Raw genomic sequence first — 57,671 nt, 5'->3', positions numbered from 1 at the left:
CTCGCCGGACTTCTCAGCGGCGTCGACAATTGCCTTGCCGATGCGGTCCTTGACCGAGTTTGCCGGATTGAAAGACTCCAGCTTGGCCAGGATGGTTGCACCCTTGCCCTCGCTAATGCGGTTCAGGCGAACCAGAGGGGTGCCGCCGATGGTGTCCAGAATGTTGTCGTATACAGCCACTGAAAGGGCCTCCTTTGTAGATAGGGTTCTTTGCTACCTTCCTGACCATACACCATCGTTGTAGACCAAGCGGTCTTTAAATTCTAGACAGCCTGTTTAGGTGCTTGTGTGACGCTTGTGACTGGGTCGGATTAACCCTTACCCCCGTGGGGTCGTTATACTGCAACAAAATCTTGGTTTGAGCCCGCATTGCTGGGTGGATCCGGGTGTCCCTATTTGGTTACCCCCGACGAGGAGAAGGATGATGGAGCAGCATCGCCTGAAAGATGATGACGAGGCCGTACGCGCGGCGTTATCTTCACTAAAGACCGCAACCGGTATTCCGGTGACAATGTATGGCACGCTGCTGCCGGATAATCGTTTGCAGATCACCCAGTGGGTGGGACTGCGCACTCCGGCGCTGCAGAACATCATCATCGACTCTGGCGTCGGCGTCGGTGGCCGCGTGATTAGCACCCGCCGCGCAGTCGGTGTTTCTGATTACACTCGCGCGACCACCATTTCCCACGAGCATGACCGCGCCATTCAAGACGAGGGGCTGCACTCCATCGTTGCGGTGCCAGTGACAGTCCAGCGCGAAATCCGCGGCGTCCTGTATGTCGGCGTCCATTCCCCGGTCCGCCTGGGTGACAAGGTCATTGAAGAAGTCACCATGACTGCTCGTTCCTTGGAGCAGGACCTGGCGGTCAATTCTGCTTTACGACGCGCCGAGGGCGGCAAGGGCGGCAACAACCGCGGTCACACCATGAAGGGTGCCGAGTGGGAGCAGGTGCGTTCCACTCACTCCAAGCTGCGTATGCTGGCTAGCCGCGTGGAGGACGAGGACCTGCGCAAGGAACTGGAATCGCTCTGCGATCAGATGGTCTCCCCAGTGCGGGTGAAGCAGTCGACCAAGCTCTCTGCTCGTGAGCTGGACGTGCTCTCCTGCGTTGCACTTGGCCACACCAACGTCGAGGCCGCCGAAGAGATGGGCATCGGTGCCGAAACCGTGAAGTCCTATCTGCGCTCTGTGATGCGCAAGTTGGGCGCACACACTCGTTACGAGGCTGTGAATGCGGCACGCCGCATCGGCGCGTTGCCCTGATTCGCGGTAGGTTGGGTTGCGTGAAAGACCAATTTATTGTCTCTGGAGGCGCCCGCCTGGCTGGCATCGTCAAGGTGGATGGCGCAAAAAATAGTGTCTTAAAGCTCATGGCTGCGGCCCTGTTGGCCGAGGGAACAACCACCCTGACTAACTGCCCAGAGATCCTGGACGTGCCTTTAATGCGCAAGGTCTTGGAAGGCTTGGGCTGCACCGTGGACATTGATGGCTCCACGGTCCGCATTACTACTCCGGAAAGCTTGCGTTCCGATGCCGATTTCGGTGCCGTGCGCCAATTCCGCGCATCCGTCTGCGTGCTTGGCCCACTGACCGCACGTTGTGGTCGCGCCAAGGTGGCACTTCCTGGTGGTGACGCCATTGGCTCCCGCCCACTCGATATGCACCAGTCCGGTCTGGAAAAGATGGGTGCAAGCACCCGCATCGAGCACGGCGCCGTCGTTGCGGAGGCCGAGGGCCTGCACGGCGCACAGATCAAACTCGACTTCCCATCTGTTGGCGCCACCGAGAACATCCTGACGGCCGCAGTGCTTGCCGATGGCGAAACCGTCCTGCATAACGCCGCCCGCGAACCTGAGATCGTCGACTTGTGCCTGATGCTCAAATCCATGGGCGCGGACATCGAGGGCGAAGGCAGCTCCACGATCACTATCCGCGGCGTCGACAAGCTGCACCCCACTGAGCATTCCGTCGTCGGCGATCGCATCGTCGCTGGCACCTGGGCATACGCCGCTGCAATGACCCGCGGCGATGTCACCGTTACCGGCATCGCACCACGTCACCTGCACCTGCCCCTGCAGAAGCTGAAGTCCGCCGGCTGCGATATCGAAACCTACGAGAACGGTTTCCGCGTCAAGATCGACAAGCGCCCTGCCGCCGTCGACTACCAGACTCTGCCTTTCCCGGGATTCCCCACGGACCTGCAGCCCATGGCCATCGGACTATCCGCCGTTGCCGAAGGCACCTCCGTGATTACCGAGAACGTCTTCGAATCCCGCTTCCGCTTCGTCGATGAAATGCTGCGCCTCGGCGCCGATGCTCAAGTCGACGGACATCACGTCGTCATCCGTGGACAAGAAAGCTTGTCTTCTACCCACCTGTGGAGCTCCGACATCCGCGCCGGCGCGGGACTGGTGCTCTCTGCACTGTGTGCCGATGAAGAAACCACCGTGCACGATGTCTTTCACATCGACCGCGGTTACCCGAACTTCGTAGAAAATCTCCAAAGCCTCGGCGCTACCATTGAGCGCACGCAGGAAGAGGAATACTAATCGTTCAACAATCCCCAGTTCACTGTCGTGACCTGGGGATTTGTGTATGTTTAAACGACCTACTACATTAATCCAGGCAGCCGCGAGGTGGCCGGGAGGTTAACTGGTGGTTGACGGGCTGATGATGTTCGGATTTGACTTTAAAAAAGTTGTTCCGGTAAGTTAGTTCGAGTCGCTCAGATGAGGAGGTAAGTACTTCTGATTCGGGTGTGCGTATGATGTTTGAGAACTCAATAGTGTGCCAATACTTATTTTTGTTGTGGTCTGCTGTAGGTGGACTTGTGTTGGTGCCATCATCTCATATGGGTGGTGGTGTTGGTGTGTGCCGGATGGTGCCTTTCGGTTTTGAGGGTGTCATTGAAATAGAATTAATAATTTTCTTTACCGGCTACATGCTAAGGGTTAACCAGCATGGGTTTTACTGTTTATCAGTAGGTCATGTGCCAGCCTTGCTTGTACCCCGTCGGGTAGGAGGCTGGTCGAGTTTATTCTTTATGTAGTAATTTTTTAAGCCAGTATATGTAGAACACTTTGTGTTCTGCGTGTTTGGTTTGTTTGTCTAGGTTTGGGCTTTTCACGGCCTTTATTTTTCTGATTCACGGAAGGCTTTGCTTTTCGTGTGTGGATTTTTTGTGGAGAGTTTGATCCTGGCTCAGGACGAACGCTGGCGGCGTGCTTAACACATGCAAGTCGAACGGAAAGGCCCCTAGCTTGCTGGGGGTACTCGAGTGGCGAACGGGTGAGTAACACGTGGGTGATCTGCCCTGCACTTCGGGATAAGCCTGGGAAACTGGGTCTAATACCGGATAGGAGCCATCTTTGGTGTGATGGTTGGAAAGTTTTTTCGGTGTAGGATGAGCCTGCGGCCTATCAGCTTGTTGGTGGGGTAATGGCCTACCAAGGCGTCGACGGGTAGCCGGCCTGAGAGGGTGTACGGCCACATTGGGACTGAGATACGGCCCAGACTCCTACGGGAGGCAGCAGTGGGGAATATTGCACAATGGGCGCAAGCCTGATGCAGCGACGCCGCGTGGGGGATGACGGCCTTCGGGTTGTAAACTCCTTTCGCCAGGGACGAAGCGTTTTGTGACGGTACCTGGATAAGAAGCACCGGCTAACTACGTGCCAGCAGCCGCGGTAATACGTAGGGTGCGAGCGTTGTCCGGAATTACTGGGCGTAAAGAGCTCGTAGGTGGTTTGTCGCGTCGTCTGTGAAATCCCGGGGCTTAACTTCGGGCGTGCAGGCGATACGGGCATAACTTGAGTGCTGTAGGGGAGACTGGAATTCCTGGTGTAGCGGTGAAATGCGCAGATATCAGGAGGAACACCGATGGCGAAGGCAGGTCTCTGGGCAGTAACTGACGCTGAGGAGCGAAAGCATGGGTAGCGAACAGGATTAGATACCCTGGTAGTCCATGCCGTAAACGGTGGGCGCTAGGTGTGAGTCCCTTCCACGGGGTTCGTGCCGTAGCTAACGCATTAAGCGCCCCGCCTGGGGAGTACGGCCGCAAGGCTAAAACTCAAAGGAATTGACGGGGGCCCGCACAAGCGGCGGAGCATGTGGATTAATTCGATGCAACGCGAAGAACCTTACCTGGGCTTGACATGTACCAGATCGCCATAGAGATATGGTTTCCCTTGTGGCTGGTTCACAGGTGGTGCATGGTTGTCGTCAGCTCGTGTCGTGAGATGTTGGGTTAAGTCCCGCAACGAGCGCAACCCTTATCTTATGTTGCCAGCACGTAGTGGTGGGGACTCATGAGAGACTGCCGGGGTCAACTCGGAGGAAGGTGGGGATGACGTCAAATCATCATGCCCCTTATGTCCAGGGCTTCACACATGCTACAATGGTCGGTACAACGCGCAGCGAGACTGTGAGGTTAAGCGAATCGCTGAAAGCCGGCCTTAGTTCGGATTGGGGTCTGCAACTCGACCCCATGAAGTCGGAGTCGCTAGTAATCGCAGATCAGCAATGCTGCGGTGAATACGTTCCCGGGCCTTGTACACACCGCCCGTCACGTCATGAAAGTTGGTAACACCCGAAGCCAGTGGCCCAAACTCGTTTAGGGAGCTGTCGAAGGTGGGATCGGCGATTGGGACGAAGTCGTAACAAGGTAGCCGTACCGGAAGGTGCGGCTGGATCACCTCCTTTCTAAGGAGCATTAAAAAAGTCYCACAGTTGTGGGCATTGGTTGGTTGATGTACCCGCACGTGGTACTGCCACCGCATAGTTAATCGGGTGGAGACATACCACAAGACCAACAAACACAAACAAGTCCACTCACGGACCACAACGATWMAAAGAAATARAGTGTTCAACTGTTTGTCAGTTGGGCGGTATTGGTGCATTGTTGGGTGTCTGGGGCATCATCGCTCCTTGTGTWACCCCACAAACACGGATAACCACGTACATGGTGGTGGTTGTTTGGTTGGTGGGTGTGTTGTGTGAGAACTGTATAGTGGACGCGAGCATCGACCAGCACCATTTACATGTTGCCGTGCAGTATGTATGTGTTGTTGGTTGTGTGATTTTATCTCTATAGATGCTCAGAGCTTGTTTGTTCTGGGTGTTTATTTTTTGTGTTTATTCTTTGTTGTAGGTGTTTTGTGTGTTCGTTACAAAGGGCGCATGGTGGATGCCTTGGCAGTGTGAGCCGATGAAGGACGTGAAAGGCTGCGTTAAGCCTCGGGGAGTTGTCAATTAAGCGTTGATCCGAGGATGTCCGAATGGGGAAACCTGGCCATCGTTATGGGTGGTTACTACATGGTGAATTCATAGCTGTGTGGGGGTTGACGCGGGGAAGTGAAACATCTTAGTACCCGTAGGAAGAGAAAATAATAATGATTCTGCTAGTAGCGGCGAGCGAACGTGGATGAGGCTAAACCGTATGCATGTGATACTTGGTAGGGGTTGTGTGTGCGGTGTTGTGGGCGCTTGATGTTACGTAGCTACCACTGCGTTGCTGGTTTGTGTGTTGGTTAGATGAAAAGGCTTGGAATGGTCTACCGGAGAAGGTGAGAGTCCTGTAGTTGAAGGCTAATGCATACTGGTTGTTGGGTTGCCCGAGTAGCAGCGGGCTCGTGGAATCTGCTGTGAATCTGCCGGGACCACCCGGTAAGCCTAAATACTTATACTGACCGATAGTGGATAGTACCGTGAGGGAATGGTGAAAAGTACCCCGGGAGGGGAGTGAAATAGTTCCTGAAACCATGTGCTTACAATCCGTCAGAGGCYCTTTTGTGGCTGATGGCGTGCCTTTTGAAGAATGAGCCTGCGAGTCAGCGGCATGTCGCGAGGTTAACCCGTGTGGGGTAGCCGTAGGGAAACCGAATCCTAATGGGGTGTWRTTAGTGGCATGTCCTGGACCCGAAGCGGGGTGATCTACCCATGGCCAGTGTGAAGCGATGGTAAGACGTCGTGGAGGCGCGAACCCACGTAGGTTGAAAACTGCGGGGATGAGTTGTGGGTAGGGGTGAAAGGCCAATCAAACTCCGTGATAGCTGGTTCTCCCCGAAATGCATTTAGGTGCAGCGTCGTAGTAGCTTGGTGGAGGTAGAGCGACTGGTTGGTTGAGCGGGACTACAATCTTAGCAACATCAGCCAAACTCCGAATGCCACTAATTTGTGTTCTACGGCAGTGAGACTGTGGGGGATAAGCTTCATAGTCGAAAGGGAAACAGCCCAGATCGCCGGTTAAGGCCCCTAAGGGTGTGCTAAGTGGAAAAGGATGTGGGATCGCGAAGACAGCCAGGAGGTTGGCTTAGAAGCAGCCATCCTTGAAAGAGTGCGTAATAGCTCACTGGTCGAGTGGTTCTGCGCCGACAATGTAGTGGGGCTCAAGCACACCGCCGAAGCCGCGGCAACAACTTTTGTTGTTGGGTAGGGGAGCGTCGTACATGCGTTGAAGCGTTACCGTGAGGAGGCGTGGAGTGTGTGCGAGTGAGAATGCAGGCATGAGTAACGAATTGTAAGGTGAGAATCCTTACCGCCGGATGACTAAGGGTTCCTGGGTCAAGTTCGTCTTCCCAGGGTGAGTCGGGACCTAAGGCGAGGCCGACAGGCGTAGTCGATGGACAACCAGTTGATATTCTGGTACCCGTATACACGCGCCCCTGATAAAGCACTGATACTAACCACCGCGGATACYTTAGTATCACTCTTTGAGTGATGTTGTGGTTGATGTCGTGGGGCCTGATGTGTGGTTCAAGCGATGGGGTGACACAGGTTGGTAGCCATGCCACTTATTGGATTGTTGGTGTAAGCGTGCAGATGGTGGTGTAGGTAAATCCGCACCACATGACATCGAGGCGTGAYGCGTAGCYCYATGSGRGYGAAGTTGGTGATCCTGTACTGTCAAGAAAAGCCTCTAGCGATGTGTGTATATGGCCCGTACCCTAAACCGACACAGGTAGTCAGGTTGAAMATACTAAGGCGTTCGGGTGAACTGTGGTTAAGGAACTCGGCAAAATGCCCCCGTAACTTCGGGAGAAGGGGGACCACACGACGTGCTCTACCATTCGGTAGTTGTTGCGTTGTGGGGTCGCAGAGAATAGAGAGAAGCGACTGTTTATCAAAAACACAGGTCCATGCGAAGACTTTTAAGTTGATGTATATGGACTGACGCCTGCCCGGTGCTGGAAGGTTAAGAGGACCGGTTAGTCACTTTGTGGCGAAGCTGAGAATTTAAGCCCCAGTAAACGGCGGTGGTAACTATAACCATCCTAAGGTAGCGAAATTCCTTGTCGGGTAAGTTCCGACCTGCACGAATGGCGTAACGACTTCTCTGCTGTCTCAACCACAGGCCCGGTGAAATTGCACTACGAGTAAAGATGCTCGTTACGCGCGGCAGGACGAAAAGACCCCGGGACCTTCACTATAGCTTGGTATTGGTGTTTGGTTCGGTTTGTGTAGGATAGGTGGGAGACTATGAAACTATCACGCTAGTGGTGGTGGAGTCGTTGTTGAAATACCACTCTGATCGGATTGAGCACCTTAACCTTGGCCCATGATCTGGGTTGGGGACAGTGCCTGGTGGGTAGTTTAACTGGGGCGGTTGCCTCCCAAAATGTAACGGAGGCGCCCAAAGGTTCCCTCAGCCTGGTTGGCAATCAGGTGGTGAGTGTAAGTGCACAAGGGAGCTTGACTGTGAGACTTACAAGTCGAGCAGGGACGAAAGTCGGGACTAGTGATCCGGCACCTACTTGTGGATGTGGTGTCGCTCAACGGATAAAAGGTACCCCGGGGATAACAGGCTGATCTTCCCCAAGAGTCCATATCGACGGGATGGTTTGGCACCTCGATGTCGGCTCGTCGCATCCTGGGGCTGGAGTAGGTCCCAAGGGTTGGGCTGTTCGCCCATTAAAGCGGCACGCGAGCTGGGTTCAGAACGTCGTGAGACAGTTCGGTCTCTATCCGCCGCGCGCGTTGAAACTTGAAAAAGGCTGTCCCTAGTACGAGAGGACCGGGACGGACGTACCTCTAGTGTGCCAGTTGTCACGCCCGTGGCATGGCTGGTTGGCTACGTACGGAAGGGATAACCGCTGAAAGCATCTAAGCGGGAAGCCTGTTTTAAGATGAGGTTTCATTTGAGGTCCCCTAAAGACTATGGGGTTGATAGGCCAGATATGGAAGCAGCGCAAGCTGTGTAGTTTACTGGTACTAATAGACCAAAACAAACACCAAAACACCCAACCTACATGCGAAGGTAAACAAACAAAACAAGATAACAATCGTCTGTAACCATTCAAGGGTTCATGGTTGTCGCGTCCACTATGCAGTATCTGACACAACACCCAACACAAGGGTGCGAGACTAGGATGTCTCAGAAGTTTGTCGGTGGTTCATAGCGGCAGGGAAACGCCCGGTACCCATTCCGAACCCGGAAGCTAAGCCTGCGTCGCGCTGATGGTACTGCACTCGGGAGGGTGTGGGAGAGTAAGTTACCGCCGACACTAAACACACACATAACTCAATACGTCGTAGACGGCCGGTCTGAACACCACACGGTGTTCGGGCCGGCCGTCTTTTCGCAGTTTTAGATCCGCTTCAACTGGGGCTACTGCCGTAAGTTCCTGACGAATCCTGGGCCTACATAGGCCAATTTTTTGCCTTATTCGTCAGGAACTTGCGCAACTAGTTCGGGGTGAAGGTGCTTCCCCGGCCGATATTAAAGGCACTGTTGGGTAATTTGATCGTCTAGGTGGGTGGATCTGTGTGCGGGGGTTTGGCTGGCATTGTGCCCAGGAAACTGGGGTGGGGGACTGGTTGCTGGCTGTGGGCTGTGAAGTGGCTTTGTCGCAGGTAGTAGTTAATAGTTGTGCATATTGTAAACGGGTGTGATTTTGATAAGCTGCACTGGTGGAAAATTCTCATGAAAAAGTTGAAGTAGTCGCGGCGGCGCGCGCGGTTGACCTGTTTAAGCAGTACGGCCAGGGTGATACGGCTGTCACCGCACTCGACCACGTGTCGCTGGAGTTCGGTCGCAATCAGTTCACTGCCATCATGGGCCCCTCGGGTTCGGGTAAGTCGACGCTGATGCACACGATGGCTGGTCTGGACTCTGTTACCAGTGGTTCGGCCTTCATCGGTGATACTGACATGTCGCGTCTGAACGACAAGGAGATCACCCAGCTGCGTCGTGACCGACTGGGCTTTATCTTCCAGTCCTTCAACTTGGTGCCGACGCTTACGGCAGCAGAGAACATCACGCTGCCCACCGATATTGCCGGCAAGAAGCTGGACAAGGAATGGTTCGGCGAGGTGACTACTCGTCTGGGCCTGGCGCAGCGTTTGAAGCATCGTCCGGCAGAGCTGTCGGGTGGTCAGCAGCAGCGTGTGGCCTGTGCCCGTGCGCTGGTGTCCCGTCCAGAGATCATCTTCGGTGATGAGCCGACCGGCAACTTGGACTCGAATTCCTCGGCAGAGGTGCTAGATATTCTGCGCACCGCTGTGGATAAGGATAACCAGACTGTGGTTATCGTGACCCACGATGCCAAGGCGGCTAGCTACGCTGACCGCGTGGTTTTCCTGGCTGACGGCCGCTTGGTCAATGAGCTGCACAACCCGACCATGGAATCCATCCACCGAGTAATGGCGGAGATCGAAAGCTAATGGCATCAGGTTCGACTATGCGCAAGGTTTCTGTGCGCAATATTCTCGCGCACAAGCTGCGTCTCATGTTGACGCTGCTCGCGGTGGTGCTGGGAACGGCGTTTATCGCTGGTTCCTTCATGTTCACCAACTCGCTGTCGCAGACGTTCGATTCCGCTGTCAGCAACGCGTTTACCGGTGTGGATGTCGCGGTGTCCAAGTCCGAGGATGGTCCGATCCTGGACCAGGAGATGCGCGATGAGATTGCTGCCGATGACCAAGTTGGCAACGTCAACATGGAAAGCAGCCAGACCATCGTCGTCGCCAACGAGGACGCCGAGGCCTTCCAGACCGGTGGCGGCACCTCCAGCCTGACGCTGTACTACCCGCCTGAGCAATCGGTGGGTGAGCCAGGCGAAATCGTTGAGGGCAACGCGCCTTCCGGTGAAAACCACGTCGTCATCAATGACTCTGCTGCAGAGCAGTACGGCATTGCTGTTGGCGACGAGCTCGTCGTGGTGCACCCGGATAAGCGTGACACGATGACCGTCGATGGCATCGTGAAGCCGGCGGTGGACCAGGGCAGTGCGATTATTCTGCAGATGGCCGAGCCGGACTTCGTCGACAAGTATGGTAACTCCGAGCGTCTGAAGGTCTCCGGTGCTGAGGGCGTGGACCCGGACGAGCTGGTGGATCACCTCAACGCCACCTATGACGTCGAGGCGGAATCTGGTGAGAAGCTCGCCGAAGAGATGGCCGATATGGTCTCCTCCGCGCTGCAGTTCGTGAACTACTTCCTCATCGCTTTCGGCCTGATTGCGCTGCTGGTGGGCACCTTCATCATTGCCAATACCTTCTCCATGATTGTCGCCCAGCGCACCAAGGAGTTCGCGCTGCTGCGAGCACTGGGTGCGTCGCGTCGCCAGATTACTAATTCGGTGGTCGTCGAGTCAGTTCTGGTGGGCCTGGTGGGCTCCGCCGTCGGTGTGGTTGCCGGCATGGGTCTGGTGGCCATCATCAAGGCAGTCATGGGCGCCCAAGGCATGCCGTTTGATAGCGGACTGGGCCTGTCGGTCAGCGCGGTCGTCGTGCCGCTGCTGCTGGGTACCGTCGTCACGGTGATTTCCGCGTGGGCTCCGGCCCGTCGCGCAGGTGCTGTCGAGCCGGTCGAGGCCATGCGCACCACCGAGTCCGCTGCGGGTTCCTCGCTGCTGGGCCGCACCATCGTCGGCGGCATCATGATGGTGGCAGGCATTGCCTTTGCTATCGCAGGTGCAGTGCTTTCCGATGCCGAAACCAGCACCCGTGCCATCCTCGTCGGCTTGGGCGCCTTCGGTCTCATCGTGGGCTTCTTCCTGGCAGGTCCGGCGTTGTCGCTGCCGATTGCGCCGGTGCTCGGCAAGGTCATCGGTAAGCCATTCGGTGCTATTGGTGCACTCGCGTCCACGAATGCGAAGCGTAACCCGCGTCGTACCGCCGCCACCGCCTTCGCGCTGACGCTGGGTGTGGCGCTGGTGACCGCGATTGGCATGCTGGGTGCGACGATGAAGTCCTCTGTGGACGGCATTGTCGATGAAACGATCAGCTCTGATTACCTGTTGACCGGTCCGACCTCGGGTAACTTCCCAACGCCGAATGAGACCCCAGATGCTGCCCGCGAGGCTGAGGGTGCCGGCGAGGTCATCGCGCTATCGACTGCACCGGCCACCGTGGACGGTCAGGCGTCCATGGCCTTTGGCCCGCACTCGATGAGCATGGTTGCTGATGGCAACCCGGGTAACGTCGTCCAGCTCGATATCGCAGAAGGCGATGCCGACCTGGATGCGACCCCGGGCTTCCTGGCCACGACTGACTTTGCGGCCGAGCACGGTTGGCAGGTCGGCGAGTCCTACCCGCTGGCAGGGCCAACTGGCCAAAGCGTGGATGCTGAGCTGGTCGGTACCTTCGAGCCGAACAACGTGATTGAGAATATGGTCATCGCGAAGTCGCTGGCCGATGAAGTTGTGCCGCCGGGCGCATCGAATATCGCGATGGTCGGTGTGAATGCCGAAGAGGGCTTCGACCTCGAGCAGTTGCGCACCAACCTGGAGGAATCCGTCAAGGACCTCGTGGTTGTCCAGGTCATGTCCTCGGATGAGTTCGCAGGCCAGGCCGGTGACCTTATCGACCAGATGCTGGCTATCCTCTACGCACTGCTGGCACTGGCAGTCATCATTGCGGTCCTGGGCATCGTGAATACCCTGACCCTGGGCGTGATTGAGCGCCGCCAGGAGATCGGTATGTTGCGTGCGGTGGGTACGCAGCGTCGACAGGTGCGGACCATGATTACCCTCGAGGCGGTCCAGATCGCCATCTTCGGTGCTGTGATGGGCATGCTCATGGGCCTGGGCCTCGGCTGGGCCTTCATCGAGGTACTCTCCGGCGAAGGCTTGGAGCAGGCCACCGTGCCGTGGGGTCAGCTGGCCATCATCCTGGTCGGCTCGGCAGTCGTCGGCGTAGTCGCGGCCATCTGGCCAGCCCAGCGCGCGGCAAAGACCCCGCCGCTGGACGCGATTGCGGATTAAAGACCGTTGTAGATGCGCGCGGCCCAGATGGTGCCGCGCGCAGCACAGATAATTCCAATCGCCACCGAAGCCAAGAGATAGACGCACAAGTCGCGGTATCTCTTGGCTTTTAGCATGTCTCCCAGTTCCCTAGCCAGGGTGGACCAAGTAGAGAGCCCACCGGCAAGGCCCGCGGCAGCGGTGGCATAGACCAGGTCGGCTGAGGCGGTCTGGGTGAGGTAGAGAAAGCCCATCGTCAAGCCGAGCGCGAGGCAGCCGAGCATGTTGGCGGCGAAGGTACCGGGAGGGCCGGGGAGTAGGCGGCTGAACAGATAGCGGAGGACACCGCCGATAAAGCCGCCGAGTAAGAGACCAAGCAGAATCATCGCAGCTTATCTCCTAGCAGGTAGGAGCCAATGCAACCGATAGCAGTAGCCAGGACGTAGCCGAGTACGCCCAGTGGGGTGAGCTCGGAGGTGAGGAAAGCAAAGGCCGCGAAGCTCGTAAACCCGCCGAGTACTCCGGTGCCGAGGAAGGGACCGGGGCGGAAGTAGCCCATCGCAAAGCTGCCTGCAATGTTGATGAGCAGCAGGGGCCACAGCCCGCCACCTAAGGCGAGGGATAAAAAATAGCGGGCCGTGACGCCTAGAGCAGCGCCCGACCCGACTACGAAAGCTTCACGCATGGATTACATGCTACTTCCAATCCATGCCCTGTTGTTTGACGAACTCCTCGACGTCCTCGACTGGCTTGTTCAGCTTCGGATCGAACTTGAGGTAGGCCTTGGTCTCGCGGGCAATGAGGCCGGAGAGGATGAGCAGGCCAATCAGGTTCGGGATAGCCATCAGGCCGTTGGCCAGGTCGGAGAAGGACCACGCGAGCTCCAGCTCGGAGACGGCACCGACGAAGACGACGGTGGTAAAGACCATGCGATAAGGAACCGTACCGGCGCGGCCGACCAGGGACTCCAGGGAGCGCTCGCCGTAGTATGCCCAGGCGACGATGGTGGAGAAGGCGAAGAAGATGATCGACAGCGACACGACGGTACCGCCCCAGTGGCCTGGCAGGCCGTGGGAGAAGGCTTCGGCGGTCATGATGCCGGCTTCGTCGCGGTCCATCTGCCAGGTGCCGGTGACGACGATGACCAGGCCGGTAATGGAGACCACGATGAGGGTATCGATGAAAGTCTGGGTCATAGACACCAGGCCCTGACGTGCCGGGTGCGGGGTCCTGGCGGCGGCTGCAGCAATAGCGGCCGAACCCATACCGGACTCGTTGGAGAAGATACCGCGGGCAACACCGTACTGGATGGCCATCATCATGGTGGAGCCAACGAAGCCACCTGCAGCGGAGGTGCCGGTGAAGGCATCGGTAAAGACCAGCGCGAGTGCGGAAGGCAGGTCAGCGATGTTGATCAGCAGCACCACGATGCCGCCGACGACGTAGATGATGATCATCAGCGGCACGAAGGCCGAGGTGATACGGCCGATGGACTTAATGCCACCCAGCAGCACGGAGCCAACCAGGATGAACAGCAGGGCACCGGTTGCCACCGGGGTCACGCCGAACGTGGACTCCATGTTGCTGGCCACGGCGTTGCCCTGGGTAAGGTTGCCAATACCGAAGGAGGCAAACACGGCGAAGATGGCAAAAGAAGTTGCCAGCACGGTGCCCAGTGGGCCCTTGATGCCGCGCTTGAGGTAGTACTGCGGGCCGCCGGCCTGCTCGCCCTTGGCGTCGGTGGTACGGAAACGCACACCCAGGTAGGCCTCGGAGTACTTCGAGGCCATACCGACTAGACCAGTAATCCAGATCCACAACAGTGCGCCGGGGCCACCGATGGAAAGGGCGGTGGCCACACCGACGATGTTGCCCACACCAACCGTTGCGGCCAGCGCGGTGGTTAGTGCCTGGTAGTTGGAAATATCGCCGTCACTGGACTTGTCTTCTGATTGGTCCGCAAAAGCATGACGCATAGCGCGACCTAAGGTGCGAAACTGCAGCGCACCCAGGCGAATAGTCAGCCAGAGACCGGTACCGAGCAAGAGAGGGATGAGAACGAACGGCCCCCACACCACTCCGCCGATGGTGTCGAGGAAGTTTTGCAAATTTTCCATAGCCAGGAAACCTACTACATAACAGAAATCATTGCAGCCCCGATGGGGGCAACTGGACTGCGCGTAGACCCGAAAGCGGGCAAACTAGAGTTGTACCCGTCCTGATTCCCCCGAAGGAGCATCCCCAGTGTCTCACCCCCGTGCGGGTCAGCTTGCGCAAGCCGGCGACCTCATCGACATTGCACAGCTTGTCAGCGCCTACTACACGCTTCACCCGGATGTGGAGGACCCGGGCCAGCAGGTGACCTTTGGTACCTCCGGGCACCGTGGCAGCTCTCTGCAGCGCACCTTCAACGAGGACCACATCTGGGCTACCACCCAGGCGATCGTGGACTACCGCCGTTCCCAAAACATCACCGGCCCACTGTTTATCGGCCGCGATACCCACGCCCTGTCGGAGCCGGCCATGATCAGTGCGCTCGAGGTGCTGCTGGCTAACGACGTCGACGTCCGCGTCGATGCCGCCGGCCGCTACACCCCGACCCCGGCTGTATCGCATGCCATCCTGACCCATTCTGGTTCCGATGGCATCGTGGTCACCCCATCGCATAACCCGCCGCGCGATGGTGGCTTCAAGTACAACCCGCCCAGTGGTGGTCCCGCCGATGCTGAGGCCACCGACTGGATTGCCAATACCGCCAACGACTACCTGCGCGCTGAGCTTAAGGGCGTGGCCCGCACCAGCGTTGACGGTGTGACCGATGAGCGCTGCACCAGCCATGACTTCCTGGAGCACTATGTCGGCGACCTGGACAGTGTGGTCGATATGCAAGCGCTTTCCGATGTCCGCATCGGCGCCGACCCCATGGGCGGTGCAGCCGTCGATTATTGGCAGGCCATCGCGGATCGCTACAAGCTCAACCTGGAAGTCGTGAATCCGGAGGTCGACGCCACCTTCCGCTTCATGACGCTGGACACCGACGGCGAGATCCGCATGGATTGCTCCTCGCCAAATGCGATGGCGTCGCTGGTTGCCGGTCGTGAGAAATACGACATCGCTACCGGTAATGATGCGGATTCGGATCGCCACGGCATCGTCACGCCGGATGCGGGCCTGATGAACCCGAACCACTTCCTGGCCGTGGCCATTGACTACCTCTTTGCCAACCGTCCGAACTGGGGCAATGCCGGTGTAGGCAAGACCCTGGTGTCTTCGTCGATGATTGACCGCGTGGTCGGCGCATTAGACCGCAAGCTCGTTGAGGTTCCGGTGGGCTTTAAGTGGTTCGTGCCAGGCCTGCTCGATGGCAGCATCGGCTTTGGTGGCGAGGAATCTGCCGGCGCATCCTTCCTGCGCAAGGACGGCACCGTGTGGACTACTGACAAAGACGGCATCATCATGGACCTGATTGCCTCGGAGATTCTCGCCGTCAGCGGCAAGACCCCGTCGCAGCGCTACGCCGAGCTGGCCAAGGAATATGGTGCCCCTTTTTATGCACGCACTGACGCTCCTGCCAATCGTGAGCAAAAAGCCATCTTGAAAAACTTAAGCCCCGAGCAGATCGACACCACCGAACTGGCGGGGGAGAAGATCGAAGCAACCTTGACCCGCGCGCCGGGCAACGATGCCACTATCGGTGGTCTCAAGGTTGTTACCGAAAACGCCTGGTTCGCCGCGCGCCCATCCGGCACTGAGGACAAGTACAAGATCTATGCGGAGTCCTTTAACGGTGAGGAACATCTCAGGAAGGTCCAAGCAGAAGCACAGGCCCTCGTCTCCTATGTATTAGAGGTTTAGGGTTAAACTAAACGCGTGAAGATCACGAAAACCACCGTCCTCGATGTCATTAGTGCCTTCGCCCGTTTTTACATGGCCTACATCTGGATTTCTGCCGGATGGGCCAAACTCGGCGAGCACATGTCGACCACGAAGACCATTGAAGCCTACGAGATTTTTACTCCCGAGTGGTCGAACTACCTGGCCTACCTGATTGGCCCGCTGGAAGTCATCGGCGGCGTGCTGTTGCTGCTGGGTCTGTTCTTGCGGCCATCGGCAGCAGTTGGCACCGGCGTGCTGGTGCTGTTCATGATTGGTATCGGCCAGGCGTGGGCGCGTGGTTTGGGCATCGACTGCGGTTGCTTCGAAGTGGATCCGAACCAGGATGCACAAGCGATGAACTACGCCAAGACCTTGGCACGTGATGTCTTCTACATCTTCCTTATGATCTGGACCATGAAACGTCCATTCACTAAGTTTGCACTTCACCCTTAACAGGCTGTGACGGTAGGCTAGATAGCTGAAGTCATGGCCCTACAACGAGCTAGGAATACACGAAATTATGAGTAAAGCGACCAAAGTGAGTGACCCGAACTCCAAGGGTGGCAACGGTTTCATCTGGGGTATCGGTGTCCTGCTGGTCATCATCGCTGTAGTTATCGGCTACATCGTCTGGAGCGGCCAGCAGTCCCGCACTGAGGCTGTGGCAGAAAACGCTGAAGACGTAAACCTGAACGTTGAATACACCGACGGTGTCGTTACCCTGCGTTCTGCGAACACTGCTGACGATGCTGCCGAAGTTGACCTCTACGAGGACTTCTCCTGCCCGCACTGCGCTGAGCTGGCCGAAGGCAGCGATGCTGAAATGAAGCAGGCTGTCGAAGACGGTGACCTGGTGGTCAACGTGCGCACCCTGAACTTCCTGGACTTAGGCGGCCAGGACCTCAACGAGTACATCGAGGACGAAGCAGCTCAGGTGGAAGGCCACTCCACCAAGACCGCTGCAGTTCTCACTGAGATCGCCTCTGCTGGCGATGCTTACACCTACTGGAACCTGCGCGACTACCTGATGCACAACCAGCAAAACGTCGCTGGCTGGGAGTTCGACGACTTCGCTGATGCCGCTGACACCCTGGGCGCTGATGGCGAGCTGGTCGACACCATCCGCAACCTGGACGTTGCTGAGGGCAACCAGGTTGGCCGTTCCAACGCTAAGCACCTGAAGGATGAAACCGGTGAGGTCTCCTCCCCGCGCATCATCCAGGACGGCGAGGACCTGCCGAACCCGAGCGGTGGCTCCCTGGCTGACTGGGACTGGGTTACCCAGGTCGTTGAAGGCTAAAGCCAAACAACCCACATAAACCTCCAACACCGGCGTTCAGCACAAACAGCTGATCGCCGGTGTTTATCTGTATTGAGCTGGCGATTTGTAATCAACATAAGCAACGGGGTAAATTTCTCATGTCGGAAAGATAAACCTTTCCCACGGGGCTATGGCGCAGTTGGTAGCGCACCACACTGGCAGTGTGGGGGTCACGGGTTCGAATCCCGTTAGCTCCACGGATAGAGAAACCGCAGGTAATCAACGACCTGCGGTTTCTTTTTATTTCTGCTGGTAGATACACTTTTTATGTATCAGTTTTCCTCACTGAAGTTGACCGGAGTTGACTGAATAAGGGGAATGTAAGGGGAACAATTTTCCCGACTAGAGCGCACAAGGCCGGTATGCTCTCCCATCATCAACCGCAGTTAGATGTTAGGAGATTCGAATGGCAGGAACCCGCCGCAGTTGGGGGAAGATTCAGAAGAAGGGAAAGAAGTACTATCCAAGCTATATCCATCCCGAAGATATTCTGAAGACGCGGCATAAGCCTGCAGGCGGATTTACCACGCGGATGGACGCGGAAGCATGGCTGGCGGCGGAGCATCGCGCGATAGAGCTAGGGGTGTGGGTGGCCCCTGAGGAACGTCGAATTAAAGCCGAGGCAGAATCGATCACCGTTCGCCAATGGCTAGATGAGTATCATCGCATCATCCAGAGGCCGCCACACAATGTCATCGAGTCGACAATTCAGCAATACATCAGAGTGACCACTAACAGAATCCTGGCTCCTCGCGGTTCAGGTGCACTAGACCCACGAGTCACACGCTTAGCGGATATGCCAATATCCCAAGTCACCAAAACGGACGCTCATCTGTGGTGGGATGGCATTTGCGACGGTTATGACACACCTGAGACCAACCGGAAGAGCTACGTGAGGCTGCGTGCTGCCTTCGCGGAAGCGGTGAATCGCGGGATGATCGCTGAGAACCCAATCCGCATAGTCGGGGTAAGCAAAAGAGTCCCAAAAAGCGACAAATACCTGCCATCGGACGAGGAGCTTCAGAAGATCCTAGAGGGGATGCGTGAGGACTGGAAGCTGCTCACTTCTCTGATTTTCTTTCATGGACTCCGTATCGGCGAAGCTTTTGCTCTCGAGCAGCGTCACATACGTATTGATCCAGATACACCTGTGCCGATGCGGCCGCGTTATGTCGTGATTGTCGAGCAAAATGCTCAGCGTCTCAGTGGGTCTGATGGTTGCTACATGAATTTTCAAGCACCTAAGACAGCCGCTGGGTACAGAGAAGTGCCGATCATAGAAAAGCACTCGTATTTGGTCGAGGAGCATCTCCGAAAACATCTGCCACATGGAACGACTACGGTGCATACTGCGGAGGGGGATAAAACCGTCCGTCTGTTGACCACCACGGGCACGGGGGAGGTTATCATGGACACCTCGTACAGAAGCGTCCTAGGACGCGTCAAGGACGCTACAGGGGTAAGTAAAGAGATTGGCCCGCACAGTGGCAGGCGTTGGTGTATCACTCGTCTTGCTGAAGTTGGCGCGACCCCTAAAGAAATTGGCAAGCCTTTGGGTCAGCGAGACCTTGACACCATCCTCGACGTCTACATGAAAGCAAGAGCGGCGAGAGTGACCAGCCTCATGCTTGCTGTGAGTGACACTCTCGCCCCTGCGTAGAACTCCTAATTACTCGTGGAATCGGACATCTGCTTCAAATAACGTTGTTCTGACTCCAAGTCGCCAATTTCAGCAGTAAATTTCTCTCTCAACGAGAACTCGTCTTCGACCTCCTGTGGTGTGAGGAGCCTGAGGTTAAGTACTGAACGAAATGGCTCCGAACGCACAATGTCATCATCGTCCTGTGCAGTGACACGTATGCCTAGCCCCATCTCCATTGGCCTGAACTCAATCAGGCGCTGGAATCGGCTAAGCCGGCCGTCAAAGTAAAACTGCGCCAGCATTCGACGAGCAGGTGGAACATAGACGACGCTCTCAATTCCCTCTTTGTCAGCGGTTTCGAAAGCCAACCAGTGCTGTCGACTCCGAGCTTGTTTCATGGCACCGGAGAGATGTTGTTGTGGAAAACTGACTGCGCATCTACTAAGATTCACCACCTCACCTTTGAGCTCAGAAGGTTCAGTTGTATCTTCCTCGGGGAAAAACTTCGCCTTGGAGATAGTTCCCGTGAGAGGTCCAATCCGTCCATCGCCTCGGATCATGGCGATGAATTTATCTTCTCCCACGCGGCGCATGTCCTCAGCAGTTGCATGCCACTCATCGCCTCCAAGCAGCCCGGTGCGATTAACCGTGACCACGCCTTGCTCATCCCGCTCGAAATTCAGTACATCGGCCACCATGTCTCCGTCCCAGATTTCGTGTGTACGGATGACTTGGAGCCGGCCGGTTCCTTTTTGAAAGCGATCCCATGGATCTGTTAGATCCACTTTTACATTGTTCGTATCCTTTGTCATACGAACGATCGTACCGGCCATAAAAACGCATGTCATGACGGTAATTCCGTATGATTTTCCAATTTGAAAACAAGAATTGCGCGGTAGGAAATCATGATTGATTACTCTAAAAGCGAATCAAAGCCGTTCACGAGAATTATCCCAGTCAATGCGTGCCACATCTTTTGACGACTACATATCCTTAGGTTGAGTGAGCGGTCCAACATTTACTTGACGAAACTCTCTCTTCTTCCAGTACCCTTCACGCACACCCGGAAGTTTGGAGAGATGATAGTTTCTCCAGTGCCATTCTTCGAACTCGTCGTTCAGGTTTAGGCGAATCGCACTTGGAGCAAGTCCTCCACCTCTTGGTTCCAGCCATGCAAGACCAAACCAAATCGAATCGACGAGCTCCTTCTGGATTAGGGCTACGGTTGCGATTGTGCCATCCGTACAGTCAAGTTTTGCAATTGGCTCAAGTTCACCGACGAGCTCATTGAATCCATCCTCGCCCCACGTATACGGAATGACTTGGTAGAAGCTAGCAGGACCAGTCACCGTGAAAGTAAGTAGGAAAGGAATGTAGTCATGCTCATACTCTGCCATCGCAGTATCAATGTTAAGTGCCTCCTCGGGCGATACATCCTCGCGAGACAACGGACGTACATATAGACTCAGGCCCCGGCCACCGTTTGCGGTCTTGGCCTCTTCTAGTTGCTTTCGAGCGATCCAGAGTGCTGCTAAAGAAACGATAAAGGCCGTAACTGAGACTAATGGCACAACGATGGTTGTAAGCCATTCACCGGCATTCAGTTAGGGCGTGTCTCCTAAATAGTTTGGTCGGCGGGCCGATACTGGAGCGGTGAGTAACTCCAAGAGTCGGTTTCGTGTTCTGACTGACCACCAATGGGAGATCATCGAGGCCCTCCTGCCCAGTAGCGATGGCCGGCGGGGCCGGCCGTTTAGCAACAGCCGGCTCATCGTCGAGGGCATCATCTACCGCTACCGCACAGGCATCCCGTGGCGAGATCTGCCCCGCGAGGAGTTCGGCCCCTGGCAGACCGTGTGGAAACGTCACCGCCGCTACTCCGCCGACGGCACCTGGGACAGGGTCCTGACCTACCTGCTGACCCTGGCCGACGCGGAAGGAAAAATCGACTGGACCGTCTCCGTCGACGCCTCGATCACGCGTGCTCACCAGCACGCAACGAACACAACCCGGCCCGAACAGGACACAGGGGGCTCTATCGAATCACAAGAATCTTCCGCTGGCGCTGACTGAACCAGCAGGTCACGCCATCGGCAAGTCGAGGGGTGGGCTGTCCAGCAAGATTCACGCCGGCGTCGACGGGCACGGTCGTCCCCTGTCGCTGGTGGTCACCGGCGGCCAGCGCAACGACGGGGCAATGCTGCAGACCGTGTTGGAAGAAATCCACATTCCGCGACTGGGCCCGGGGCGGGCGCGGACCCGTCCGGATGCGGTACTGGCTGACCGTGGCTACGCCACGGGTGTGATCCGCAGTCACCTGCGTGAGCGCGGAATCGTCACCGTCATCCCTGAAAAGCGTGACAGCATCGCGGCACGCAAGCGCAAAGGCAGCAAGGGCGGGCGCCCGCCGGCCTTTGATGAGGAGGCGTACAAGGGTCGCAATGTTGTCGAGCGGGCGTTTTCCCTGGCCAAGCAGTGGCGTGGGCTGGCTACGCGCTACGACAAACTCGCGGTGGTTTACCGCGGCGCCGTGATTGTCTGCGCGTTGGTCACCTGGCTCAGGGTTTTAGGAGACACGCCCTAGGCGGATACGCCGGCGGGTATCAGCGGGGCAGAAGCCCCTGGGTCTGCGGCAGCTGGGAGGACAGCTCCGCAGACTCCGCTATCAGCTGCTCAAGCGGGATCTCCGCCGTAAGCGGGTCCGCGTTCTGACCGGTGGATCCCGGCGTCCACTGACCCCAGTCCGTCGCGTAGACGGTGTTGACGTCGCACTTGATGCCGTCGATTGTCGTCCGCCGACCTGCGACCTGATGGATCTGGGCGCGGGGGTGCAGCCGGCCGCCGGAGCCCCAATCGTGCATCCAGAAGAAAGAGCCGATTCCGTCTTCAATCGCCCACTGGAGCGTGTTGTAGTTGCCGTAGACACCCGTGGCGTATCCGGCGACGGTGAGCGCGGTGCTGAACGCCGTGAGGTAGGGACGAATCTGGCCCTCTTACTGCGAGCGGGTGGGATTGTCATCGATAGCGATGTAGATGGGCCGTCCCGTCGGCCCGCCCGCTGCCCGGTGCAACTCAATCGCTTGCGGAGCATGAATGGCCGCCGAGGCGGCGCCACCAAGCCAGTCGGCGGTCTCGGCCCGCCCGAATTGGTAGACCGAAGCCGTAGCGAGCCCATGCGCCTTGAAGTCTTTCGTCTCGGCGAGTGAGACGGGTTTGCCGAGCATCCATTCGGCGCCTGGCCGCGGCCGGGACACGTAGCGCACCGCTCCAAGATGGCCGGCCGCCTTGACGGAGGCGCCGGAGGGCGCACCGGCAGAGTAGTCGAGGACGGTGCCAATTGGAGCGTGTTGGGCTTGAGCAGTGGGTGCCCGTCCGAGAACGACTGCGGCTAAAGATGCAGTGGCCGCAGTTTGAGGAAGCGACGTCGGTCAAAGGCAGAATCTGACATGTGATCCTCCCGTAGTAGGAAACCACAGTTACTTGAGTGTACTGCTGTAGTGAGCCGTTGTCCTGGTACGGTGAGATCCCATGGGCATTGCGAGCACTTTCTACGGCACGTCGAGCGTGCACATCACGGACGGTATCTCGGACATTTTCGTTGACGCCTTCCTCTCCCGGCCGAGCGTGAAGGAGCTCGCGTTGGGGAAACTTACCCCGAACGACGAAGCCATTGACTGGGCGTTGCGCCGCGGAGGCGTCGAAAAGCTCGATGCCTTATTCGTCGCCCACTCGCACCACGATCACCTGATGGATGCGCCGCGGGTTGTGAGCAGGCTCGGAGGAGTGATGTACGGCTCGCGCTCCTCCCTGAACTACGGCAGGGGAGAGGGGCTGGAAGAATCCGCGATGTCGGAAATCGCGGGTGGCAGTGTCGTGCAGGTCGGCGATTTCACGGTGAGCGTCATCGAGGCGCCGCACAGCCCGGGCAATATCGCACCGGGAGTGATCAAACGAGCCATTGCCTCACCGTGCCACGCCCTCGAATTCAAGGACGGCGGTTGCTTCGTCTTCCATGTGGCTCACCCGCAGGGCACCATCCTGGTTCTGCCCAGCGCGAATTACCGTCCTGGTTTTCTTGACGGCTTGCGTGCGGACGTGGTCTACTTCGGCATTGGTGCACTCGGACGGCAATCTGAGCACTTCAGACAGGCCTACTGGGCCAACACCGTGGCCACGTTACGTCCGGAGCTGGTGATCCCGGTGCACTGGGACAACTTCACCCGTCCTTTGAGCGCACCGCTGAAGCCGCTGCCCTTCCCGGCGGACCGGGTGGGAGCATCACAGAAGTTCCTCGCGCAGAAAGCGGCCGATCACGGTTGCCGGCTCCACTTCCCGCGCGCGCTGGAAACTCACGAGTTGTAGGGCAGCTGCTCCCAGCGTATCGCCGTCCCCGGATACGTGCTGAAGTGCTCGAAGGCATCCTCAGCGGCGTAGGAGATGGCGTCGGCTACGTCCTCGCCCCCGGCAGTAAAGTCGATAATTCGCGCGGATGTGGAGTTGGCGGGGATCTCCTTGGCAGCCCATCCACCGCTGCCGTGAAATCCGTTCTCTGCCATGAGGTTCGCGAAGAAAGCCTCGGTCGCCTTTCGGGCGGTGCCGGCATCTGCGAATGTGAGGTGGGCGCGCAGGGTGACCGGGTCGCCGAAGTGCGCGCCACCCCACGCCCAGTCGTAATCCACCGTGTACGGTTCCACGTTGTTTGACCTCCTTAAGGGATACTTCGCTAAGTTTTAGATTATGACAGTACTCGTGCGTACCGCCGACGAGCTTAGCGCCGTGCTCGGCGCAACCTCGCGCATCAATCTCGTTCCCACGATGGGCGCCCTGCACAGCGGTCACGTGTCACTGGTACGTGCCGCCCGCGCTGCCGGGGGACCGGTGGTGGTGAGTATCTTCGTCAACCCTCTGCAATTCGCGGCCGGTGAGGACCTCGACGCCTACCCGCGCACCCTCGACGAAGACATTGAGCTGCTTGAGGCGGAGGGCGTCGATGCGGTGTTCGCCCCGTCGGTTTCTACGATATATCCGCAGGGGCCGCGCACAACCATCCATCCCGGCACCGCAGGAACAATCCTCGAGGGTGCCTCGCGTCCGACCCATTTCGCCGGGGTGCTCACGGTGGTGGCCAAGCTGTTCAATCTGACACGCGCCACCGACGCATACTTCGGCGAAAAGGACTACCAGCAACTCGTGCTGATCCGGCAGATGGTCGAGGACATCAACCTGCCCGTGCGGGTGCACGGTTGTCCGATCGTGCGCGAGGATTCCGGGTTGGCGATGTCCTCGCGCAACCGCTACCTCTCGGCCGAACAGGCGCGCACCGCGGAGGTGCTCTCCCGCGCCCTGGCCACGGGTGACATCACCAAGGCGCGCGCTTCTCGACGCCTCGCCCGACGTGGATCTTGACTATCTGGCGCTGACCACGCCCGAGCTGACAGAGATTCCCGCTGGCTACCGGGGCCCGGCGCGCCTGCTCGTTGCTGCCCGGGTAGGAACAACCTGATTGATCGACAACACGGCAGTGGAGATCGGCGAGTAACCGTTTAGAAGGAATGCTCCGGCGCAGGGAACGTTCCCTCGTGCACGGCCTGCTTGTAGGCGGCGGCCGCCTGCGCGGTTTCCGCACCCGCCGCGCCGAACTGTTGCACGAACTTCGGGCGCCGCCCGCCCGCCGGGAGATCGGCCATGTCGTGCCACACCAGCACTTGGGCATCGGTACCTGCGCCCGCGCCGATGCCGATCGTAGGGATGGGGCAGGTTCGTGTGATGTCGGCCGCCAGCTCAGCCGGGACCATCTCGAAGACCACCATGTCGGCTCCGGCGTCGACGACGGCCTGGGTATCTGCGCGCAGAGCCTCGGCACCCGCATTACGGCCCTGCACCTTAAACCCGCCCAGGTTATCCACCGACTGCGGAGTGAACCCGACGTGGGCGCACACTGCCAGCCCGGCATTTTTCAGCGCCCGGATCCGCGGGGCGACGCGCACGCCGCCCTCGAGCTTGACCATGTGTGCCCCGGTGCGGTGGATCAACTCAGTGGCGCTTTTCACGCACTGCTCGTCGCTGGCCTCATAGGTGCCGAAGGGAAGATCAACAACCACCAGAGCGTTGCCGGCGCCGCGCACGACCGCAGCACCGAGGTAGGCCATCTCGTCGAGGGAGACCATGTTGGTGGTCTCGTAGCCGAAGACCACGTTCGCGGCTGAGTCACCGGCCAGGAGACACTCGATTCCGGCCTCGGCGAACACTTTCGCGGTGGAATAGTCGTAGGCGGTCAGCATGGCCCACGGCTCGCGTCGGGTTTTCTTGTCCTTCAAGTCCGAAACCCGGACTTTTTTTGGTGGGGGTGAGGTAGCCAGTCCCCCCCCCCTTCGAGGTTAGACCACAAGCACCAGTGCGGCGTCGTCGCTTACGCCCGTTGCTCCGCTTCTTTAACCTGCGCGGCAGTAAAGACAATGGTATTTTTATAGACAACGTTCTGTCTGGCGGCTGTTGTCACGTCTGTGTGAATTACGTGTCTGCTTGCCCGTGCTCTGGTTCCAGGCGAGTAGGCCGGGTGGTCCGTGTGGTTCTGAAAGTGGGCACCGTCTGGAAGTGACTGTGCCCGTGAATGTTTGCAATTGATGTTTGACTAAAGGAATTCAGTGCGGCACTAACTGTCTCGGATGTGCACAAATCTCTTTCCGGGAATCCGATTGTGGAGGGTATCGACTTTGTCGCGGAATCGGGTGAGATAACCGCGATTACCGGACCGTCGGGCAGTGGCAAAACCACGCTCCTCCGCTGCATCATGGGGATTACCCAGCCCGATCGCGGTGAAATCGGGCTCAACGGCGAGACTTACTCGCAGCGCGATAACGAGAGCCGGAGAAAATTCCGGCTCCACAACATCGGTGTCGTGGATCAGGCAAGCCAGCTTCTGGAGGATTTAACGTGCGCCGAAAACTTCCAACTCATAGCGGAAATGTCCGGCACCAATGGCAGGGACAGCAGGCACAAAGCCGAGGAGATCCTGGGTCAACTCGGGATGGCAAAACATGCAAAACGGTATCCGGGTTCGCTCTCCGGCGGTGAGCGTCAGCGAATTAGCGTCGCCTGCGCTCTGGCAAACAATCCCTCACTTATCGCGGCTGATGAGCCAACCTCGAGCTTGGATGATGAATCCGCCGCGGACGTTCTGGAGTTATTTACCGAACTTGCTCACAACTTCGCTGTCCCGGTCGTAATAGTTACCCACGATTCCCGCGTGACATGTATAGCGAACCGCAACGTACGTATGGGTAAGAAATGTATCTAAGAAAACTTGCTGCACGGAACAAGAGCGAAGCACTTGTCAATGGTTTTCGCCCTTGCGCTCGTCCTCGTCCTCGTCCTGCCCCTCGTAGGCTTGTCGATGATTGTCAGTACCAACCACAGGACACAGTGGTCCTCCTCCTCGGCGGAGGGGCTGGTAACGAACTCGATTGCGAACGGCGAGGGGATTTTCGAATTGACCACTGTGTCTCCCGACGCGGTAACGAAAGTCCCTTTGCGGGGAGGAAAGCGTGATGTTTTCACCTGCGCAGTCGGGATTGGTGCGCAAGCACCGGCCGACTTTGCGGAATATGCCCGCGCACTGGACTGCGATGCCGAGCTGAGGCCCGGTGCAATTGAGGACGCAACGATCGTCAAAGTAGTCGAGATTGCACAAGAACCCTTCGTCAATCCTCAGGCATCGGGAAACATAGGGGGTACAAAGGTACTGGGTATTGACTACACCACATTCTACATTTTCCTTGTTTATCTGATTGTCGTGAGTGTTCCCAGCCTGGTGTGTTTTTGGAACATCTCCAAGGTCTTTGATGAACGGTGGCGTCAGCCCATGAACTTCCTCTCCATGCGTGGGGTGGCACGGCACCGGAGCGCGCTGTTGGTTAGCGCTGCACCTCTTGCCGGACTGCTTGCCGGTTACATCGTCTCGATTCCGTTTCTCGTGGTTTTGAGCCTGATCTTCGTGACGGTGTCGTGGCAGGGTAGGGGTTTCCTGGCGCAGGACGCAGCCGCCGGACTAGCCGGATCCCTCATTTTTTGGGCTATTCATTACCCTTGCGCTCTGTGGGGCGACTTACCTGAGAAGGATGAGAATCGGTGGATAAGTTGTCGAAATGGCGGTTAGCAGCGCTTCCCTTATCAGTGGTGATCTCATTAGGGATGGCGCTCTCATCCGAGATTCTTTCGATACCGCTGTTAGTGCCTCTCTCACTCCTGCCGTTGATCGTCGGATTGGTCGTCACTGCCCCGATGTTTGCTGTCGCCGCGGGGTGGCTCTACAAACGAGCCTTTGCCGGGCGCATTACAGGTGTTCTGATTGGGTCTTCGTTGACGCATCATGCCCGTTCGATCGGACTCAGCGTGGTACTACTATTTTGCGTCTGTGTCATTTCCACGGTGTCAGTCGGTCTCGCGAGTGCAGGGATCGGCCAGGCTTCGAGCGGACTAAGCTACTGGAAACCCGGAATGTACACGGGAAGTACCAGCAGGGACATCAAATTGGCGGATTCGGAGGCTATTAGGAGCACTACCGGTGTCGGTACCGCCAGCAAGGGACGTCTCATAGCGGACGGCGGAAACCGTCCCGAAGCCTTTGTCATGACGTGCGAGGACTACGCGGAGATTTCTGCGGACGACCCACAGTGTCCGGCCACGCCGAGAGAGGCGATTCTCGTGCCGGAAAAATATGCGGATGCTACGTTCAAGGAGCGCCTAGTCGTCCCAGTGCTCGATAGGTCGGTTGATCTGCTAGCTGATCGTGAAATTCCTTTGCCTGCGTTGCCGGTGGTGGTGGTTCCGGGACTCACCGAAATTCTCATCACCGGTAGCGTTCCTCAGCTAACCACCGAGGGGCAATTCGTGTACGCCGATTCTTCGGTGGTGCCGGTTGATGCGCTGGTGGAGATCATGAGGGAAACCGGTGTGGGGTTCACGTCCCAAGAAAGGATTGACAACCACGCTTCGGAGATGTCCTCAGGATACGGCAGGCTCGCTCTGTTTCTCAATATCAGCATCGTCGCCTTCGGGCTAGCGGCGATCACGGGAATTGTCGTGGCCGCCATACGCGACCGCTTGAAATTGATGGAGGTTCTGCTCTTGAGAGGCGTGGAAATCACAGCTGCGAAGAACCTACTGAGAGTGGAAACGACCGCGTTGACCCTCCCGTTCGTTGTTCTGGGATGTGCGGCAGGAACAGTGTTCGCAGCGGCTATCGCGTCCGTTTCTAGTCTGGAACCTCAGGATGCGCTCACCCCGTCTCTACTGCTCGTACTTATCCTCTTCCTCGCGGCGGTTCCGTGCGTAACTGAGCTGCAGCTTGCTCGAGTGAAATCTGGTGGGGAGTGAGGGTGATACCTCGCTAAAGCCGTGGCAGAGACGTTTGTTTTCGGTTCGTCTCGAGGCCTGTTCTTGGGAGTATTCCCAGCAATTGATCAGCCGCCCCTGTAGGGGTAGAGACCAGCGTCCACGCTTCACAAAAATGGGGCTTTTCTAAAGTTCTCCGCAATGGTTTACAAGTTAATAGCGTCATGTTTGTTTAAAACCACCCTTAACTGTGTGTTCGCACGAAGCCCGGCACCTTGAAGCCGCTCTGATACGCCGTCGGACGGGGAACAAACCGGAGGTTATTGGTGGGGGTGAGGTAGCCAGCCACCCTGACGACGTTAGACGATGATCAGGCCGAGCAACCAAATGAATAGCATTGCTGTGCAGCCCATGATGCCGGTAACCACGGTCTGGGATCGATAGGCCTGCGCCGCGGTCATCTTGGACAGATTCGTCACCACCCAGAAGTGGCTGTCGTTGGCGTGGGAGACTACTAGCGAGCCCGCGCAGATGGCCATCACCGCCAGCCCGACCTGCAGGGGAGTCTGCAGCCCCAGCGTCGGCAGCAGTGGGGCGGCCAGGTTGGAGGTGGTGACCATGGCGACTGTTGCGGAGCCCTGGGCCGTTTTGAACAGCACGGCGATCAGGAAGGGGAAGAACAAACCCAGGCCGGCAAGGTGCGTGGCATTGTCAGAGATAAAGTTCACCACGTCGGTCGAGGAGATGACGCGTCCGAGAACTCCGCCCGCGGCGGTAATCAGAATGATCGGCCCGACAGTGCGCAGCCCCTCCTCGACGAAGCCGTAAAAGCTGTCCATCATGTGGGTGTCCATCAGTAGCAGCACTGCGCAGAGGAAGCCGATTGCCAGGGCGATCATCGGAGTGCCGATAAAAGTCAGCACACCGTCATAACCCAGAGCGGAAGCGATGGATCCGGTAGCCATTGCCACAATGGGCACGAGAATCGGGGCGAGCGAGAGTGCTGTGGAGGGTAGGTGGGCGTAGGAGGCCTTGAGTTCGTCGTAGGCGGCCTCGATGTCCAGGTCTTCAACGGCCTCGCACTCGGGCGTGATGATTGTCCGCCCGATCCACACGGAGTAAGCGTAGGCCGCCGCCATCACCGGGATTGACAGCACTGCGCCGAGGCCCATGACGAGCAGCAGGTTATCCTCCAGGCCGAGGGCCGAGGGCCGAGGCCGCGGCGAGCGGGCCAGGGGTCGGCGGAATGAGGACATGCGAGGTGAACAGGCCAGCGGACAGGGCGATCGCCATGGTTGCCGGCGAAGCTCCGGTGCGCTGGGCGAGCGCCCTGCGTACAGGATTGAGGATGACGAATCCGGAGTCGGAGAAGACCGGGATGCTTACCACCCATCCCATCAACTGGATGGCCAGGACGGGATGACGTGTGCCGATCACGCGCACGATGGCGTCGGCAAGCTGGAAGGCCGCACCAGTCTTCTCCAGGATGAAGCCGATCAGCGTGCCGAAGATGACGACGAGCCCGAAGGACTTGAAGGTGGCCGCGAAGCCCTCGCCGATGACATCGGTGATCTCGGCCAGGGGGATGCCGCCGATAAGCCCGAAGCTCAGCGCGACGAAGAGCAGAGAGAGGAAGGGATGGATCTTCCACTTTGAGATCATCAAGATGAGCAGCGCGATCGCAAGCACGAACACACCCATCAACGGCAGGCCGGTCATAACATAACTCCGTTAATCGAGAACCGCGTCGGCCGCGGTTCATTAAGCTATTGCTTGGTTTGCTTCCGAGAGAACCCCGCGGTGAGGAAGTTCACTCACTCAACCAGCGATAGAAAGGATCATCTGCAGGTCCGTCCAGCGTCCACAATTCAGCTTCCGCGGGTGACAATCGGAGGGCCTCGATCCCTGTCGCCGGGGTTGGCTCTCCCCAACGATCATGTAACCACGCCCTGTAGGGTGCGAGTCCGGCATCAACGACCTGGTTAAACGTCGCCTCCCCCTCCTCGTATTCGCCCGCCCACGGGTCAAGGGGAGCCGCGGCCCATTCTTCGTTGAATGCGGGCGTGAAGTACCCCACCGCAAAAAGCCTCAGGACGCAGCCTGGGGAGGGGAATGTGGCCCACAAGATTGAACCCGATCCGGATCCATGGTGAACGACATGCTGAACGCCGTTGTCGTCAAGCCAGAGACAGAACTCCGAACCATCGCCGCCGGTATTGCCCACTGCGAAGAGGCGTGAAGGATCTTTGAGATAGCCTGCGGGCCAGTCAGGGCGATGCCCACCGTGGAGACGGATATCTGCGGTCTCATGAATTGCTGGGTCTGCGATGTAGCCTCCGCTGCTAACCACATACCCCTGTTGTTCGGACCAATCGGCCAGGCTGAGGAACTCCTCGGGCATGGAGAAATGATCGGGCATTCCCTCAACAATTGCTTCGCGAAATCGCATGGTGCCACACTACGTGGCGACGCCCCACTGTGGAGCGTCGTAGCGGGTGCGATGGTGCTCCACCTCTAGAATTCGACTCTCGAGTACGTCCGTAGCGTCGAGAAGAAGAGCGAAACACAGTACGCGGCGAAGACAAGGCATATTCCGATAACGCTGAACAGGAACCCCCTGGTGTCGTTGAGCGATGCATAGCCTGTGGGGATGACGTAGGCGAGGGTTGCGAAGTTCGGTGCAATGTAGGAGAGCAGAGCGAAGAAGACACTGATCAGCATTGTTACACCGTTCGAAAATTTCAAGGATAGGAAGCTGGCGAGGAGTACGCAGATGATTGAGGTAGTCACTGTGCCGAGGATGTCTACTGTCGCACTGGAGAAGGCGCTGAAGTCCGATGGGAGGAAGTCTCCGGATGCGAACGGCTGATGGATGATCGCCGCGTAGTAGGTTACGAGCGATGTGAGGAAAGTTAGTCCGACGTAGATGAGCTGGAGAATAAGGACTGCGGAAAGCTTTCCGATGAGGATCGATGATCGGGGACGGTCCTAATAACTAGACCACTCCAGCTGGAGACGATCATCGTGACTTTCTTTTCCCGCGACCACTGTTTGAGGATGTCGAGTAGCCCGCGCACCCCGACCGGATCGAGGCCGACGAATGGTTCATCCAGGATGACTACTTCGGGCAGGGTAACCAAGGCGAGTGCCAGGGCCGTGCGTTGTTTCATCCCGAAAGAAAAATCCTTCGGCCGCCTGTGCCGATCGTCCCATAGCCCAACCAGCCTGAGTGTCGGTTCGACGTTGTCTCACATGTCGCTTCTTCGGTGGATGCGTAGGAAGATGTCTAAATTTTGTTCGACGCTCAGTTGCGGAAAGAATGCGGGTTCAATCATCAGACTGAAGTCTTTCAGCATGTCCGGGCGGGCGTGAAGGTCCTCGGACCGATACAGAACCCGTCCGCTGGTCGGGCGTTGGGATTTGGCCAGCATCTTGAGCAAAGTGCTTTTGCCGGAACCATTGCGCCCAACCAGGCCTACGATATCGCCCTCTTCAATCCGAAAATTCACGTCTTTGAGTGAGAAGAAGTCGCTACCGTCGTATTTCTTGCTCAAACCCTCGGCTTCGAGCACAATCGTCATTTCTTACTCCTATTGCTGCTTGCCTTACACAAGAATTTCCACCGTTGGAAAGTGCAGAGCGGATCCGCACGTTCGCTGAGTTGCATTCAGTTAGGGCGTGTCTCCTAAATAGTTTGGTCGGCGGGCCGATATTGGAACGGTGAGTAACACCAAGAGTCGGTTTCGTGTTCTGACTGACCACCAATGGGAGATCATCGAGACCCTCCTGCCCCAGTAGCGATGGCCGGCGGGGCCGGCCGTTTAGCAACAGCCGGCTCATCGTCGAGGGCATCATCTACCGCTACCGCACAGGCATCCCGTGGCGAGATCTGCCCCGCGAGGAGTTCGGCCCCTGGCAGACCGTGTGGAAACGTCACCGCCGCTACTCCGCCGACGGCACCTGGGACAGGGTCCTGACCTACCTGCTGACCCTGGCCGACGCGGAAGGAAAAATCGACTGGACCGTCTCCGTCGACGCCTCGATCACGCGTGCTCACCAGCACGCAACGAACACAACCCGGCCCGAACAGGACACAGGGGGCTCTATCGAATCACAAGAATCTTCCGCTGGCGCTGACTGAACCAGCAGGTCACGCCATCGGCAAGTCGAGGGGTGGGCTGTCCAGCAAGATTCACGCCGGCGTCGACGGGCACGGTCGTCCCCTGTCGCTGGTGGTCACCGGCGGCCAGCGCAACGACGGGGCAATGCTGCAGACCGTGTTGGAAGAAATCCACATTCCGCGACTGGGCCCGGGGCGGGCGCGGACCCGTCCGGATGCGGTACTGGCTGACCGTGGCTACGCCACGGGTGTGATCCGCAGTCACCTGCGTGAGCGCGGAATCGTCACCGTCATCCCTGAAAAGCGTGACAGCATCGCGGCACGCAAGCGCAAAGGCAGCAAGGGCGGGCGCCCGCCGGCCTTTGATGAGGAGGCGTACAAGGGTCGCAATGTTGTCGAGCGGGCGTTTTCCCTGGCCAAGCAGTGGCGTGGGCTGGCTACGCGCTACGACAAACTCGCGGTGGTTTACCGCGGCGCCGTGATTGTCTGCGCGTTGGTCACCTGGCTCAGGGTTTTAGGAGACACGCCCTAGGAAAGGCGGTTGGTGGAAAGGGCCACGCGAAGTCGGCGTCGACCGAGGACCTCAAGCTCCCCGAGGGGCTGAAGTTCCTCCGCGACTCGATGGTGTCCACGGCGCTGTCCATGGTGATCATGTACCTGGCCGCCGCGATCCTTTTACACGCCCGGGTCGGCGCCGACCAGGCCATGCTCGCGCTGCCCGACGGGGCGAGCTCGATAGGCAACTTCTACATGCAGGCAGTCACGCTCGGGCTGCAGTTCGGCGTCGCGGTGGCGGTGATCTTGTTCGGCGTGCGCACGATCCTCGGCGAGCTCATCCCGGCATTCCACGGCATCGCAAGCAAGGTGGTCCCCGGGGCCATCCCCGCACTCGACGCCCCAATCGTCTTCCCCTACGCGCAAAACGCCGTCCTCATCGGCTTTATCCCCTCGTTCGCCGGCGGGCTGGTCGGGCTTGCGGTACTCGCGAACCCGGCGTTCTCCCTGGCTCTGATCCTGCCAGGGCTTGTCCCCCACTTCTTCACTGGCGGCGCCGCCGGCGTCTACGGCAACGCCACGGGCGGGCGGTGCGGAGCTGTACTCGGGGGATTTGTCAACGGCTTGATCATCACGTTCTGGCCTGCGGCGCTGCTGAAAGTCCTGGGCACCTTCGGCGACGCGAACACCACCTTTGGCGACGCCGACTTCGGCTGGTTCGGGATCCTGGTCGGGCTGGGCGCTCGCCCCGGCGGCGTCGCCGGCCTCGTTGTAGCAGGACTCGTCGGCGCCTCGGTTTTTGCGCTCGGCCTGTGGACTCAAAAGAAACTCTCCACAGTCGACTGCGGCCAGCCTGACACGCCTGAAGAACCGACACGGCGCTACCCCAAGATCGCCCCGCCGGCCGGAGCGCCCACTCCCCCGCCGCCGCTAGACTAGGCCGATCCAGTTCCAGTACGTCGCGGATAGAAGCAGGACAAGGAGGTACCCGACGATCGTCAGCGGGATGCCCGTCTTCAGGAATTGCCGGGTGGTAAACGCGCCCGTGCCGTAGGCGAGCATGTTCTGCGGGGCCGAGACCGGCAGGAGGAAGCCGAAACTGATCACGAACTGCTGGATGATGACGAACCCGATTCCGCCGTTGGGGACGTCGAGTGTCGCGGCGAGGGAGATGAACACCGGGATGAGTGCGGAGGCCAGCGAGGTCGCTGATGCGAACCCGAGGTGGATGAGGATGTTGAACAGCGAGACGATGGCGATGGTGGCCAGAATCGGCATCCCCGCCAGGCCAAGCACCCCAAAGGTCCGCTCGGAGAGCCAGGCTGCGGCGCCGGTGTCGAGCAAGAAGCTACCCAGCGAGATACCCACCGCGAAGACAATCAGAGTGCCCCAGTTGATGTGATCCTGCGCGTACTTCCACTCCATGACACCGACGCCCGGCAGCAGCATGAGGCCTACAGCGACGAGCGTGATCACGGAGGAATCGACCGGGTGCAGGACCCCTTCCGTCGCCCAGAACCCGAGCAGGATGATAGCGATCGCGGTAAGCCGCTTCTCGGCCCCCGTCATCGGGCCCATCTCGGCAAGCTGGGCATCGACAAGCTCGCGGCCCCCTTCAATGGACTCGACCTCGGGTTTGACTGCCGCGCGCATGATGAAGTATAGGGCGACAGACATCAGGATCGACCACGGCGCGGCCCAGAGGAACCACTGGCCCCACGACACCGTCGTGTCCATCTGATCCTCGATGAACCCCACGGCCACCATGTTCTGGGCCGCCGCGGTCTTGATACCAACATTCCACACCGACACCGCCTGTGTTGCGGTGATCACCAGCAGGGCGGACAACTTGGAATCGACGGCGAGCCCGAAGGCCGCGACCATGCCGAGCAGAATCGGCACCACGGCACCGCCGCGTGCGGTGGCCGAGGGCACGAAGAACGCGAGAATGATCGAGATGGCGATCGCCCCGACGACAATGCGGGAGGTCTTATCCCCCGCCACCTTGAGCACATACAGGGCGATACGCCGGTGCAGACCCGTCGCCTGCATCGCCACCGCCAGCGCGAGCGCAGCGGCGACCAGGGCGACTGCCGAGGAGGAGAAACCGTCCAGCGCAATGCGCAGAGCTTCTCCGGTGCCGAACTGCTCACCGGGTGATTCCGGGTCCGGGGAGAGCCCGACGAGCAGCGAGATCAATCCGATAATCAGCAGTGCACTGACCGGGTAGCTCACTGCCTCGGAGACCCACATGATCACTGCGAAGGCAAGCAGCCCCAGGGCGATCTGCCCCTGCCAGGAAAGCGAGCCCAGCGGCAGGAGGAGGACGCTGATCAGCGCAACGAATGATAGAACGAATGCTACCGACTTGGCCTTGGTCATGCTGAACATCTCTCCGTAGATTGGACGCTTAACTTCAAGTTTAGTCCTTGCCGAACCACGGGTTTCACTCGCCCGTGACCGGCACTATCTCCTGCCCAGAGCCTCCCCGACGCGCTTGCCGGAGTGGATGCAGCCGCCGAGGAAGGTGCCCTCCAGGGCGTTCTTGCCGTGCATTCCGCCACCGCCGAATCCGGCGGCCTCACCGCAGGCGTAGAGCCCCTCGAAGACCGAACCATCCGAGTGCAGTGCACGACCCGACAGGTCAGTCTCGATGCCGCCCAGCGTCTTGCGGGTGAGGATGTGCAGGCGAACGGCGATCAGTGGGCCCTTGGACTCGTCGAGAATCCGGTGCGGCGGGTGTACGCGCACGATCTTGTCGCCGAGGAACTGACGCGCCATACGGATGTAGTTGACCTGGATGTCCTTGGAGAAGCTGTTGGAGAGCTGTGCATCGCGCTCGAGTAGCTGACGCTCGACGAAGGAGGCGTCGATCTCGACGTCGCCCACTTCGTTCATGCCCTTGACCAGATCCTGAACAGAATTCGCGGTGACCCAGTCCACGCCGTTTTCCTGGAAGGCCTTGATCGCAACTGGGGTGCCCGGGCCGATCTTGCCCAACAGCTTCTTGATCTCCTTGTCGGTCAGGTCCGAGTTCTGCTCGGAACCGGAGAAGATGAACTCCTTGTCGGCAATCGCCTGGTTGAGAATGAACCAGGAATAGCCGTGGCCGGTGCGTCCGATGTGGGACAGCGCCGCGAGGTTGTCGGAACCCGGGAAAAGGTGCGTCGGCAAGCGCTTGCCGGTGGCATCCATCCAGATGGCTGACGGGCCGGGAATGATGCGGATGCCGTGGTTCGGCCAGATCGGATCCCAGTTGATCATGCCCTCCGGGTAGTGCCACATGCGGTCCGTGTTGACCAGGTTGGCACCGGCGGCGGAGGCGATGTCAATGCCGCGCCCGTCAACGTAGGCCGGCACGCCGGTGACCATGTACTCCGGGCAGGGGCCCCAGCGGTCATCCGGCCACATCTGCCGCACCTTGTCCAGGTTACCGCCGATACCACCGGTGGCGATGACGACTGCGGCACCGCGGATCTCGAAGGCCTCACCCTCGGTGTCGTTCGATGCCGCGCCCCGCACCGAGTCGTCAGCGTCGAGCACCACGCCACGCACACCGACCGCGCGGCCGTTTTCGACGATGACGTCATCAACGCGGTGGCGGAAGCGGAATTCGACCTTGCCCGCCTTTTCCGCCTCGAGCAGCGGCTCACGGAACACGCGCACGACCTCCGGGCCAGTTCCCCAGGTGACGTGGAAGCGGGGCACCGAGTTACCGTGGCCGGAGGCGTCGCCGGAGCCGCGCTCGGCCCAGCCGATGGTCGGCAGCACGCGCAGGCCGAGGTTCTTCAGGTAGGAGTGCATCTCGTGTGCGGCGAAGCGGACGAACTCACGCCCCCACTGACGCGGCCACTTGTCGTTGTCGCTCTGGTCGTAGTCGGCCGAGTTCTCCCAGTCCATCCAGGCCAGGTCCTCGTAGTCGCTGACGCGCATCATCTTCTGTTCCGGTGAGCCCACCATGAACAGGCCACCGAGCGACCAGAATGCCTGGCCACCGAGGTTTTCACGACTTTCCTGGTCAACGAAGATGACGTGTCGTCCGGCCTGCGACGCCTCGTATCCGGCCACCATGCCGGAAAGTCCTGTACCGACGATGATGACGGGTGCTGTGCTGTCTGGTTTCATGCCCCACAACGATACCTCCCGGATGTGCTTCGCGGTGGAAAACTAATGGAAATCTTTCCGCCTGCCGCGCAAGTGTCACCTGACGTTCACCTGGCCGCGCCGGGGTTTACTCAGCGAAACCCCAGAGTCGCGGGTAACGTTGGCAGGAACCCCGCGCCACAAGCCGGACCTTTAGGAATGTCAGAGAAAAGTTGTCAGTAGTGAAGATTGCGATTCTGGGCGGAGACGGATTCTGCGGCTGGCCCGCCTCCCTCCACCTCTCGGACCTCGGTCACGACGTGGTCATCGTGGACAACCTCTCACGTCGCCGGATCGATGAGGAGCTCGGCGCAGAGTCGCTGACCCCGATCGCATCGATCGATGAACGTCTCGCAGCTTGGAAAGAGGTCTCCGGCAAGGAGATCGGATTCCGCAACATTGATGTCGCCGAGGATTACGAGGCCCTGGCCGGCTTCATCACCGAGTTCGCACCCGACGCCGTCGTGCACTTCGCCGAGCAGCGCGCGGCACCCTACTCGATGAAGAACCAGCGCACGAAGCGCTACACGGTGAACAACAACGTCAACGCCACCCACAACCTGCTGGTGGCCATCGTCGAGTCCGGCCTCGACGTGCACGTCGTGCACCTCGGCACGATGGGCGTGTACGGCTACGGCACCGCCGGAATGAAGATTCCCGAGGGATACCTCGACATCACGGTCAACACCGACGAGGGCACCTTCCTCGCCGTCCCGGCGTTTCTCATCGGGATCATCACCGCGGTCGGGCTGGTAGCCCCGCGCAAGCCCGCAAGCGAGGTCGTCGGCAGCGCGATCAAGGCCACGCTTGGGTTTTGCTGATCGGCGCGGGATCCACGCTGGTCGTCGATTTAAGGAGATCATTGTCCATGAGTGACCAGAAGAGTCCGTCGAATAAAACGGCGCTGGAAGCAAAAGAAAGCTCTATTGACGAGCACTCTCATAAAGCGGGCGCCTCTAGATGGATCCTTCTGCTCCTCACGGTCGTCTTGATAGCCTTACTCGCGGGTGTCGCGCTTTACGCCGGACTTCGTTCTTCGGAGACCTCTGATTCGGGCGCTGGCGAGCAGCTACCGGTTGCTCAGACAGATTTGCCGGAACCTGCTCCAGGCATTCGTGACGGCGTAAATGAGATGCAGCTGAAGATTGGTGGTGAATCAGCCAAAGTTGAATTCGTTCAGTTAACAGATCAGGGAGCGCTCATACCCCCGGAGGATGTGTCTAAAGTGGGTTGGTACTCGGCTTCGGCTGTTCCAGGGCAGGAGGGGCCTACTGTAGGTACTTCCGTGATTACCGGTCATGTTAATGAAATTGACCAAGGCGATGGGTTTGCTGCAAAATTTCCCGAGCTTAGACCCGGTGATGTGGTTTCGGTAATTGTAGATGGCGAGGAACGTCAATTCACCGTCTCGAAGGACCCTATCCGCGTTGTGAAGGGTGCGGAGTTGCCGGAAAGCGTTAATCGCTCCACCGGTGAGAATGAACTCGTCCTCATTACCTGTGGTGGCGAGTTCGTCGGCGGCACGCTTGGATATGCCGACAACATTGTGGTCGAAGCGACTCCTCTGTAAAAAGGACGATTGCTAGATAGGTCTCATGCTCACTAGCGAAAGCCAGTCGTAGGATGAAATGCCGTGGCGCGGTAAGCCACGGCATTTCGATTTTAGGGTTAACGTAAAGTGGGTCTTCGCGGATGATGGGGTAGGGGGTCGAGGTCCTCGATGATGGAAGTTGCAACGCTTACCATCCGGGGTCTGAAGATGGGTAGCGCTATCTTTACTACCGCTGTTTTGACCATGTGTTGTTGTCTTGACGGGCTGGGGATGGAATTTATTCGTCAATGGGTTGACCCGTAGAAGGCAGTTTTGCCTGCGGAGTCGCTTGGGACGATGAGTGGTGCCATTGTTGCGCAGCCCATAAACCCTGCGAAGCGGTGTCACCCCGATTCGCCTACACGCCATTTGCCCACCGTCCCACCTTGTTGTTGGTGGGGTTGCCCGCAAATCGTGGACACGTAGTTAAGCGGCTTTAGTATTGGCCGCGGTAGTTGGGGTCTTTTCTTGGGTGGTTTGGTTTTCGAAGGTAACGGGTGGGATCATCCTGATGGCTGAGTGTCGGCGCCGCCGGTTGTAGACCACTTCAATCCAATAGGCCACCGCCTTGCATGCCTGGTCCCTGGTGACCCACGTTGACCGGTCATAGAACTCGGTCTTGAGCGTGGACCAAAACGACTCGCTCATCGCGTTATCAAAGCACACCCCTGTACGGCCCACAGATTGGGAAATCCCTAGTTCCTGACAAACCTGCCACATCTGTGTGCTGGTGAACTGGCACCCACGGTCAGCGTGAAACACCAGACCATCAGGTACTTCACCGCGCAGCGTGTGCGCCATGCGCAGTGCACGTTCCACCAAGTCCGTTGTCTGAGCAGAATCCATCGCCTATCCCAGTACCCGGCGGGAATGCCCATCGCGGATAACGCACAGGTACAACCAGCCTTCACCGGTGCGCAGATAGGTAATATCCGATAGCCATACCCGGTTAATATCACCAGCATCAAACAGGCGCTTAACCAGGTCAGGAAGATTCGACCCGTGCTCGGACTGGATGGTCGTGACAGGAGCGAACCTGCGTGGCGAGATGCCTTCGATACCCATCAGGCGCATCCTTTTGGCAACCGTTTTGCGGTCAGGATAGAAGCCGTAATCGGCTAGTTCCGCAGTGATCCGTGGTGAGCCGTAGACTTCATCTGATTCATCCCAAATCTTCTTAATCTGCTTGTCCAGCGCCTCTAAGTAGTTCTGGCGCCTATCCTCGCCGCAATCGCGCTGCCACTGCTTGTAGACCCACTTATAGAAGCCAGAACGAGATACCTTCAAAAGCCTGGCCATGCGCTTGATGCTGTAGTTCGCCTTCTCCCGCTGCATTAGTTCGAATCGTTCCGCTGTCGTTGCTTCGCAGCGAAGAAGGCTGTTGCTTTTGACAAGAACTCGTTATCCATTCGAGCCTCAGCCAACTCACGGCGCAGCCTGGCGTTCTCAGCACGTAGATCGGCCTGGCTCATCCCGTCGACGGTTCCCTGGCGTTCGCGCTCATTTTTGACCCACCTGCCCAACAAACCGGCGCTGACTCCGATTTCCTCAGCAACGTGAGCAATCGGCCGACCAGTCTCAATGACCAGCCTGGCTGCCTCCGCCCGATACTCCGAGGTGTACTTCCGGCGTGTTTGACTCATAATGAACATCCTCTCTGACGGACACAGTATCCGTCCTAATCGGGTGTCCACTACTCGAGGGTAACCGCATACCGCCGAGCCCAGGCCATAGAAGTCCGCGACTATCTCGCCGCCCAGCCACCCCTCGATTACAGCGACCAAGCCTGGAACATCCTCGTCGACCACGCCACCATCACAGCCGACGGCACTATCAAACTCACACTTAAAGACGGCACCACCGTGTCTCCAACGGGTTCATAACGCGAGATGCTAAAAGTCAGAGGGGATTTGTTGATCCTGGCGTTGTGTCTGCGGGGCTTAGCTCGAGTTGTGTTCCTTGCCAGCAGTTGATGAGCCAGCGGTCGTGACTGGCGATGATGAGTGTGCCGTTCCATTGGCGTAGTGCGTCCTCTAGTTCTTCAATCGTGGCTAGGTCGAGGTAGTTGGTTGGTTCGTCAATGATTAGAATCTCGGGTTTCTGCGCCACGGCTAACGCGATCTGGGCTCGACGCTGGTTTCCATCTGACAGTTGGCCGACTGGGATGGTCCACGTGGAGGGGTGGAGTATTCCCTTGCCGAGGTCTCCGATCCCGCTGGTCCAATGTTCTGGGTGAAAGTAGGGGTCGTCTGTGCGTGGTAGGCGCTGTGGGACGTAAGCAAGCTGCCCGTTAACGGAGATGGTGCCACTGGCATTGGATCTAGTGTCGCGTGGCGGTTTGCCGCTTGCGATCCAAGCGAGGAGCGTGGTTTTTCCTGCCCCGTTCGCGCCAGTCAGTAATAGATGTTCTCCTGTGGCAAGGTCGAACGTGACTGGGAGCAGTCTGCCTGAAACGGTGGCGCTTCGTGCGGTGACGGCCAACCCGCCACGTGGGTCAACTGGCGGAAGGTTGAGCTTGAGGTGATAGTTGCGGGGTTTTCGCACCTCACGCTCAGCAAGCTCTTCTAGGCGTTGATCGTCGTTACGGGTGCGTCGCAGTGCGGTCTTTTCTGCCCGGTCAGAAAAGAATTTACGTGCCTTGCCCTGAGCAGTCGCTAATTTTACCCCACCACGAGAAATATCCTCACTGCGACGGCGATGACTTTGAATCGCGCGCTTTTCAGATCGCTGGATGGCGTGAAGCTTCCGATGCTCCATACGGGCATGTCGTTTAGCGGCAAGATAATCACTGTAGGCACCAGCGCATCGGTACACACCCGACACCACGTCGCCACCTTCGGCTGTGGCTACAGCCTGCCATGGGGCAACATCAAGGTCATAGATGACCGTGGCTGTTTCTTCAATAAACGCACGATTATGACTGGCCATGAGCACTGGCCCTGGCCAATCTGTTATTTGCTCGATCAGGAACGCTATCGCATCGTCGTCAAGATGATTGGTGGGCTCATCCAAGACCAAAAGTGCAGGTCTAGTCAAAATGATCCCCGCCAGTTCGAGCCTGCCTGCTTGCCCCGGGGATAGTGTGGCAAGTGCGCGCTGTCGACCACGTCCAGTCAGTTGACCTAGCCCTAAACCGGCGAGTACTTCGTCGATTCGAGCTTCAAGCGACCATGCGTCAGTCAGGCTTAGCTTGGTGAGTAGGCGGTCATATTCTTCAACAACAATCGTTGAGCGTGGGGCATTTGATAGTTGCTCCGTCAACCGGTCGAAGCGAGCGAGCAACTCCCGTGGGCCAGCCAACACATCATCCAGGTAGTCCTGAACCGTGCCAGTGGCGTCACGAACATATGGGAAACGACAAGAACCTGCATCTCCTGCATCACTGATGGTGATGTGGCCTCGATCGGGGGTTAGCTCTCCACGTATAAGGCGCAGCAGCGTGGTTTTACCAGAGCCGTTTGGCCCCACAAGTACCGCGCGCTCACCGTTGCCAACGGTGAATGAGATGCCATCTAGGAGTGGCTGGGCGGAAAATGAAAAAGAAAGATTGGTTACCTCGAGAATGGGCATAGTGATCTCCAAAGCCGTCGAAACACTTGATCGTTTCTCGGCACAGCCGAGCGGAGATTACAGCACCATCGGTTAACACACTCCCAAAATAGAACGAACGCAGCTATGTAACTAGCCCCTAGCGTACCGAATACGCTGCTGGTAATCACCCGGAACTCACTCGGCGCTCTTGTCAAGACGAAATGCACCCACCGCGCGTCGTTATGCACCCACCTGCCATGCGGTTGCACCCACCCTCGCGACTTTTGCACCCAGCTAGAGCCTTGTATCAAAATGAACGTCTAAGCAACAAACTAGAAACCCCAGGCCAAACAACGGCCTGGGGTTTCGCTGTATCCGCGTTTTACTGAGCGGCTAGTTCCGCAGCGATGCCGAGACTTGGTTGAGGGCGACCTTCACGGTGCCGACGAAGGCGGTGCCGGTAACGGCGAAAAGCGCTAGGGGAGCAGTAGCTACGAGCATCTGACGCTTGCCGGGTTCGTTGCGTTCGCGCAGGGTGCCTACTAACAGCATGGTGACTAGGGTTTGCAGGCCGAGGTCTTGGCTAGCTGTTGCTAGGTCGACGCTGGGGTCGCTTTCCTTATTATCTAGTGCTGCACCAAGTGCGGGCAGCAGCAGTGAAGCTGCGGAGACTCTACCGGCGATGGCGGCGACAGTCTTGCCGCTGGCGTAGTCCTTGGGCTTACCGGTCAGCGACCAGTTGATGGCAGCGCCTTTCTTGGTGGCGAGCTTGGCGGCGAGCACGCCGTTGGCTGCGGCGAGCAACCACGGTGCGGTAGTTAGTGTGCGAGACAGAGCCTTCGGAACATAGGGCGCAAGGTCGGGAAGCGAATCATCCGGTCGAATGATTCCGAGCTTGGCAGCAATGGCGCCGAAGTTGAGGTCCCAGCCAATGCCGAAGCGACGGGGTACGAAAAGCTTTGGGTTTTCGGGTTCGAAGCTGCGCAGGCTAAGTTCGCGCTTCCAGGGAAGTCCGATGGGTAAAGCCATGTTTAGTGTCCTTTCAGTGCGGTATCGACAGCCTTATTGAGCTGCTGCCAGTCGTGGGTGAGGGTGCGAAGGTGGTGGAGGCCGGCATCGTTAAGCGCATAGACCTTGCGGGGTGGTCCCGAGGGGGATTCTTCCCAGTGGGTGTCCAGGCGGTTGGCCTTTTTCAATCGGGCTAGGAGGGGGTAGAGGGTGCCCTCGGAAATCTCTTGGCCAACCTCGTCGTATAAGCGCTGGCGCAGTTGCCCGCCATAGGAGGGCTGGCTGCTTAGCAGGGCTAGCACGATGAGTTCGAGTGCACCTTTGCGAAGTTGGGAATCCTTCATCTAAGTACCTTCCTATAACAAGTACTATGTAAAACATAGTAGCACCGCAAAGCGGTTGTTCTTTCCTTAGGGTGGGAGCATGGATATTTTTCGCAAGACCACCTCGCGCCCAGACCAAGCCGGAGCAGAAGCAGCAGGATTGGAGTGGCTGGGAGAGGCCACGCATGCGGTGGTGCAGGTACTGGAGCTTGAGGACTACCAGATTGGCACGGAAAAGGTCCGCGAAGTTGCACCCACCGCGGATGCCGCGCGCGAGTTCGGTGCGGAGCTGGCGCGGATGCACGCCGCAGGTGCGCCAGCTTTTGGTGCCCCGCCAGAAGGTTGGGAAGGCAAGAACTTCATTGGTCGGGTGGAGCAAGCGTGTGAGCCGACAGATGACTGGGGCGAGTTCTATGCCGAGCAGCGCGTGCTGCCCTTTGCGCGCAAGGCACGAATGACGCCGGAGCAGCTGGAGTTGGTGGAAAAGGCCTGCGAGCTGATTAAGGCGCAGTCGTGGGATGTAAAGCCCGCGCGTATCCATGGTGATTTGTGGGCGGGCAATCTGCTCTTCGGTGAGCATGGCGGTGTCATGATTGACCCGGCCGCCCACGGCGGGCACCCACATACCGACTTAGGCATGCTGGCGCTATTCGGTGCGCCGTATCTGGATGAGATCTTCGAAGGCTACGGTGCGCCAGCAGATATCGATGACTGGATTCCACTGCACCAGCTGCACCCACTGGCGGTGCATTCGCTAACCCACGGCAGTGCGTATCATCGCTCCTTAGCGCAGGCAGCGAAAGCCACCATCGACTTACTGGGGTAGGGGACCAGAAGGCATCGCGCGCTTGTGGGCGCCGCGTTGCCAGAGTTCTTCGATGCGGGCGCGGGCATCGTCAGGTACTTCGCGGCCCTCCAGGTAGTCGTCGATGTGCTGGTAGGTCACGCCGAGTGCTTGCTCATCGGGAAGCTGCGGCTGGTCGTCTTCTAAGTCTGCAGTAGGCACCTTCTTCCAGGTGGATTCCGGGGCGCCGAGGTATTGCAGTAGCTGTGCGCCCTGGCGCTTGTTCAGGCTATTTAGTGGAAGCAGGTCAGCGGCGCCGTCACCCCACTTGGTGAAAAAGCCGGTGACGTTTTCCGCGGCGTGGTCGGTGCCGAGTACGAGCGCGCCAACTTCACCGGCCACGGCGTATTGGGCGGACATGCGCAAACGTGCCTTGAGGTTGCCGCGGTTGAAATCGTTTAAGCCCTCCTGATTGAGGGCCTTGGCAACCTGGTCGTTCATGGCAGCGGTACCGGGCTGGATATCGATGGTGAGTCGGTGGTCCGGTTCAATGAAATTTAATGCAGTCTGTGCATCGTCCTCATCGGCCTGGACGCCGTGGGGCAGGCGAATGGCATAGAACTGCGCGCCGGGGACTTCATCGACAGCCAGTTGGGCTAACTTACCGGCCAAAGTCGAGTCCTGACCACCGGAAATACCTAAGACGAAGCCTTTCGCACCGGTGGATTTTAAGGTGTCGACGAGGTAATCGACGCGGGAGGCTACTTCTGTTGCTGAATCGATTAAGGGCTTGGTACCCAGGGTTTTTATGATCTCTTGCTGGAGGTTTGGCGCGTTGTTCGACATGACTACATAGTAGTCACCTGCCAGAATGAAGCGTTGTGAATAATCAAACTTATGTGAAGGTCGTTGCCGCAACCGCGGCGCTGGGCGGCCTTCTTTTTGGCTATGACACCGGCGTGATGTCCGGTGCTTTGCTCTTTATTGGCCCAGAATTCGATATGACCGCCCACCAAGAAGGTTGGGTGACCTCCATGCTGCTGGTGGGTGCCGCCATTGGTGCGCTGTGTGCGGGTCGAATTGCTGAAGGTCTAGGCCGACGCCGCACGTTGATCGCCGGCGGCGTCATCTTTGTGCTGGGTTCTATCTGGTGTGCACTGGCCACCTCCGTGGTGAGCTTGGGTGCGGCGCGTACCTTCCTCGGCTTGGCTGTCGGTGGTGTCTCGATTGTCTCGCCGATGTATATCGCCGAGATGGTCCCGGCCAACGTGCGTGGTCGTTTGGTCTCGCTGAATACGCTGGCGATTGTGGTGGGCCAGCTGTTGGCCTACTTGGTCAATTCCGCTCTTGCCCCGACGGAGAGCTGGGAGCTCATGCTGGGCCTGGCTGCTGTACCGGGTGCGATGCTGGCTGTCGGTATGCTCTTCGTACCAGAAACCCCGGCTTGGTTGGCCTCCCATGGACGCGTCGAGAAGGCGCATGCCATTGCCGGTCGCGTTGGCGTGGACCTGGATGAACTGGCTGGTGAGGTCGAACCGAAGGCCTCGAGTTCGGAATGGAAGCGCCTGCGTTCCACCCGGTGGCTGCAGCTGACCGTCTTGTTGGCGATGCTTATGGGCCTCACGCAGCAAATCACCGGTGTGAACGCGATTGTGTACTTCGCGCCGACCATGATGAGCCAGGTGGGCATTTCGACGACGAATGCGGTCTACACCTCCATCGTGATTGGCACCGTGTCTGTCATTGCCTGCTGGGTGGGCCTGAAGGTCGTGGACAAGATTGGCCGCAAGCGCCTGTTGCTCATTGGCCTGTGCGGCAATGTGGTGTCGCTGTTTATCTTGTCGGTGACCTATTCCTTTGCCGATGGCTCGACTGCCATGGCGATGGTCTCGCTGTTCTTTATGGCTACCTTTATTGCCTGCCAGCAGGCCGCGGTCTCGCCAACGACGTGGCTGCTGATTTCCGAAATCGTCCCGCAGCCAGTCCGCGGTGTGGGCATGGGTATTGCCGGACTGTCGTTGTGGGTGACTAACTGGGCAGTCGCGCAGTACTTCTTGCCGCTGGTGGAGTGGCTCAGCGGCCCGGTGGCTTTCGCGATCTTCGGTGTGCTCGGCATCGTTGCCATTGCCTATACCCGCGCTTTGGTTCCTGAGACTATGGGGCGTAGCCTAGAGGAGGTCAGCGCAGAAATGCGCCGCCGTTACTCTAAAACGGCTTAAGTTTGGTAATGGCGAGCCGTTAAGGTAACATTTTCCCTCGTGTCATGGCCGGGGATGTTCCCTGCCATGTGAGAACTATTCAACCGCATGTAGATTGCGCATAACGAAAGGAGCGCCCGATGAAGGTCCGCAAGTCGCTTCGGTCGCTGAAGAAGAAGCCGGGCGCCCAGGTTATTCGCCGCCACGGTAAGGTCTTCGTGATCAACAAGAAGGATCCGCGTTTCAAGGCTCGTCAGGGCTAGAAACCTCCTTCGCATCATGGCCGCCCCCTTCCACACAGTTGGAAGCGGGGCGGTTTCTCTATTTCCTGCTGTGCGGTGCGGTGTAGTTCGGGCTATAGCTCAAAATGTGTTGTTTTACGGCGTGTCGTCGTATAGCTCAAAATGTGTTGGTGGGGTTTAGCGCATCTGCCCTTTCCTGATTCCCATAGAGTGGTTGTAGGCACTGTCTATGGCGGTGTCTAGAGTTGCTGGACGGCCGTCGTCATGGCCGTTAGCGGCTCGTTTTTCCTGGTTGGCAAGGGCTTGTGCTTTGGTCAGTGCGTCTTTGCCCCAGTTTTGCTGCCTGGCGATTTCTACCGGATCGTCAGGCAGCTGTGTATGTAGGTACAGCCACCAGTCGCAGGCTAGGCGTTGGTGTTCTTGGCTTAGGCCTCTGTGGTCGTACAACAGCTTTTTCAACGGCGAGTTAATCCCGCCTTCCAAACTGTTGGTGGTGCGTTTGAGGGCTGTCTCGTTGTCCTGGTGGGGTTGCTGGTGTGATTCGGTGATGAACAGGAAGAGGTTGTCGTTGTTGACCAGCTTTTCCAGCAGGTTGTAGGCCGTGCGGTGTCGGTAGTGGGTGTACCACCACTTTTTGTTTTTGCGTTTGGATTTTGGGATTTGTTCAAACGGAACGTCTTTGACGTAGGTGCGTTCTTTGAGCTTATTGCCAAACAGGTAGTTGAATTTGTGGATTTTGAGCACCCAGTCTGCTGCTTGTTTTCGGTGCGTACTTTCAGCAGGTCAAGGCCTAGTCGTCGTAGTGCTTTACCCATCGGGGTTTGAGGTTTACGTCCGGTTGCTTCGGTGATGTTGCGCTGAACATGGACCAGGCAGCGTTGGACTTTTGTATCGGACCATTGGGTGGTGATGGCTTTGAGTGCGCCGTTGTGGCCGTCGACGGTGGCGATATCTGCCGGGGCCATGGTGTCGAGTAGTCGGCCGTAGGACCATTCTGATTCGGTGTGGCACCAAAACCAGTTGATGACGTGGTTAATATCGGATGCCACTAGCAGGCACGAGGAGTTGATGTAGGTGCCGTCGAGGAAGATTTGTGTGTAGACGCGGTGGGGATCAACTGGTCTAGGTGGTTGCACTAGCCAGAACGTGGTGAATTTCCGTTTTAGCGTTGATGTGCTGGTGTTATGTGTTGCTGCGGTATCAGCAAGAGAGCGGCCGGTGGTTAGCCAGCTAATGAAGATGCGGAACCACTTAGCGTATTCAGCTTGCTCGTTGGAGCGGACGAAAGAAAAGCCACAGTGTGTACAGCGCCAGCGTTGACGATTGCTGCTGGTCCTGCCGTGTTTATTGCACCGACTGTGGCACATCGGGCATGAGGGATGATTTGTACTCATCCCCTAATAATCAAAGACGCCTTACCATACTGAAGTCATGGCTCGGGCATTTCGGCAGGAAGACGCCGTAATCACTCTAAGTAAGGGAATAATTCCTTATACGAAGTGCTCAGCTATCGAAAACAGGCGGATCCACCAACACATTTTGAGCTATAGGCCTGTAGTTCGGGCTGTAGGTCTGTAGTTCGGCGCTCGCATCGTGCTACGCAGTGACATCGGTCACTCGAGTGAACTTTGTCACAAACTCAGGATTGTCTGCACTGGTTTCCTGGGAGTTTCATCGTTGTAGTTTCAACGGTGTTGAAGGTGAGGTCAACATGTGGGGTGTCGTTGGTGGGTATCCTGGGAATATCATCGGTGTAACTACTACATGTTGTGACTGTTGCAGGGTTGGGCCACAAAGTATAGTGTCATTGGTGTTGCTCAGGAGCTCGGCATAAAGCCCGAACTGGTTGAGCTTTTCGTATACTTGGAATCCAGCACAAGTGAAGGAATCGCGTTTTATGTCTATCACCGTTTACACCAAGCCAGCGTGCGTACAGTGCAACGCCACCAAGAAGGCTATGGACCGTGCGGGTCTCGACTACGACCTCGTCGACATCTCTTTGGACGATGAGGCGCGTGACTACGTCATGGCGCTGGGTTACGTGCAGGCACCGGTTGTGGTGGCAGGCAGCGAGCACTGGTCCGGTTTCCGCCCAGAGCGCGTGAAGGCACTGGCTTCCGTCGCAGCTTCCGCCTAAAGTCATGTTGGTCGTGTATTTTTCCTCCACAACGGAAAATACGCACCGCTTTGTGGAGAAGCTGGGTTTTCCCAGCGCCCGCATTCCGCTGCATCGCAACGATGCCCCCTTAAAGGTCAACGAGCCTTACGTACTGGTGTGTCCCACCTACGGGGGAGGGGCGTCGATTAATCACCAAAATTCCAAACCAGTCCCCAAGCAGGTCATTCGTTTCCTCAATGACGAACACAACCGCAGCTTTATTCGCGCGGTCGTGGCGGGAGGAAACAGTAACTTCGGAACGGACTTCGGCCTGGCAGGCGATGTCATCGCCGCTAAGTGCAAGGTCCCTTACGTGTATCGCTTTGAGCTTCTCGGAAACGATGAAGACGTGCAGATTCTGCGCCAAGGATTGTTAGACAACGCTACTGCTTTGGGTCTCGACCAGGCAGCATAAAAGCCGCGTATCAGTACTATGTGCTGGTAGCGGCCCCTTATTTTTTCAATATCGCTTAAATTCCTCGTGTAAAGAAAGGCCGGTAGCAGTGACTACGCAGTTGGGAAAGACCGTCGCTGAACCAGTAAAGACCTCCGAGCAGTTGGACTACCACGCGCTCAACGCCCTGTTGAACCTCTATGATGCTGACGGAAAGATTCAGTTCGATAAGGACCGCGAAGCCGCTAACCAGTTCTTCCTGCAGCACGTTAATCAGAACACTGTCTACTTCCACGACCTGGAAGAAAAGATCGACTACCTGATTAGCAACGAGTACTACGATCCGGCGGTCATTCAGCAGTACGACTTCGACTTCATCAAGTCGCTGTTCAAGCGTGCGTATGCCTTCAAGTTCCGCTTCCAGTCCTTCCTGGGTGCGTTCAAGTACTACACCAGCTACACCCTGAAAACCTTTGACGGTCGCCGCTACCTCGAGCGTTTCGAAGATCGTGTGTCCATGACCGCGCTTTTCCTCGCCGATGGCAATGAGCAGGTGGCAGAAGCGCTTGTCGATGAAATCATGACCGGCCGCTTCCAGCCTGCCACCCCGACCTTCCTCAACGCCGGTAAGGCTCAGCGCGGCGAGCTGGTCTCCTGCTTCCTGCTGCGCATTGAGGACAACATGGAGTCGATTGGTCGCTCCATCAACTCCGCACTGCAGCTGTCCAAGCGCGGTGGTGGTGTGGCACTGTTGCTCAGCAACATCCGCGAGTCCGGTGCACCAATTAAGCACATCGAGAACCAGTCTTCCGGTGTCATCCCCGTGATGAAGCTGCTGGAGGATTCCTTCTCCTACGCTAACCAGCTGGGTGCCCGTCAGGGTGCCGGTGCGGTCTACCTCAACGCCCACCACCCGGATATCCTCAACTTCCTGGATACCAAGCGTGAGAACGCCGATGAGAAGATCCGCATCAAGACTCTGTCGCTCGGCGTTGTCATCCCGGATATCACCTTTGAGTTGGCCAAGCGCAACGATGATATGTACCTCTTCTCCCCGTACGATGTCGAGCGCGTCTACGGCAAGGCCTTCGGCGATATCTCGGTCACCGAGCACTACGAGGAAATGGTCGAGGATCCGCGCATCCGTAAGAAGAAGATCAACGCTCGCCACTTCTTCCAGACCCTGGCAGAAATCCAGTTCGAGTCCGGCTACCCGTACATCATGTTCGAAGACACGGTGAACAAGGCCAACCCGGTCAAGACTGGTCGCATCAACATGTCCAACCTCTGCTCGGAGATCCTGCAGGTCAACTCGCCTTCCGAGTTCAACCCGGATCTTTCCTACGCGGAGATGGGCAGCGATATTTCCTGCAACTTAGGTTCGCTGAACATTGCGATGTCCATGGATTCCCCGGACTTCGGCAAGACCGTCGAAACTGCGGTCCGCGGCCTGACCGCCGTGGCGGATAAGACTTCTATCGACTCGGTTCCTTCCGTGCGTAAGGGCAACGACGATTCCCACGCCATCGGCCTGGGCCAGATGAACCTGCACGGCTACTTGGGCCGCGAGCACATCGAGTACGGCTCCGAAGAAGCCCTGGACTTCACCAACGCTTACTTCGCCGGTGTGCTCTATGCAGCCCTGCGCGCATCCAACAAGATTGCCCGCGAGCGCGGCGAGTACTTCTCCGAGTTCCCAGAATCTGAGTACGCCAACGGTGAGTTCTTCGACCGCTACGATCCGGCTGATTTCCAGCCGCAGACCGAGCGCGTCAAGCAGCTTTTCGATGCCTCCTCGGTCCACCTGCCTTCCGCAGGGGAGTGGGAGCAGCTTAAGCAGGACGTCGCAAAGCATGGCTTGTACAACCGCAACCTGCAGGCCATCCCGCCAACAGGCTCGATTTCCTACATCAACAACTCCACCTCGTCCATCCACCCGATTGCCTCCAAGATTGAAATCCGCAAGGAAGGCAAGATTGGCCGCGTCTACTACCCGGCACCGCACATGGATAACGAGAACCTGGACTACTTCCAGGATGCTTACGAGGTCGGCTACAAGAAGATCATCGACACCTATGCCGTTGCCACCAAGTACGTGGACCAGGGCCTATCGCTGACGCTGTTCTTCAAGGACACCGCCACCACCCGCGATATCAACAAGGCCCAGATTTACGCATGGCGCAAGGGCATTAAGACCCTGTACTACATCCGCCTGCGTCAGATGGCGCTGGAAGGTACCGAGGTCGAAGGCTGCGTATCCTGCATGCTTTAGCTTTGAGCAGCGGCGTCCAGAATGCGGCGGGAAATCTTTTCCGCTTCGTCTGGGCGTCGCTTTGCGATGGCCACAGCTAACTCCCGGTGCAAATCCTCCGTCCCGCCAATTGGGTCACGCTTCGCGGAACCGTAGACGGACTTGCCTTTGACCATCGCCAGCAACGATGGGGCTAGGGCGGCGAACATCTCGTTGCCGGAGGCATGCAACACCACGGAGTGAAAGCGCAGGTCGGTTGCTAACTCCTCGCCCACGCGCGGGGAAGGCTCAACTTCGAGCTCATGCAGGCGGTCGCCGAGCGTAAGAATTTCCTCGACCTGGGCATCGCTGGCATTCTCCGCCGCCAATCGGGCCGCAATCGGTTCGATGGCTAAGCGCATCTGGTTCAGCGACTCCAGCTGACCGGGTCGGGATTTCTCCGCATCCAGACGCCAGCCGATGATCGCTTGGTCGAAGACAGCCCACTCGCTTAAGGGCAGCACGGTCATCCCGACGCGGCGCGAGCTGGAGACCAAGCCGAGCTGCTCGAGCGCGCGCATGCACTCCCGGGCGACCGTGCGGGAAATGCCGAAGCGCTGGTGCAGATCCTGCAGCGTAAAGCGGTGGCCAGCAGGCAGTGTCCCGGTGACGATGTCCTGGCCAATCGCATCCAAGACAGTACTTAATAGTGGGGTAGTGGAGTGGTTGAGATCCTCGGCCACGGCTGCCTCCTTGCCATAAATAATGCTTCACACCCTACCGCCCGAAACCCCTTGAGGTTGGGTAGGATTTGGGAAGTATAAACCGTATGAAAGGTGGAACTTGCGTGTCTCACGACTATGACGCCTATATCCAAAGCCATGACAAACCCGTCAAGGCGATTAACTGGAATACCATTCCAGATGAGAAGGACCTCGAGGTATGGGAGCGTTTGACCGGTAACTTCTGGCTCCCAGAAAAGGTCCCGGTCTCCAATGACATCCCCAGCTGGAAGACGCTGACGGATAAAGAGCAAGAAACCACCATGCGCGTCTTCGCCGGCCTGACCCTGCTGGATACCATCCAGGGCACCGTCGGCGCGGTATCGCTGCTGCCGGATTCGATGACCCTGCACGAAGAGGCGGTCTACACCAACATCGCGTTCATGGAGTCGGTGCACGCTAAGTCCTACTCCAATATCTTTATGACGTTGGCCTCCACCCCGATGATCAACGACGCGTTCCGCTGGTCCGAGGAAAACGAGAACCTGCAGCGCAAGGCGAAGATCGTCATGTCCTACTACAAGGGCGATGACCCGCTGAAGAAGAAGGTCGCCTCCACGCTGCTGGAGTCCTTCCTTTTCTACTCCGGCTTCTACCTGCCGATGTACTTCTCCTCCCGCGCGAAGCTGACGAATACCGCCGACATCATTCGCCTCATCATCCGCGACGAGGCCGTTCACGGTTACTACATCGGCTACAAGTTCCAGCAGGGCTTCAAGAAGCTCGACGAAGAGCGCCAGGCAGAGATCAAGGAATACGCCTTCGACCTGCTCTACGATCTCTACGACAACGAAATCGACTACACCGAGGATCTCTACGACGACCTCGGCTGGACTGAGGACGTGAAGCGCTTCCTGCGTTACAACGCCAACAAGGCGCTGAACAACCTCGGCTTCGAGGGCCTCTTCCCGGCTGATGAGACCCGCGTCTCTCCGGCCATCCTGTCCTCGCTGTCGCCGAACGCCGATGAGAACCACGACTTCTTCTCCGGCTCCGGTTCCTCCTATGTCATCGGTAAGGCCGAAGACACCACCGACGAGGACTGGGACTTCTAGCACCTGCTTTGCGATGCCGCCCTGGGTTATCCCAGGGCGGTTTTCTCATGTCTCACACGCGTAACAGCACAGATTTCCGATAGGGCATTGACACGGAAAGTCGTCCAACTCATCCGAAAGGTTGATTACTGTTGAGGGGGCTGGGTGCGAGGTTTTCTCCGTGGGCTTTCCAGGAAAAATGTGCTAAATGTCACTGTAGCAATGAAGGGTTTTGCAACCTTAGCGGAAAACTAGTGCCGGAACCTGCGCAGATGGCGTTGGTGCTGCGTAGTGGGGGAGATGGCGGGGTGGATGGACCTGCGGAAAAGCTAGCAATTGAAGGGGGAAGTGGCCTAATATAAGTCGAGTAAACCTAGGTGCAGGCAGATCTCGATCTCCTGCACTTGTTGACCAGGAGGATTTTATGACCGCTGTGGCGCCAAGGTTGGACGATTACGTCCAGCCAACTCGTCCAGAGCCTACCGGTGGCGAAAAGACCGGTTCCAAGGCTTGGGTATTTCTGACCACCACCGACCACAAGCAGCTGGGCATCATGTACTTGATCATGTCCTTCAGCTTCTTCTTCCTCGGTGGCTTTATGGCGCTGCTGATCCGTGCTGAGCTGTTTAGCCCGGGTCTGCAGTTCCTGTCTAACGAGCAGTTCAACCAGCTGTTTACTATGCACGGCACGGTGATGCTGCTGCTTTTCGCAACTCCAGTTGTCTGGGGTTTTGGTAACTACATTCTGCCGTTGCAGATCGGCGCACCGGACGTGGCCTTCCCGCGTCTGAACGCCTTTGGTTTCTGGGTCACCCTGCTGGGTGGCTGCGTGATGCTGCTGGGCTTCGCTACCCCGGGTGGCGCTGCTGACTTCGGCTGGACCATGTACATGCCGCTGGCTGACCAGGTTCACACCCCGGGCATCGGCGCTGACATGTGGATTGTCGGCGTGGGTGCAACTGGTGTCGGTACCATTGCTTCCGCTGTGAACATGATCACCACCGTGCTGACCCTGCGTGCACCGGGCATGACCATGTTCCGTCTGCCGGTCTTCGTGTGGGGTGTCTTCACCGCTTCCGTGCTGGTGCTGATGATCTTCCCGCTGCTGACCGCTGCTGCACTGGGCGTGCTGTACGACCGCAAGCTGGGCGGCCACATCTATGACTCCGCTAACGGCGGCGCCATCCTGTGGCAGCACCTGTTCTGGTTCTTCGGCCACCCTGAGGTGTACGTCCTCGCACTGCCGTTCTTCGGCGTTATCTCCGAGGTCGTTCCGGTGTTCTCCCGTAAGCCAGTCTTCGGCTACGTTGGCCTGATCTTCGCAATCCTGGCCATCGGCGCTCTGTCCATGGCTGTGTGGGCACACCACATGTTCGTGACCGGCGCGGTCCTGCTGCCGTTCTTCTCATTCATGACCTTCCTGATTGCAGTGCCGACCGGCGTTAAGTTCTTCAACTGGGTGGGCACCATGTGGAAGGGCCACATCACCTGGGAGACCCCGATGATCTTCTGCATGGGCTTCATGGTGACCTTCCTCTTCGGTGGTATGACCGGCATTATGCTGGCTTCCCCGGCACTGGACTTCCACCTGGCTGAGTCCTACTTCCTGATTGCGCACTTCCACTACACCCTGTTCGGTACCGTGGTGTTCGCTTCCTTCGCTGGCCTGTACTTCTGGTTCCCGAAGATGACCGGCCGCATGCTGGACGAGCGTCTGGGCAAGATTCACTTCTGGCTGACCTTCATCGGCTTCCACGGCACCTTCATGGTTCAGCACTGGGTCGGCAACATGGGTATGCCGCGTCGTTACGCTGACTACCTGGAGTCCGATGGCTTCACGGTCTTCAACCAGATCTCCACCATCTTCTCCTTCGTCCTGGGTGCATCTGTCATCCCGCTGATTTGGAACGTGTTCAAGTCCTGGCGCTACGGCGAGATCGTCACCGTCGACGATCCTTGGGGCTACGGCAACTCCCTCGAGTGGGCCACCTCCTGCCCGCCGCCACGCCACAACTTCGAATCGCTTCCGCGCATCCGCTCTGAGCGCCCGGCATTCGAGCTGCACTACCCGCACATGGTGAAGCGCGCTCGTACCGAGGCTCACATCGGACACTAATATCTCCTGCGTCTGCCGCTCTCCCTTCCGGGGAGGGCGGCTTTTGCGATCCCAGGCTTAGTGGAATAATGACCAGGGTGAATACCCCTACTGTGATTACAACTTCCGGCCCGGATAAACCGGGCGTATCCGCCGCCTTCTTCCGCGTCCTGGCTGCCCACGACGTAGAACTTATCGATGTTGAGCAGGCCCTGTTCTCCGGCCGCATTTCCCTGTCTGCCTACACGCAGGTCGACCCGGACAAGCTAGAGGCCATCGAGAAGGGCCTGCGCGATACGTTGAGCATTTACCAGCAGCACGTCAGTATCACCCCGGATTCCCAGGAGCACTCCCGCCCGCGCTCTACCCACGTCGTGGTCCTGTTGGGCGAGTCCCTGGCCGCCGGCGACGTGTCTGCCGTCGCGCAGACCCTGGCCAACCACGACGCGAACATCGATCGCATCCGTGGCCTGTCCACCTCGCCCATGACGGGCCTGGAGCTGTACATCACGCTTAACGATGCCCCCGAGCGCCTCCGCGCCGATCTTGCCGACCTGTCCCACCAGCGCTCTATGGACATCGCCATCGAGCAGGCTGGCCTGCACCGCCGTTCCAAGCGCCTGGTGTGCTTCGACTGCGATTCCACCCTGATTACCGGTGAGGTCATTGAGATGCTCGCCGCCCACGCCGACCGTGAGGCCGAAGTCGCCGCCGTCACCGAGCGCGCCATGCGCGGTGAAATCGACTTCGAAGAATCCCTCCGCGAGCGCGTCAAGGCCCTGGCCGGCCTGCCCGAGTCGGTTATCGAATCGACCGCCCGCGACCTGCAGCTGACCCCGGGCGTGCGCCGCACCATCGAAACGCTCAAGCGCATGGGCTTCCGCGTCGCTGTCGTCTCCGGTGGCTTCATTCAGGTCCTCGAGGACCTCGCCGACGATCTCGACCTTGATTACGTCCGCGCCAACACCCTCGAGGTCAAAGACGGCCAACTTACCGGCAACGTCATCGGCCAGGTCGTCGACCGCGAGGCCAAGGCCAACTTCCTGCGCTCCTTCGCCGCCGACTCGGGCGTCTCCATGGCTCAGACCGTCGCCATTGGTGACGGCGCCAACGACATCGATATGATTTCCGCCGCGGGCCTGGGCATCGCCTTCAACGCCAAGCCGGCCCTGCGCGAAGTCGCCGACGGCGCCGTCAACCACCCGCAGATGGACAGCGTCCTGCACCTGCTTGGCATTCCCGCTGACGAGGTCGCCGATGAGTGATTTCGCCGCTGCACACGAGCTCCTTCGCAGCTGCGACAAAGGCCGCAACCCGGGCCGTGCCATGCAGATTGTGCTCAACCTGCCCAAGCAGGACCCACCGCAGCGCAATCACGTCCTCCAGGCCGCTGCCCGCGCGTGCGTTGCCGCCTGCCTGGAGTGCGGCCACCTCGACGAGTTCGGCGCCTGGTACGGCGAGAGCATTCGCAAGGTCGCCCGCCGCTCCCGCAACAAAGCCTGGCGCGACGTCCAAGAGCTGCCCGGCTACACCGTCGACAACCTAGCCCGCGCCTTTGTGCCTTTCGCGGAGGTGGACCACCGCATCGGCAAGCTGCAGGTCGGCCACACCGACCTACCCGTCACCGAGCCCGAGCCCCTGCTTTCCGATGCCCCCACCATCTACCTCGACTCCTCCCTCGACATGACCATGGGTAAAGCCGCCGCCCAAGTCGGCCACGCCTCCATGCTGCTCGCCGCCGACATGACCTTCGACGAAGTCACCGCTTGGCGCGCCCAGGACTACGCCCTGAACGTCCGCGAGGTCGATGCCGACGAGTTCGCCCGCGTCAGCCGGGGCGCCGTCGTCGTGCAAGACGCCGGCTTTACCGAAATCGCGCCTGGCTCGATTACGTGCGCTGCTCGACGAGCCGCTTAAGCGACCCGCGCACCGTCTTCGGGTCCGTGGTGGCCCAAAACTGTGGCATCGACGCCTTCAAAAACGATCCGTAGCGCTTGGTCACCAGGCGGTTATCCAACACGGCTACCACGCCGCGGTCATCGACCGACCGCAGCAACCTGCCCGCACCCTGCGCCATGAGCAGCGCCGCGTGCGTCGCGGAGACTTCCATGAAGCCATTGCGGCCCGCCACCTTTGCCGCCTCCGTGCGCGCCTGTAGCAGCGGATTATCCGGGCGAGGGAAGGGGAT

Annotated in this window: 45 protein-coding genes, 1 tRNA gene, 3 rRNA genes and 9 pseudogenes (2 of these 58 running past the window's edge); 34 read left to right on the top strand and 24 right to left on the bottom strand. The window is 58.4% G+C overall.

Annotation, left to right across the window (positions count from 1 at the left end; genetic code table 11):
* Nucleotides 1-180, bottom strand: partial view of a cysteine synthase A gene (gene cysK / locus UL81_RS09390; RefSeq protein WP_046453524.1) — the 5' end (the start) only. Its footprint begins 756 nt before the window's first position; only the first 180 of its 936 coding nucleotides appear in the window; it begins with the start codon at nucleotides 178-180; its stop codon lies off the left edge, out of view.
* 244 nt (nucleotides 181-424) lie between these two features.
* On the opposite strand from cysK, the gene ramA reads away from it, so the two are divergent.
* From ramA to UL81_RS09355, 7 genes are all read left to right on the top strand, one after another.
* Nucleotides 425-1,264: an acetate metabolism transcriptional regulator RamA gene (gene ramA / locus UL81_RS09385; protein ID WP_046453523.1), complete on the top strand. Its 840-nt coding sequence runs from the start codon at nucleotides 425-427 to the stop codon at nucleotides 1,262-1,264.
* Between the two features lie 20 nt (nucleotides 1,265-1,284).
* Entirely contained in the window at nucleotides 1,285-2,550 is a 1,266-nt protein-coding gene (gene murA / locus UL81_RS09380) for a UDP-N-acetylglucosamine 1-carboxyvinyltransferase (RefSeq protein ID WP_046453522.1), read from the top strand.
* A 629-nt stretch (nucleotides 2,551-3,179) separates the two neighbouring features.
* Nucleotides 3,180-4,702, top strand: a 16S ribosomal RNA gene (locus UL81_RS09375).
* 457 nt (nucleotides 4,703-5,159) lie between these two features.
* Nucleotides 5,160-8,232, top strand: a 23S ribosomal RNA gene (locus UL81_RS09370).
* A gap of 150 nt (nucleotides 8,233-8,382) precedes the next feature.
* Nucleotides 8,383-8,502, top strand: a 5S ribosomal RNA gene (gene rrf / locus UL81_RS09365).
* The 16S, 23S and 5S rRNA genes sit together here, the layout of an rRNA operon.
* Nucleotides 8,503-8,908: 406 nt before the next feature.
* Entirely contained in the window at nucleotides 8,909-9,661 is a 753-nt protein-coding gene (locus UL81_RS09360; protein ID WP_035105511.1) for an ABC transporter ATP-binding protein, read from the top strand.
* Complete coding sequence (locus UL81_RS09355) at nucleotides 9,661-12,204, top strand: ABC transporter permease (protein ID WP_046453521.1); 2,544 nt, start codon at nucleotides 9,661-9,663, stop codon at nucleotides 12,202-12,204. The genes UL81_RS09360 and UL81_RS09355 overlap by 1 nt, the downstream gene beginning before the upstream one ends.
* Here UL81_RS09355 and UL81_RS09350 read toward each other — a convergent pair.
* Genes UL81_RS09350 through UL81_RS09340 form a run of 3 tightly spaced genes read right to left on the bottom strand, consistent with a single transcriptional unit; the run spans nucleotide 12,201 to nucleotide 14,300 of the window.
* Nucleotides 12,201-12,569, bottom strand: a complete 369-nt coding sequence (locus tag UL81_RS09350; RefSeq protein ID WP_035105510.1) for a FluC/FEX family fluoride channel — start codon at nucleotides 12,567-12,569, stop codon at nucleotides 12,201-12,203. The genes UL81_RS09355 and UL81_RS09350 overlap by 4 nt on opposite strands.
* Nucleotides 12,566-12,868, bottom strand: coding sequence for a fluoride efflux transporter family protein (locus UL81_RS09345; protein ID WP_035105509.1), 303 nt, complete (start codon nucleotides 12,866-12,868; stop codon nucleotides 12,566-12,568). The genes UL81_RS09350 and UL81_RS09345 overlap by 4 nt, the downstream gene beginning before the upstream one ends.
* A gap of 10 nt (nucleotides 12,869-12,878) precedes the next feature.
* Entirely contained in the window at nucleotides 12,879-14,300 is a 1,422-nt protein-coding gene (locus UL81_RS09340; RefSeq protein WP_035105508.1) for an alanine/glycine:cation symporter family protein, read from the bottom strand.
* A 127-nt stretch (nucleotides 14,301-14,427) separates the two neighbouring features.
* On the opposite strand from UL81_RS09340, the gene pgm reads away from it, so the two are divergent.
* The 5 genes from pgm (at nucleotide 14,428) to UL81_RS09315 (ending at nucleotide 19,040) form a co-directional block, all read left to right on the top strand.
* On the top strand, nucleotides 14,428-16,038 hold the full coding sequence (gene pgm, locus UL81_RS09335) for a phosphoglucomutase (alpha-D-glucose-1,6-bisphosphate-dependent) (RefSeq protein WP_035105507.1): 1,611 nt from the start codon (nucleotides 14,428-14,430) through the stop codon (nucleotides 16,036-16,038).
* A 15-nt stretch (nucleotides 16,039-16,053) separates the two neighbouring features.
* Nucleotides 16,054-16,512: a MauE/DoxX family redox-associated membrane protein gene (locus UL81_RS09330; RefSeq protein ID WP_035105506.1), complete on the top strand. Its 459-nt coding sequence runs from the start codon at nucleotides 16,054-16,056 to the stop codon at nucleotides 16,510-16,512.
* 67 nt (nucleotides 16,513-16,579) lie between these two features.
* Nucleotides 16,580-17,359 carry a DsbA family protein gene (locus UL81_RS09325; RefSeq protein WP_035105505.1) on the top strand — a complete coding sequence of 260 codons (780 nt, stop codon included), beginning with the start codon at nucleotides 16,580-16,582 and terminating at the stop codon, nucleotides 17,357-17,359.
* A gap of 145 nt (nucleotides 17,360-17,504) precedes the next feature.
* A tRNA-Ala gene (locus UL81_RS09320) sits at nucleotides 17,505-17,577 on the top strand.
* 209 nt (nucleotides 17,578-17,786) lie between these two features.
* On the top strand, nucleotides 17,787-19,040 hold the full coding sequence (locus UL81_RS09315) for a tyrosine-type recombinase/integrase (protein ID WP_035105504.1): 1,254 nt from the start codon (nucleotides 17,787-17,789) through the stop codon (nucleotides 19,038-19,040).
* A gap of 5 nt (nucleotides 19,041-19,045) precedes the next feature.
* Here the strand turns inward: UL81_RS09315 and UL81_RS09310 are convergent, their stop codons facing one another.
* Complete coding sequence (locus UL81_RS09310) at nucleotides 19,046-19,834, bottom strand: hypothetical protein (RefSeq protein ID WP_144407186.1); 789 nt, start codon at nucleotides 19,832-19,834, stop codon at nucleotides 19,046-19,048.
* 171 nt (nucleotides 19,835-20,005) lie between these two features.
* Nucleotides 20,006-20,593, bottom strand: a complete 588-nt coding sequence (locus UL81_RS09305; RefSeq protein WP_144407185.1) for a hypothetical protein — start codon at nucleotides 20,591-20,593, stop codon at nucleotides 20,006-20,008.
* An 82-nt stretch (nucleotides 20,594-20,675) separates the two neighbouring features.
* Here UL81_RS09305 and UL81_RS12230 point away from each other — a divergent pair, with 82 nt between their 5' ends.
* Both UL81_RS12230 and UL81_RS12225 read left to right on the top strand, forming a co-directional pair.
* Nucleotides 20,676-21,095 (top strand): IS5 family transposase, encoded by a 420-nt coding sequence (locus tag UL81_RS12230; protein WP_046453520.1) that lies wholly within the window; start codon nucleotides 20,676-20,678, stop codon nucleotides 21,093-21,095.
* Nucleotides 21,004-21,606, top strand: a complete 603-nt coding sequence (locus tag UL81_RS12225) for an IS5 family transposase (protein WP_082099206.1) — start codon at nucleotides 21,004-21,006, stop codon at nucleotides 21,604-21,606. Before UL81_RS12230 ends, UL81_RS12225 begins: the two co-directional genes overlap by 92 nt.
* Nucleotides 21,607-21,625: 19 nt before the next feature.
* Here the strand turns inward: UL81_RS12225 and UL81_RS09290 are convergent.
* Nucleotides 21,626-22,429 (bottom strand): annotated as a pseudogene (locus UL81_RS09290) (DUF1906 domain-containing protein); the annotation flags it as partial.
* 121 nt (nucleotides 22,430-22,550) lie between these two features.
* Between UL81_RS09290 and UL81_RS09285 the strand changes: the two are divergent.
* Nucleotides 22,551-23,384, top strand: coding sequence for an MBL fold metallo-hydrolase (locus UL81_RS09285; protein WP_046453519.1), 834 nt, complete (start codon nucleotides 22,551-22,553; stop codon nucleotides 23,382-23,384).
* On the opposite strand, the gene UL81_RS09280 is transcribed toward UL81_RS09285, so the two are convergent.
* Nucleotides 23,372-23,716, bottom strand: a complete 345-nt coding sequence (locus UL81_RS09280) for a hypothetical protein (protein WP_035104302.1) — start codon at nucleotides 23,714-23,716, stop codon at nucleotides 23,372-23,374. The two genes, UL81_RS09285 and UL81_RS09280, sit on opposite strands and share 13 nt — an antisense overlap.
* Before the next feature lie 43 nt (nucleotides 23,717-23,759).
* Here UL81_RS09280 and panC point away from each other — a divergent pair.
* Nucleotides 23,760-24,525 (top strand): annotated as a pseudogene (panC, locus tag UL81_RS09275) (pantoate--beta-alanine ligase).
* 40 nt (nucleotides 24,526-24,565) lie between these two features.
* Here the strand turns inward: panC and panB are convergent.
* The gene (gene panB, locus UL81_RS09270; protein ID WP_236684464.1) at nucleotides 24,566-25,339 is read right to left on the bottom strand and encodes a 3-methyl-2-oxobutanoate hydroxymethyltransferase; all 774 of its coding nucleotides are present in this window, start codon (nucleotides 25,337-25,339) and stop codon (nucleotides 24,566-24,568) included.
* Nucleotides 25,340-25,689: 350 nt separating this feature from the next.
* Here panB and UL81_RS09265 point away from each other — a divergent pair, with 350 nt between their 5' ends.
* The 3 genes from UL81_RS09265 to UL81_RS09255 all read left to right on the top strand — a co-directional run bounded on the left by UL81_RS09265 (nucleotide 25,690) and on the right by UL81_RS09255 (nucleotide 28,397).
* On the top strand, nucleotides 25,690-26,319 hold the full coding sequence (locus UL81_RS09265) for an ABC transporter ATP-binding protein (RefSeq protein ID WP_035104306.1): 630 nt from the start codon (nucleotides 25,690-25,692) through the stop codon (nucleotides 26,317-26,319).
* A 96-nt stretch (nucleotides 26,320-26,415) separates the two neighbouring features.
* Complete coding sequence (locus tag UL81_RS09260; RefSeq protein WP_144407184.1) at nucleotides 26,416-27,177, top strand: hypothetical protein; 762 nt, start codon at nucleotides 26,416-26,418, stop codon at nucleotides 27,175-27,177.
* Nucleotides 27,150-28,397 (top strand): hypothetical protein, encoded by a 1,248-nt coding sequence (locus UL81_RS09255; protein WP_035104309.1) that lies wholly within the window; start codon nucleotides 27,150-27,152, stop codon nucleotides 28,395-28,397. The genes UL81_RS09260 and UL81_RS09255 overlap by 28 nt, the downstream gene beginning before the upstream one ends.
* 317 nt (nucleotides 28,398-28,714) lie before the next feature.
* Here UL81_RS09255 and UL81_RS12135 read toward each other — a convergent pair whose 3' ends face one another.
* The 5 genes and pseudogenes from UL81_RS12135 to UL81_RS12080 all read right to left on the bottom strand — a co-directional run bounded on the left by UL81_RS12135 (nucleotide 28,715) and on the right by UL81_RS12080 (nucleotide 31,936).
* Nucleotides 28,715-29,527 carry a GntP family permease gene (locus UL81_RS12135; protein ID WP_269078722.1) on the bottom strand — a complete coding sequence of 271 codons (813 nt, stop codon included), beginning with the start codon at nucleotides 29,525-29,527 and terminating at the stop codon, nucleotides 28,715-28,717.
* Between the two features lie 13 nt (nucleotides 29,528-29,540).
* Entirely contained in the window at nucleotides 29,541-30,074 is a 534-nt protein-coding gene (locus UL81_RS12130) for a GntP family permease (RefSeq protein WP_269078721.1), read from the bottom strand.
* Between the two features lie 91 nt (nucleotides 30,075-30,165).
* Nucleotides 30,166-30,804 carry a hypothetical protein gene (locus tag UL81_RS09245; RefSeq protein ID WP_035104310.1) on the bottom strand — a complete coding sequence of 213 codons (639 nt, stop codon included), beginning with the start codon at nucleotides 30,802-30,804 and terminating at the stop codon, nucleotides 30,166-30,168.
* 65 nt (nucleotides 30,805-30,869) lie between these two features.
* Nucleotides 30,870-31,145, bottom strand: a complete 276-nt coding sequence (locus UL81_RS09240) for a hypothetical protein (protein ID WP_144407183.1) — start codon at nucleotides 31,143-31,145, stop codon at nucleotides 30,870-30,872.
* 122 nt (nucleotides 31,146-31,267) lie between these two features.
* Nucleotides 31,268-31,936, bottom strand: a pseudogene (locus UL81_RS12080) (ABC transporter ATP-binding protein).
* A 139-nt stretch (nucleotides 31,937-32,075) separates the two neighbouring features.
* Between UL81_RS12080 and UL81_RS11845 the strand changes: the two are divergent.
* Nucleotides 32,076-33,007: pseudogene (locus UL81_RS11845) on the top strand (IS5 family transposase).
* Nucleotides 33,001-33,909, top strand: a pseudogene (locus UL81_RS09220) (PTS transporter subunit IIC); the annotation flags it as partial. The pseudogenes UL81_RS11845 and UL81_RS09220, both read left to right, overlap by 7 nt.
* Here UL81_RS09220 and UL81_RS09215 read toward each other — a convergent pair.
* Nucleotides 33,901-35,352, bottom strand: coding sequence for an SLC13 family permease (locus UL81_RS09215; RefSeq protein ID WP_269078720.1), 1,452 nt, complete (start codon nucleotides 35,350-35,352; stop codon nucleotides 33,901-33,903). The pseudogene UL81_RS09220 and the gene UL81_RS09215 overlap by 9 nt on opposite strands.
* Nucleotides 35,353-35,436: 84 nt before the next feature.
* The gene (locus UL81_RS09210) at nucleotides 35,437-37,095 is read right to left on the bottom strand and encodes an FAD-binding dehydrogenase (protein WP_046453517.1); all 1,659 of its coding nucleotides are present in this window, start codon (nucleotides 37,093-37,095) and stop codon (nucleotides 35,437-35,439) included.
* A 200-nt stretch (nucleotides 37,096-37,295) separates the two neighbouring features.
* Here UL81_RS09210 and UL81_RS09205 point away from each other — a divergent pair.
* The 3 genes and pseudogenes from UL81_RS09205 to UL81_RS09200 all read left to right on the top strand — a co-directional run.
* A pseudogene (locus tag UL81_RS09205) lies at nucleotides 37,296-37,808 on the top strand (NAD-dependent epimerase/dehydratase family protein); the annotation flags it as partial.
* Nucleotides 37,788-37,957, top strand: a pseudogene (locus UL81_RS12075) (PTS transporter subunit IIC); the annotation flags it as partial. The pseudogenes UL81_RS09205 and UL81_RS12075, both read left to right, overlap by 21 nt.
* Before the next feature lie 24 nt (nucleotides 37,958-37,981).
* Nucleotides 37,982-38,683: a class F sortase gene (locus UL81_RS09200; RefSeq protein ID WP_046453516.1), complete on the top strand. Its 702-nt coding sequence runs from the start codon at nucleotides 37,982-37,984 to the stop codon at nucleotides 38,681-38,683.
* A gap of 447 nt (nucleotides 38,684-39,130) precedes the next feature.
* On the opposite strand, the pseudogene UL81_RS12195 reads toward UL81_RS09200, so the two are convergent.
* From UL81_RS12195 to UL81_RS09175, 4 genes and pseudogenes are all read right to left on the bottom strand, one after another.
* Nucleotides 39,131-40,356 (bottom strand): annotated as a pseudogene (locus UL81_RS12195) (IS3 family transposase).
* 247 nt (nucleotides 40,357-40,603) lie between these two features.
* Nucleotides 40,604-42,274 carry an ABC-F family ATP-binding cassette domain-containing protein gene (locus UL81_RS09185; RefSeq protein ID WP_046453515.1) on the bottom strand — a complete coding sequence of 557 codons (1,671 nt, stop codon included), beginning with the start codon at nucleotides 42,272-42,274 and terminating at the stop codon, nucleotides 40,604-40,606.
* 354 nt (nucleotides 42,275-42,628) lie between these two features.
* Nucleotides 42,629-43,264 carry a DUF5808 domain-containing protein gene (locus tag UL81_RS09180; RefSeq protein ID WP_046453514.1) on the bottom strand — a complete coding sequence of 212 codons (636 nt, stop codon included), beginning with the start codon at nucleotides 43,262-43,264 and terminating at the stop codon, nucleotides 42,629-42,631.
* 2 nt (nucleotides 43,265-43,266) lie between these two features.
* Nucleotides 43,267-43,587, bottom strand: a complete 321-nt coding sequence (locus UL81_RS09175) for a PadR family transcriptional regulator (protein WP_035106400.1) — start codon at nucleotides 43,585-43,587, stop codon at nucleotides 43,267-43,269.
* 79 nt (nucleotides 43,588-43,666) lie between these two features.
* Between UL81_RS09175 and UL81_RS09170 the strand changes: the two genes are divergently transcribed.
* Nucleotides 43,667-44,392, top strand: a complete 726-nt coding sequence (locus tag UL81_RS09170) for a fructosamine kinase family protein (protein WP_046453513.1) — start codon at nucleotides 43,667-43,669, stop codon at nucleotides 44,390-44,392.
* Here UL81_RS09170 and nadE read toward each other — a convergent pair.
* The gene (gene nadE / locus UL81_RS09165) at nucleotides 44,381-45,196 is read right to left on the bottom strand and encodes an ammonia-dependent NAD(+) synthetase (RefSeq protein ID WP_035106409.1); all 816 of its coding nucleotides are present in this window, start codon (nucleotides 45,194-45,196) and stop codon (nucleotides 44,381-44,383) included. The genes UL81_RS09170 and nadE overlap by 12 nt on opposite strands.
* A 35-nt stretch (nucleotides 45,197-45,231) precedes the next feature.
* On the opposite strand from nadE, the gene UL81_RS09160 reads away from it, so the two are divergent.
* Complete coding sequence (locus UL81_RS09160; protein ID WP_046453512.1) at nucleotides 45,232-46,569, top strand: sugar porter family MFS transporter; 1,338 nt, start codon at nucleotides 45,232-45,234, stop codon at nucleotides 46,567-46,569.
* Between the two features lie 119 nt (nucleotides 46,570-46,688).
* Nucleotides 46,689-46,811, top strand: a complete 123-nt coding sequence (gene ykgO, locus UL81_RS09155) for a type B 50S ribosomal protein L36 (protein WP_003847162.1) — start codon at nucleotides 46,689-46,691, stop codon at nucleotides 46,809-46,811.
* A 156-nt stretch (nucleotides 46,812-46,967) separates the two neighbouring features.
* Here ykgO and UL81_RS12220 read toward each other — a convergent pair.
* Nucleotides 46,968-48,184, bottom strand: a pseudogene (locus UL81_RS12220) (IS1249 family transposase).
* 503 nt (nucleotides 48,185-48,687) lie between these two features.
* Between UL81_RS12220 and nrdH the strand changes: the two are divergent.
* The 3 genes from nrdH to nrdE all read left to right on the top strand — a co-directional run bounded on the left by nrdH (nucleotide 48,688) and on the right by nrdE (nucleotide 51,614).
* On the top strand, nucleotides 48,688-48,927 hold the full coding sequence (gene nrdH, locus UL81_RS09145) for a glutaredoxin-like protein NrdH (RefSeq protein ID WP_035107237.1): 240 nt from the start codon (nucleotides 48,688-48,690) through the stop codon (nucleotides 48,925-48,927).
* Between the two features lie 4 nt (nucleotides 48,928-48,931).
* On the top strand, nucleotides 48,932-49,363 hold the full coding sequence (nrdI, locus tag UL81_RS09140; RefSeq protein WP_035107236.1) for a class Ib ribonucleoside-diphosphate reductase assembly flavoprotein NrdI: 432 nt from the start codon (nucleotides 48,932-48,934) through the stop codon (nucleotides 49,361-49,363).
* Between the two features lie 88 nt (nucleotides 49,364-49,451).
* Nucleotides 49,452-51,614: a class 1b ribonucleoside-diphosphate reductase subunit alpha gene (gene nrdE / locus UL81_RS09135; protein WP_035107234.1), complete on the top strand. Its 2,163-nt coding sequence runs from the start codon at nucleotides 49,452-49,454 to the stop codon at nucleotides 51,612-51,614.
* On the opposite strand, the gene UL81_RS09130 is transcribed toward nrdE, so the two are convergent.
* Nucleotides 51,611-52,315 carry a FadR/GntR family transcriptional regulator gene (locus UL81_RS09130; RefSeq protein ID WP_035107231.1) on the bottom strand — a complete coding sequence of 235 codons (705 nt, stop codon included), beginning with the start codon at nucleotides 52,313-52,315 and terminating at the stop codon, nucleotides 51,611-51,613. The two genes, nrdE and UL81_RS09130, sit on opposite strands and share 4 nt — an antisense overlap.
* A gap of 104 nt (nucleotides 52,316-52,419) precedes the next feature.
* Between UL81_RS09130 and nrdF the strand changes: the two genes are divergently transcribed.
* From nrdF to UL81_RS09110, 4 genes are all read left to right on the top strand, one after another.
* Nucleotides 52,420-53,409, top strand: a complete 990-nt coding sequence (nrdF, locus tag UL81_RS09125) for a class 1b ribonucleoside-diphosphate reductase subunit beta (protein WP_407921709.1) — start codon at nucleotides 52,420-52,422, stop codon at nucleotides 53,407-53,409.
* A 403-nt stretch (nucleotides 53,410-53,812) separates the two neighbouring features.
* Nucleotides 53,813-55,504, top strand: coding sequence for an aa3-type cytochrome oxidase subunit I (gene ctaD, locus UL81_RS09120; RefSeq protein ID WP_035107228.1), 1,692 nt, complete (start codon nucleotides 53,813-53,815; stop codon nucleotides 55,502-55,504).
* A gap of 68 nt (nucleotides 55,505-55,572) precedes the next feature.
* Nucleotides 55,573-56,748: a phosphoserine phosphatase SerB gene (gene serB / locus UL81_RS09115; RefSeq protein ID WP_035107225.1), complete on the top strand. Its 1,176-nt coding sequence runs from the start codon at nucleotides 55,573-55,575 to the stop codon at nucleotides 56,746-56,748.
* Nucleotides 56,741-57,400, top strand: coding sequence for an aminoacyl-tRNA hydrolase (locus tag UL81_RS09110; protein ID WP_035107223.1), 660 nt, complete (start codon nucleotides 56,741-56,743; stop codon nucleotides 57,398-57,400). Before serB ends, UL81_RS09110 begins: the two co-directional genes overlap by 8 nt.
* On the opposite strand, the gene UL81_RS09105 is transcribed toward UL81_RS09110, so the two are convergent.
* Nucleotides 57,372-57,671: the 3' end of an ATP-dependent DNA helicase gene (locus tag UL81_RS09105; RefSeq protein WP_035107221.1), read on the bottom strand. 1,608 nt of this gene lie beyond the right edge of the window; only the last 300 of its 1,908 coding nucleotides appear in the window; its start codon lies beyond the right edge, outside the window; it ends in the stop codon at nucleotides 57,372-57,374. The genes UL81_RS09110 and UL81_RS09105 overlap by 29 nt on opposite strands.

Origin of the sequence: Corynebacterium camporealensis (assembly GCF_000980815.1) — a bacterium.
GTDB classification, from domain to species: Bacteria; Actinomycetota; Actinomycetes; order Mycobacteriales; family Mycobacteriaceae; genus Corynebacterium; species Corynebacterium camporealense.
This window is presented reverse-complemented; position numbering and strand designations above follow the sequence as displayed.

What these genes read in the sequence shown, in the direction of transcription:
- ramA (WP_046453523.1), top strand. Translation starts at nt 425, where the DNA reads ATGGAGCAGCATCGCCTGAAAGATGATGACGAGGCCGTACGCGCGGCG.
- UL81_RS09355 (WP_046453521.1), top strand. Translation starts at nt 9,661, where the DNA reads ATGGCATCAGGTTCGACTATGCGCAAGGTTTCTGTGCGCAATATTCTC.
- UL81_RS09350 (WP_035105510.1), bottom strand. Translation starts at nt 12,569, where the DNA reads ATGATTCTGCTTGGTCTCTTACTCGGCGGCTTTATCGGCGGTGTCCTC.
- UL81_RS09345 (WP_035105509.1), bottom strand. Translation starts at nt 12,868, where the DNA reads ATGCGTGAAGCTTTCGTAGTCGGGTCGGGCGCTGCTCTAGGCGTCACG.
- UL81_RS09340 (WP_035105508.1), bottom strand. Translation starts at nt 14,300, where the DNA reads ATGGAAAATTTGCAAAACTTCCTCGACACCATCGGCGGAGTGGTGTGG.
- UL81_RS09325 (WP_035105505.1), top strand. Translation starts at nt 16,580, where the DNA reads ATGAGTAAAGCGACCAAAGTGAGTGACCCGAACTCCAAGGGTGGCAAC.
- UL81_RS09315 (WP_035105504.1), top strand. Translation starts at nt 17,787, where the DNA reads ATGGCAGGAACCCGCCGCAGTTGGGGGAAGATTCAGAAGAAGGGAAAG.
- UL81_RS09310 (WP_144407186.1), bottom strand. Translation starts at nt 19,834, where the DNA reads ATGACAAAGGATACGAACAATGTAAAAGTGGATCTAACAGATCCATGG.
- UL81_RS09285 (WP_046453519.1), top strand. Translation starts at nt 22,551, where the DNA reads ATGGGCATTGCGAGCACTTTCTACGGCACGTCGAGCGTGCACATCACG.
- UL81_RS09260 (WP_144407184.1), top strand. Translation starts at nt 26,416, where the DNA reads ATGATTGTCAGTACCAACCACAGGACACAGTGGTCCTCCTCCTCGGCG.
- UL81_RS12135 (WP_269078722.1), bottom strand. Translation starts at nt 29,527, where the DNA reads ATGGGCCTCGGCGCAGTGCTGTCAATCCCGGTGATGGCGGCGGCCTAC.
- UL81_RS12130 (WP_269078721.1), bottom strand. Translation starts at nt 30,074, where the DNA reads ATGACCGGCCTGCCGTTGATGGGTGTGTTCGTGCTTGCGATCGCGCTG.
- UL81_RS09245 (WP_035104310.1), bottom strand. Translation starts at nt 30,804, where the DNA reads ATGCGATTTCGCGAAGCAATTGTTGAGGGAATGCCCGATCATTTCTCC.
- UL81_RS09215 (WP_269078720.1), bottom strand. Translation starts at nt 35,352, where the DNA reads ATGACCAAGGCCAAGTCGGTAGCATTCGTTCTATCATTCGTTGCGCTG.
- UL81_RS09210 (WP_046453517.1), bottom strand. Translation starts at nt 37,095, where the DNA reads ATGAAACCAGACAGCACAGCACCCGTCATCATCGTCGGTACAGGACTT.
- UL81_RS09200 (WP_046453516.1), top strand. Translation starts at nt 37,982, where the DNA reads ATGAGTGACCAGAAGAGTCCGTCGAATAAAACGGCGCTGGAAGCAAAA.
- UL81_RS09185 (WP_046453515.1), bottom strand. Translation starts at nt 42,274, where the DNA reads ATGCCCATTCTCGAGGTAACCAATCTTTCTTTTTCATTTTCCGCCCAG.
- UL81_RS09180 (WP_046453514.1), bottom strand. Translation starts at nt 43,264, where the DNA reads ATGGCTTTACCCATCGGACTTCCCTGGAAGCGCGAACTTAGCCTGCGC.
- UL81_RS09175 (WP_035106400.1), bottom strand. Translation starts at nt 43,587, where the DNA reads ATGAAGGATTCCCAACTTCGCAAAGGTGCACTCGAACTCATCGTGCTA.
- UL81_RS09170 (WP_046453513.1), top strand. Translation starts at nt 43,667, where the DNA reads ATGGATATTTTTCGCAAGACCACCTCGCGCCCAGACCAAGCCGGAGCA.
- nadE (WP_035106409.1), bottom strand. Translation starts at nt 45,196, where the DNA reads ATGTCGAACAACGCGCCAAACCTCCAGCAAGAGATCATAAAAACCCTG.
- ykgO (WP_003847162.1), top strand. Translation starts at nt 46,689, where the DNA reads ATGAAGGTCCGCAAGTCGCTTCGGTCGCTGAAGAAGAAGCCGGGCGCC.
- nrdH (WP_035107237.1), top strand. Translation starts at nt 48,688, where the DNA reads ATGTCTATCACCGTTTACACCAAGCCAGCGTGCGTACAGTGCAACGCC.
- nrdI (WP_035107236.1), top strand. Translation starts at nt 48,932, where the DNA reads ATGTTGGTCGTGTATTTTTCCTCCACAACGGAAAATACGCACCGCTTT.
- ctaD (WP_035107228.1), top strand. Translation starts at nt 53,813, where the DNA reads ATGACCGCTGTGGCGCCAAGGTTGGACGATTACGTCCAGCCAACTCGT.
- serB (WP_035107225.1), top strand. Translation starts at nt 55,573, where the DNA reads ATGACCAGGGTGAATACCCCTACTGTGATTACAACTTCCGGCCCGGAT.
- UL81_RS09110 (WP_035107223.1), top strand. Translation starts at nt 56,741, where the DNA reads ATGAGTGATTTCGCCGCTGCACACGAGCTCCTTCGCAGCTGCGACAAA.